The sequence below is a fragment of the Rhizobium sp. AC27/96 genome (genome assembly GCF_001692325.1).
Lineage (GTDB): Bacteria > Pseudomonadota > Alphaproteobacteria > Rhizobiales > Rhizobiaceae > Rhizobium.
In genome coordinates this window covers 1-56,851 of sequence record NZ_LXKN01000001.1, presented here as the reverse complement: position 1 = coordinate 56,851, position 56,851 = coordinate 1, and the positions used below count along the sequence as shown (strand labels likewise).

Below are 56,851 nucleotides of genomic sequence, written 5' to 3'. Positions count from 1 at the left end.
GCCATGCGCTGATCGAGCGGCTTCTTCAGGTCGAGCCCGAATTTGGCGGCGGCGGCTTCCAGCGTTTCGAGATCCGGCAGATCGCCCTGGTCGCGCTTCCAGAAATGCAGCGCGTCGGACAGGCGGGCGCGTACGACCTTGCCGTTGCCGTGGATGATTTCCTTGCCGCCATCCGTCGCCTGGATGTTGGAAATGAGAATGAAACGGTTGGACAGCGTCTCTCCCACCTGCGGGCGGGTGACGAAACACTTCTGATTGGTCTTGATGGTGAGGCGGATGATTTCCGAGGGGATCGAGAGATAGTCTTCCTCGAAGGAGCCCATCAGCACCTGCGGCCACTCGACCAGGCCGGACACTTCTTCCAAGAGGCCTTCGTCCTCAACCAGCTCGAGGCCATTGGCAAAGGCGATATCGCGGGCGTCATGCAGGATGATGTCCTTGCGGCGCTCGGCATCCAGAACGACCTTGGCCTTTTCCAGGCTCGAGACATAATCCTCGAACCGCTTGACCGTGATCGCATCAGGCGCATGGAAGCGATGGCCGTAGGTGACGTTGGAGGCAACGATGCCGTCGATCTCGAAGGGGATGACGACGGTCTCTTCATGTTCGGTGCCGAAGGTGCAGATGATCGACTGCAGTGGGCGCACCCAGCGCAGCGAGCCGGGCTTGGCGGATGCCTTGCCCCAGCGCATGGATTTGGGCCAGGGGAAATTTCTGACGATATCCGGCATCACGGCAGCGACGATTTCCTCAGCCGAACGACCCGGCTTGGAAATGATCGCGACGTAGAAATCGCCCTTCTTCGGATCGCTCTGCACCTGCGCTTCGGAAATGGACGCAAGGCCTGCGCCGCGCAAAAAGCCCTCGATCGCCTTTTCATTGGCGTCGGTGCGCGGTCCCTTGCGCTCCTCGCGCACATCGGCCGAGCGCGCCGTCAGGCCGCGAATATCGAGCGTCAGCCGGCGGGGCGTCCAATATTCCCTGGCACCTTCATAGGAAAGACCCGCTTCGACCAGGGCATCGGTCACCAACTTCTTCAGATCGCCGGCAGCCTTGCGCTGCATACGGGCGGGAATTTCCTCGGAGCGGAGTTCGAGCAGGAGATCGGGCATGTCAAGGTTCCTCACCCTCCCCTTGAGAGAGAGGGTCGGCACGGCGTGCCGGAGTGGCGTGAAAACGGTCGGCCTCTGCTAGCAAAATTTGCCGCTGCTGCACAATGGCAAATATCGTATCCAGAACAGCCTCGATCTCATCCATGACCTCGGCATTCCAGAATCTTATGACATGATAACCTTGGCTTTCGAGATAGGACGTTCGGTCAGCGTCATAACGCCTTGCCGGTGCCTCTGTGTGCTGGCTGCCGTCGAGCTCGATAATGAGACCGATCTGATGACAGGCGAAATCAGCGAAATAGCGTCCGATTGGAACCTGTCGGCGAAAATGTGTCCCTTCGATAGGGATGCGCCATAAATGCCTCCAGAGCTTGGCTTCCGCATCGGTGGCGCCCGCGCGCAGGCGGCGGCTGTTGGCGATTTTGAAGCGGTCGAGCTTGGAGGGCTTATTGGGCATTAAAGACCCATATCACTTGAGATAGCGCCGCTCCCAACACCCTCCCCTTGAGGGGGAGGGTCGGCCGAAGGCCGGGGTGGGTTGATCGCGGCAACCTCCATAGCCAGACAACAGTCACCCCCACCCGCCGCTTCGCGGCGACCTCCCCCCTCAAGGGGGAGGTGTGTAACTACCAACCGCCGCCGCCTCCACCGCCGCCACCGCCACCGGAGGATCCACCACCACCACCGCCGCCCCCACTGCCAAATGCGGAGGAAGAGCTCGATACCGGGGCGGGAATGGTGGATGCGATGGTGGATGCCATTGACGATGAGAAGTCGCCGATCGTTCCGCCGATATTGCCGGGGCTGAAATTGCCGGAATACCAGAGCGGCGCATAGGCAGCCGCCACGCTCGCACCGGCTGCCGTGGCAAGCCAATTCTCGAAGGCGCTCGACCAGGGCTTTTCGACGCCGAGTGCGACCGCATAGGGCAGCAGCTTTTCGAAATGCTGCGGCGACATCTGCGGCGCGCCCTGCATGTTCATGCGGTCGCGTTCGGCGAGCGTCAGATATTGCCTGAGACCGGCGATGCCGTCCATCATCTTGCGCCCGAGCGGCGTCGGCGCGCCCATCAGAAAATAGAAGACGACGTTGAGGGCGAAAATGCCGACGATGCCTGCCGTCAACGGCAGCTCGCCCGCCTCCCATAACGGCACGACAGCGGGCGCAACGGCATTGACGAGAAAAGATACCAGGATGAAGCCGAAGAAGACGCTGATCAGGACGGAGAGAATTCGCTGACCGAGACCGGCGTTATGACGGCGAAATCTGCGACCAATCATGCTGGCAAAGATCGTAACGAAGATCGACAGGAAACCGGGCGCCAGGATTAGCGGCACCACATTTTCATGCAGACGACCGAAGATGATGATACATGCCAGAATCAGGACCGACAGAGCAACGCCGACAATGATGTAGAGCGCATTGGCCTTGTAGTATTCATCGCGATGGTCGCGCTCGATGGCGCTACGGAACTTCGAGCCGAGTTGCTGCACCGCCTCGCCGTTTTCCTTGCCGATGACAAGCGGAGAAAATGGACCAATAGCCTGCATCAGCACCTTGTCGCCACCGACCAGATTGCTGTCCGCCGCCTTGCCGGTGGGCCGAATGACAACCTTCTCCTTCAGATCATCAAGAACGACATAGCCCCGCACCGCGAGATCGATCGCCGTGGCCGACAGTGCGGTCCAACCGGAACTGGCGAAGCCCTTGTTGTCGATATAATTCACCAAAGCCGGCGAAATGCCTTCAGGCGGGTCCCAGCGCGGAACCATTACGCCCGGCGGCGGATCGCGCCCGACCCTCACCCAGCTGCGCATGTAGTAGATGAAAAGGACGATCAAACCGCCAATGGCGATGATGGTATCGATATGATCACGGAGGAACCAGCTCCATTGTCGGGTGCCGCTCGGCGGCGCGATCGTCCCTTTGGCAAGCTTGACGGCGATGGTCAGGCCTTCGGCCATGGCGAGCGGCCGGGTCGTTGCGAAGGTGACGATATTTCCCTGTGCGCTCGCACTTGCGTTCTTGCCGTGAGCGCCGAGAGGTCCGGTAAAATAGGCGAGTTGCTGGGGCTGGACACCATCAGGCAAGGTGACGGTCGCCCTGGCATTGATGATCGGAAACAGCCAGCCATTGCCTGTCACGTTCCAATAGAGTTCTTCGTGATCGTCGAAGTAGCGGATCTGCCGGTCAGTATCATAGGTGATACGGAACGTATGCGGGCCTGGGTTCAGGATACGATCGGCGTTGCCGATGTAGATGCGCTCACCACCCTGGATGCGCTCGCTGCGCCAATCCTCCGGCTGACCGTCACGCTCGACGGAGACGACCTTGAAATCCACCTCGGTCGTGCGGCCGTTGGCATCGGTGAATGTCAGCGGAAAATCGCGGAAGATGCCACGGCGGATATCACGCCCTTCCGCATTCACGGCGATGGTTTCGACCACCCGCATCGAACCGTCGCGATGCAGGGCGATCGCCTGATCGAAATTGGCGATGAGTTCGGCCGCCGTTACCGCGGTTGCGCAAAGCAGCAGGCACAAAGCCAGGAAGAACCCGCAAAACCGTGTCATCGCTCCCCCAAGAGATAGCGCGGCGCCGTTGCCGGCGCCGCCTCACGTCAAGAATGCTTCCGCGCCCCGCCTTTCCCTGGGATGGCAGAGCGTCAGTCTTCGTAGGTGACCCCGAGCGAAGCCAGCACGTTCCAGTAGGACGGGAAGGTCTTGGCGACGCAGTCCGGGTCGAGAATGGTGATGCCGCCGATCTTCAGGCCGGCAAGCGCAAAGCTCATGGCGATGCGATGATCGGCAAAACTGTCGATCTCGGCCGGCAGGACCTTGCCGGCAAGGCTGGGATCGGAAGCGACGATCAGATCATCGCCCTCCTCGGTGCCGAGGTTCGGGACGATACGCGACAGGCCGCTCGACAGCGCGCGGATGCGGTCGCACTCCTTGACGCGAAGGTTCTCGATGCCGACGAAGCGCACGGGCGTTTCGTTGAAAGCGGCGAGAACCGCAAGCGTCGGAATGGCGTCCTGCATCTGCGAGCCGTCGATGACGGCGGGCAGGTGCGGGAACTTCGAGATGAAATCATAGGCTCGCGCATCCGGCTGCGAGAATTCCGTGGCCGGCGTGCCGAGATCGATCTTGCCGCCACCAAGCACTTCCGCCGCCCAGAGATAGGTCGCGGCCGAGGCATCCGGCTCGATGAGGAAATCGGCGGCATGGTAACCGGTGGCCTCGACGCGCCAGGCAACGGGGCTCACGCGCTCCACCTTGGCGCCGAAGGCACGCATGGCGGCAACCGTCAGGTCGATATAGCCGAGGGCGCCGATGTGCTCGCCGAGCAGCTCGACATCGACGGCGCGGTCACCGCCGGCGGCCATCATCAGGAGCGCGGAGACATACTGGCTGGACAGGCCGCCATCGATCTGCACGCGGCTTGCCTCGAAGCGGCCGGTGCCGTTGATCGTCACAGGCGGGCAACCGGTTTCCGTCGATGCGTCGATGCCGAGCGAACGCAACGCATCGACCAGCGGGCCGATCGGCCGCTTGCGCATGTGCTGATCGCCATCGACCACGACCTTGCCGTCGACCAGTGCTGCGGCGGCCGTCAGGAAGCGGGTCGCCGTGCCGGCATTGCCGAGGAAAAGCGGCGCGGACGGCGCCTTCAGCTTGCCGCTGCCGGTCACGATGAAGGTCGTTGCATCCGGCTCGTCGATGACGACGCCCATGGCGCGCAGCGCTTCGGCCATATAGCGGGTATCGTCACTCTTCAGCGCACCGGTCAGCCGGCTCGTACCCTTGGCAAGGCCGGCGAGCAGCAGTGCGCGGTTGGTGATCGACTTCGATCCCGGCGGCATGGCGCGGCCGGTGAGCGGCTTGCCAGGCGGGATAATCGTGAGTTTGGCTCTACCCATCATCATTCTCTTTGGTCAGTCAGGAAGGCGGCCGATGGCCGCTTTTCAGGTCAATCAAGTAGGCGGCCATCGGCCGCCAAGCGGCTTCCTTTACCGCCTCACACGAAAAACCGATAGCGGTAATCTCAGAACTTTACCGTGGGAACGGCGCGATCCGCCTCATTGGTAATCTCGAAATAGGCCTTCTTGACGAAGCCGAAGGGGCCGGCGATGAGATTGTTGGGGAAGGTCTCGACCTTGACGTTCAGATCGCGCGCGGCACCGTTGTAATAGCGGCGCGACATCTGGATCTCGTTTTCCGTCGTCTCCAGCGACTGCTGCAGCTCGACGAAACCCGTATTGGCCTTCAGGTCGGGATAGGCTTCGGAGACGACCATCAGGCGCCCAAGCGCCTGGCTGAGCATGCCTTCGGCAGCGGCACGACCGGCAACATCGCCAGCGGGCACGGCCTGGGCCGCGGCACGCGCCTGGGTAACTTCCACAAGCGTCTTGTTCTCATGGCCGGCATAGCCTTTGACCGTCTCGACCAGATTGGGAATTAGATCGGCGCGGCGCTTCAACTGCACGTCAATGCCGGACCATGCTTCTTCCGCAACCTGGCGGGAACGAACAAGCCCGTTGTAGATGAAGACCACATAGAGTGCTGCCAGCACTATGATCGCTAGAAGAATGTACATCTCGAATCCCCATGGCGACTGCAACCGCCGGGACACTAGGCAGATTTTTTCGCAATGTCACCCGGCATTTACCGCAATAATCGCCCAAAATCGGGTGAAAGCAGCCCAATCAGAGGAATTACATTCGCGATTGCTCAAGGAAGATGCTCCATGAACCATGATCTAAGGAGCGCGCGCATACGCGCTCCGATCGTAGTTCAGGCTCAGGCGGCCTGCTGGTTCCAGTTGATGCCGCCGGCATCGGTCAGGAGGAAGGCCTCGCCGCAAGCCTTGGCAAGCGTGCGTACGCGCAGGATGTAGCTCTGGCGCTCAGTCACCGAGATGACACCGCGGGCATCGAGCAGGTTGAAGACGTGGCTCGCCTTGATGCACTGGTCATAGGCCGGAAAGACGCATTTGTGCAGGCGCTGGTTATCGCTGTCGCCAGGGGCGCCGGCGGCCAGCAATGCCTGGCATTCCTTCTCGGCATCGATGAAATGGCGATGCAGCATCTCGGTATTGGCATATTCGAAATTATGCCGGGAATATTCCTGTTCGGCCTGCAGGAAGATATCGCCGTAGCTGATCTTGTCTTCGCCTTCGAGGCCGTTGAAATTGAGATCGTAGACGCTGTCGACGCCCTGGACATAGGTGGCCAGACGTTCCAGACCGTAAGTCAATTCGCCGGCAACCGGCGCGCATTCGATGCCGCAGACCTGCTGGAAATAGGTGAACTGCGACACTTCCATGCCGTCGCACCAGCATTCCCAGCCAAGACCCCATGCGCCGAGCGTCGGGCTTTCCCAGTCGTCCTCGACGAAGCGGATGTCGTGCAACAGCGGATCGAGGCCGATCGCCTTCAGCGAGCCGAGATAGAGCTTCTGCAGGTTCGGCGGATTGGGCTTCAGGATGACCTGATACTGATAATAGTGCTGCAGGCGGTTCGGGTTTTCGCCATAACGGCCGTCGGACGGGCGGCGCGACGGCTGCACATAGGCAGCCCGCCAGGGCTTCGGGCCGAGCGCGCGCAGCGTGGTCGCCGGATGGAACGTGCCGGCACCGACTTCCATGTCGTAGGGCTGCAGAACCGCGCAACCCTTGTCGGCCCAGTAATTGTGCAGCGTCAGGATCAACGCCTGAAAGGAGCGCTTCGGGTTCATGTGGTCGGGCACGTTGGCAGTCATGGGATCCGCTACTATCTGCTTGATGTGGATTGGCGCGACAGGTGCCACGATGGAAGACAAGGGTCAAGAGATGACGTATAGATATGGCTATGCGTCTCCGCGCCGCCTTGGAGAAGATAATGAACGTCAAGACCGAAATCACACTGTCTGAGCGCCATCTCCGTCTTGCGGAAAAGATGGTCGAGGAAGGCGCATTTCCGTCTATTTCCAGCCTCGTTGAAGCGGCCATCGAGCAGATTGACCAGATCACCCATCATGACGGCGCGACCGATGATGCAGTGACCGGCATGGCGGATGAAATTCGCCGGCGTATGGAATTGCCTGATGATCAGTGGCTCCCTTGGGACGGCAAGGAAATGGCGTCCAGAGTGAAAGATCGGCTGCGCCAGAAATACGCCAAGTAAGTCAGCCCATGCGTTATGCGATAACCAAGCATCCGCTTGTCGAAAGCGATCTCTTCGACATCGTCGATTTCATTTCCAGTTATGCAGGTATCGAAATCGGGCTGGCAAAAGCCGATTAAATCACAGAATTCATCGATAAGCTCGCCGACTTTCCACATATAGGCACGGTGCGTACCGATATTGGGCCAAAGCTGAGAGCAATTCCCGCCTCAGAAAAGGCGGTCGTATGCTTCACGGTAGATGATGCGACCCAGGTCGTCCACATTCTCTGCATCAGCTACGCGGGAGCGGATTGGATGTCACGGGTGGAAAAACGACGCTGAGATCCGAATGATCGCTACGCATATTGGCTTCATCGCGATCAAATTTCCAATTGGCGGGAAAGTTCAAGTAGAAAGATTTCACTTTCTCCGAAGCCAGCTGACGCCGCCCTGCTTTGTCCGTGCTACTCATCCTCCCGCTTGACGCGGTATTCTCCCGTCTTCGGATCCTTGACCAGCGTCCCGATCGCACCCGTGCGCCGCTCCGTTTCGGCGCGACGGGACTTTTCGGCAAGCCGCTGAGCGTCGCGGACGAAACGCCGATACAAGAACCAGATGCCGCCGACGGCGACGATGAAAAAGATGATCTGGGGCATTACCCAGCGCTCCCGATTACAATCCGTACCGGCCCCACAATGCCTTTTCCTCTGCCGCTTCGGCAAGCCCGGATGCAAGGCTCGCGCCGAGGCCGTCCATGCCCGAGAGCGAAACACCGGGGGCGCGACGGCCGAAAAGGCTGCGCGGCGTGGTGACCAGCGTCAGCTTGACCTTGTCGCCGAAGCGCTTCCGCAATTCCTGGCGCATGTCGCCGAGACCGTCGATCAGGCCGAGCTCCAACCCGCGGCTGCCTGTCCAAAACAGGCCGGAGAACACGGTTTCGTCGGCTGAGAGCTTTCCCGTGCGACGCTCGAGCACCATGTCGATGAAGACCTTGTGAATCTCGAGCTGCAGGCTCTTCAGATATTCGATGTCCTTTTCCTTCTCCGGCTGGAAGGGATCAAGGATCGCCTTGTTCGCGCCGGCCGTATAGACACGGCGCTCGACGCCGATCTTCTTCAGCAGCTCCGGAAAGCCGAAGCCGCGGGAGACGACCCCAATGGAACCGACGATCGAAGTGGGGTCGGCGATGATTTCGTCACCCGCAAGCGCAATCATGTAGCCGCCGGACGCTGCCACATCCTCGACGAAGACCAGAACCTTCTTGTTCTTCTCAACGGCCAGGTCGCGAATGCGGTTATAGATCATGCGCGACTGCACCGGCGAGCCGCCCGGCGAATTGACGACGATGGCGACGGCCGGCGCGGTCTTCATGTCGAAAGCCTTTTCCAACGCCTGCGAGACGCCTGCGAGATTGAGCGATTGCCTCAGCGGGCCACCGCCCGCCGAAATGACACCGCTCAGCCGAACGACGGGTATGACCAGCCTTTCCTTGCGAAACCGCTTCGGAAGCATGCGTCTCAAAAACCCAACCATTCGTCACCTTGAATCATGAAGTTCACTGCCCGTGATGTATGCACGGAAACGGCAAACGCAACATCGCCGATCACATTTCATGTGCCAAATGACGAAAGGGAAGCGCTATTTGCGCGCATAGGCGGCGCGGCCATTGTTCATATCATCGACGAAATCGGTGAATTTATGAGTTCCTTCGCCATGCATGATCAGCGGCGCGCGCAGACCCAGCCGCTTCCTCGATCCCTTGATCGCCGTCACCAGGATGCGAACCGCATTCTCGCCCTCGCGCGGATGGATCGGCGTGATCTCGATGCCGCCGAAACGCCGGCCACAGGCGGCGATGATCTCGCCGATCGATTCCGGCCGGGCGATCAGCGACAGCTGGCCGCCGGGGATCATGATGGCGCCGGCCGTGCGTATCCACCGCTCGAACAGCCCCTCGGTCATGGCATGTGCCTCGGCCTTCAGCGCATCGGGCGTCAGCCGGTCGCTCGCATCGTTGAAAGGCGGATTCATGATGACATGATGGAAGCTGTCGTCGATCAAGCCTGCCTCGTTGCGATTCTTGCCAGTCAGCGTCACATCGGCTTCGATGACCGCCACACGCCCGGCAAAGCGGGCATTTTCCGGCAACAGCAGGCTCTTGCGGGCAAATTCGGCCATGTCGGGCGAACGCTCGAACAGCACCACCTCCGCCCGGTCGACCCGCGACGCCACTGCCATGCCGGCGGCACCTGCGCCGGCGCCGAGATCGGCGACCCTGATGGGCCGTTCGTCAGCCACGAGAGCGGCCAACAGCATGGCATCCATGCCGGAACGATGCCCCCTGCCCTTCGGCTGGACAATATGGAATGCCCCTCGATGGAAGGCGTCGATGGTTTCGGAAGGACTATCGGCCATGACCGACCTCAGCTGCGCGCAGGGCGCAGCTCGTCTCCGAGACCGGCATCGACGAGAATGCGCCGTGCCTGATCGGCACGCTCCTCTTCCACCAGAAAACGGCGCGGCAACATGCCGAGCGAGCCTTCCAGAATGCTCATGGCCTGATCCGCGACAAAGCAATGAATTCCGGCGTCTTTCATCAGGCTCTCCGCAAAAGAAAGAAGGACCGGATCATTCGTGCGGATCAGTTCGTGCATAAGCCTTGAGTTTCCTGTCAAATTTACGCGACGAGACAATTCGCCTCTTGCCGCCTCTTTCGCCCCTTCTTATGGTGCTTTGCAGAAAATGAACAGGAGTCCGGATCGTTGGGCGTCGTGATACCGCTGGAAGAAAGCAAGAATAAACTGGCATCCATCAAGCCTTTGGTGGATCTGACCAAGGCGGACATGGAACGCGTCAATCAGCTCATCCTGTCGAAAGCCGGCTCCGATGTACAGATGATTCCCGAGGTCGCGGAGCATCTGATCTCGTCTGGCGGCAAGCGCCTGCGGCCGATGCTGACCATCGCCTCGGCGGCACTCTACAATTACCAGGGCGACAATCACATCAAGCTCGCGACCTCGGTCGAGTTCCTGCATACGGCAACCTTGCTGCATGACGACGTGGTTGACGAAAGCGATCTGCGCCGTGGCAAATCCACCGCCCGCATGATCTGGGGCAACCAGGCGAGCGTGCTCGTGGGCGACTTCCTGCTCGGCCAGGCCTTCCGCATGATGGTGGAAGTCGGCTCGCTCGACGCACTCGACGTGCTGTCTTCTGCCGCCTGCGTCATCGCCGAGGGCGAAGTGCTGCAGCTGTCGGTCTCCAAGAACATGGAAACGACCGAGGACGATTATCTCTCGGTCATCCGCGCCAAGACCGCAGCGCTCTTTGCCGCCGCGGCCGAAGTCGGTCCGATCGTCGCCAACGCCGGCAAGGCGGAGCGCAATGCGCTGAAATCCTATGGCACCAATCTCGGCCTCGCCTTCCAGCTTGTCGATGATGCGCTCGATTACGGCGGCAAGGCTGCAGATCTCGGCAAGAATGTCGGCGACGATTTCCGCGAAGGCAAGATCACGCTTCCGGTGATCCTCGCCTATCGCCGTGGCACCGAAAAAGAGCGCGCCTTCTGGCGTGACGCCATCGAAACCGGCAATAACAGCGACAAGAATCTCGAGAAGGCCCTGGGGCTCATCACGAAATATGGCGCGCTTGCCGACACAATCGCCCGGGCTGTCCATTATGGCACCATCGCCCGCGACGCTCTGGCACCATTGCCGGAAACGCCATGGAAATCAGCACTTCTCGAAGTGATCGATTTCTGCATCGAACGCGTTAATTGATAGCGGCAGGCCGAATTTGTTGCAGGGCCGCTTCAAAAAAGCCATCCTGTTGTGAATCAGTTGACACGAACGCTTTATGCCGCCGGCGACTTCGCTGGCCGTCCCTCGATGAAAGGCTTTCTAATGCGGCAGAGACTTGCCATCCGTTTTCTCTCGGGCGTAGCCTTGGCGGCGATCCTTTCAGTGTCCGCCCTGAATGGTGCGCGGGCCGACGACAAGCCGGCAGCACCCGAGGTCAACGCCGAGGTCGTGTTCGATCCCGATAGCGTCGATACATTCGCTGGCGCGTTCCTCGCTGCCCGTACCGCCGATGTCGACCATGATTACGACACCGCCATCGCGCTTTACAAGAAAGCGTTGATGATCGACCCCGGCAACCCCGAGATCCGCCAGCGGCTGATGATTTCGCTGCTGCTAAACGGCAATCTCGAAGAAGGCGTCAAATACGCCAACGAGCTGAAGAGCGATCCCTCCGTCGAGCGCGTCACCACGATCGTGCGCGGCATGGACGCAATCCGTCGCCACGAATATCGCAGCGCGCAGGAAATCCTCAAATATAACGGCCCGAACGATCTCGACCGGATGATGACCAACCTGCTTTCTGCCTGGGCGCGTGCCGGCTCCGGCCGCGGCAAGGAAGCGATCTCGATGATCGACAAGATGAAGGGTCCCGATTGGTTCAACATCTTCAAGAATTATCATGCCGGCGCCATTGCCCTGACAATGGGCGACCTGAAGTCGGCACGCTCGCATCTGAACGATGCGGTCCTCGACAAGACGGGCGGCGCCACGGCTCCCGACACCTTCATGCGCTCCGTCATGGCGCTGGCGCGCCTGGAAGCCAAGGCCGGCGACAAGCAGAAGGCTCTCGATACGATTTCGGTCGGCGACAATCTCGTCAGCAATTACGCGCCGTTGAATGCGTTGCGCGACAGCATCACCAAGGGCGAGACGCCCGACCAGCAGGTTACCGACGCCGCGCAGGGTGCAGCGGCCGTGCTCTTCACCATCGGTGCTGCGCTGAACCGCGACGGCGCCGAAGACGTCGTTTCGCTTTATCTGCAGATTGCCAATTCGCTCGATCCGAAGGCCGCCGATACGCTGGTTCTTCTGGGCGGCCTGGCCGAAAAGCAGGAACAGACCGATCGCGCCATCGCCTTCTACAAGAAGGTGCCGGACAATTCGCCGATGGCACGCATCTCCGAGCTGCAGCTCGGCCTTGCGCTCGCCCAGGCCGGCAAGGTCGACGATGCCCGCAAGCATCTGAAGGCGCTGATCGATTCCGATCCCAACGATGTCCGCAGCTACCTGGCCTATGGCAGCGTCCTTTCCGACGCCAAGGACTTCCAGGCCATGGCCGATAATTACGACAAGGCCGTGCAGATCATCGGGCCCGTGCCGAAGCGCAGCGACTGGGCCGTGTTCTTCCAGCGCGGCATTGCCTATGAGCGCCTGAAGAAATGGGCCGATGCCGAGCCGAACTTCAAGAAGGCTCTGGAGCTGAACCCCGACCAGCCGCAGGTGCTGAACTATCTCGGCTACTCTTGGGTCGACATGAACATGAACCTCGACCAGGGTCTCGACATGATCCGCAAGGCCGTCGACCTGAAGCCGGATGACGGCTACATCGTCGACTCGCTTGGCTGGGCCTATTTCCGTCTGAATCGCTTCGACGATGCGGTGAACGAGTTGGAACGGGCAGCGCAGCTGAAAGCCGGCGACCCCACGATCAACGACCACCTCGGCGATGCCTATTGGCGCGTCAACCGCAAGCTGGAAGCCGTCTACCAGTGGAACCGTGCTCTGGCCTCCAAGCCGGAAGAAGCCGATATTCCGAAGATCAAGGAAAAGGTCGACAAGGGCCTGCCGGCACTCGACACCGATCCGAAGACGGTCGACAAGAGCAAGCAGCCCGATCCGGCACCGGCTCCGTCCCCTGACTCGAACGCGCCGGCTCCGGTCGACAAGAAGTCCTAAGACTTCCCATGAACACGATCTTGGCAGCGGGCGATTTCGACCTCACGGAGGAAGCGCCCGCAAAGATCAATCTTGCGCTGCATGTCACCGGCCGACGCGCCGATGGCTATCATTTGCTCGATATGCTGGTGAGTTTTGCCCGGCATGGCGATCGCCTTGGTTTCCGTGCAAGCGGCGAGGATGAATTCAGCCTCTCCGGACGCTTCGGCCCGCTGCTTTCGGCAGATGCCGAAGCTGGCGACAATCTCGTGCTCAAGGCGCGCGACCTGCTGCGGCAGGCTGCCCATGCGGCCGGTATCGATGCACCCGCGGTCCACATTCATCTCGAAAAGAACCTCCCAATCGCCTCGGGCATCGGCGGCGGCTCGGCGGATGCGGCGGCGGCGCTGCGTGGGCTGATGCGGCTATGGCGGCTCGTTTTACCGGAGGAGACGGTCAAAGCCATCGCATTGAAGCTCGGTGCCGACGTGCCGATGTGCCTTGCCAGCCGGCCATTGGTGGCGCGGGGTATTGGCGAGGCGATCGACCTGCTGCCGGACTTTCCGTCCTTTGCCATGGTTCTCGGCAATCCGCTTGTCGGCGTCTCGACGCCGGAAGTGTTCCGCCTGCTTTCACGCAAGGACAATCCGCCGCTCCTCTTCCCATCGCAGATGCCGCAGCGCCAGAGCGAATGGATCGATACGATCAAGACCCTCCGTAACGATCTCGAGCCCCCGGCGCGCGCGATATGCAGCGAGATTTCGACGCTTTCCGCCTTGCTTGAGCGCCAGCACGCCATCCTGACGCGTATGTCCGGCTCCGGCGCCACCTGCTTCGGCATCTTCGAAAATAGCGACCAGGCCGAGGCGGCAGCTGCTATGCTTCACAGACAGAGGCCGGACTGGTATTTCCAGGCGACCGAAACGATCGCGGGAGAAGTATGATGGCAGGCCCTGGCAGCGAACGCCCCTTCATCCCCGTCGGCATCGCCGTGTTGACCATTTCCGATACACGAACGCTCGCGGACGATAAATCCGGCGACACGCTGGTCGCGCGCATCGCCGATTCCGGGCACAGACTTGCCGCTCGCGCCATCGTGCCCGACGACAAGCAGCGCATCCGCGCGCAGGTGGAAGCCTGGACAAAGGACGCAGCCGTGGACGTGGTAATCACCACGGGCGGCACGGGCTTTACCGGCCGTGACGTGACGCCCGAGGCGCTGGAGCCCTTGTTCGAAAAGCGGATGGACGGCTTCTCCGAAGTCTTCCATCGCATTTCCTACGACAAGATTGGCACGGCGACCATCCAGTCGCGAGCAACCGGCGGCGTTGCCAACGCCACCTTTATCTTCGTTCTGCCGGGATCTCCTGGGGCCTGCAAGGACGCCTGGGATGGCATATTGAAGGCGCAGCTCGACTACAGGCACATGCCCTGCAATTTCGTGGAGATCATGCCGCGCCTGGACGAGCACCTCAAGCGCGGCGGCGGGTCCCGCTAGATCCTGCGTCTCCGCGGGACATTTGCAGCCCTATGCTTTCGGCCCCGGCAAGACAGGAATTGATTCCCATCTTTCGCCATTGAGAATGATGCAGCTCCGGCCGGAGGCGTCACTGACCATCATCGTCCAGCTGCCGCTTTCAGCAACATAGATCTCAACGATCGTGTTGGGGTCGAGCTTGCCGACAGCCGACAGCTTTTCAGAAAGATTGTCGCCCAGGAACGCGACCATGTCGACGCGCTTGGCGCAGGCGAGTGTCGCTTGGGAGGCAGCGACGCCGGGATAGAGAATTGCACTGGCAAGGACGGCCGTAGCCATCAGGCGGTAGAACATCGTGCGTTTCATAACGCACCTCCTTCTGCCGAAATCTCGGCGGAAAAGGAGAGTTCCGCTGACCAGTTCCGCCGCATACCGGCATCATCATGGTCGGCCGCCCAACGCGACACGCGAAAGGTGCCGCCACACAGAAATTATGACAGCTATTTACCAGTTTACAAACGGAATCTCGGCGGCGTGACGCTCTATCGTGCCGCCCGCGCCACCCAGGATGGAATGAGCTCGCTTGAGAGCTTGCGGGCTTTCTGGCCTTTGGCGAATTCAGCCAGCCGCATGCCGGTCCTGGCGATGGCGATGGCTTGTGGCTTGGATACCAGCAATCCCAGCTCCAAAGGCGGTGTGCCGCGCCCGATGCGTTGCAGGAACGGCCGGCGATAGCCGCGCGAAGCAGTAAAGCGCGCCGGCACCTTGTTCAGCGAGACATATTCGGCGATTTCGTCAATCCAGCCAGCCTGCGGCCGAGCACCGGGCTCGACAAAAAGCAGCCATTCGCCGCGTGCCGAGCGCAATATGTCCTTTATATCCCACTGCGAATAGAACCGGCAGCCAGCAGCATCCGCCACGCGTGAGGTGCCATCCCGCGAGCCGTGGTCGAGCACCACGACATCGCTGACGAGGCCCTCGATCGCGCCCGCCACCAATGCCGCCAATGTCTGCGCCAGCTCAGGTTCCTGATCCTGACATTCGATGATTACCGTCAACATTGCCCATTTATAGAGCGGCGCATAATTTATTGCCAGCACCTAGCCTTCAGGCCTGAGCGTTTAAGAAAAGCGTGATACGCGGCGTCAAACCTCCTGCTGCCATCCCCAAAAGTTTCGCATGAATGAGGTGCCTGAAGGCGCCTTTGTGTTTTTTGTTCTTGCATTGTTCTCATTTGTCGGATAGGAATTTAATCATCTTAGACGCGGCATGCGGCCCCATGAACCGCCCTGGAGCTACCGATGAACGAGCAGTCCCTTGCAGGGCAGGCCGCATTCGCGCCTGCCAACACGCCAGACATTGCCAATGCTTTGATCGCCGATGCCGGCCTCCGGATTGATGTGGAGCGCCGACGCGGACGCGGCGCCGGATTGAACCCGAGCGGCCGGTTCGAGCCGATGCAGCGCGAGACCTTTGACGACGGTTGGCAGACCCTTGAAGAGCTCCCACCGTTCAAGACCGAAGTGCAGGTGGAAAAGCCGCGCACGGCCATCACCCGCAACGAATCGCCCGATATCCCCTTCGACCGCTCGATCAATCCCTATCGCGGCTGCGAGCATGGCTGCATCTACTGCTTCGCCCGGCCGTCGCATGCCTATATGGGCCTTTCTCCGGGGCTCGATTTCGAGGCGAAGCTCTTTGCAAAGCCGGATGCGCCGAAGCTTCTGGAGCGCGAGTTGGCAAAGCCTGGCTACAAGCCGCGCGTCATCGCCATCGGCACCAACACGGACCCCTATCAGCCGATCGAGAAGGAATGGCGGATCATGCGCCAGATCCTGGAAGTGCTGAACCGGGCGAACCATCCGGTTGCCATCGTCACCAAATCGGCGCTGGTCATGCGCGATATCGACATCCTCAAGGACATGGCCGCGAAGAACCTCGTGCGGGTCGGGCTATCGGTGACGACGCTCGACCGCAAGCTGGCGCGCACCATGGAACCGCGCGCTGCAACGCCATCGCGGCGGCTGGAGGCGATCCAGGCCTTGAGCGAAGCCGGCATCCGGACCTCGATCCTGGTGGCGCCGATCATTCCCGCCCTCAACGATCATGAGATCGAGCGTATCCTTGATGCCGGCAAGGCCGCCGGCGCTCAGGAGGCAAGCTATGTGATCCTGCGTCTGCCGCTGGAAGTGAGCCCGCTGTTTCGTGACTGGCTGCTGCAGCATTATCCGGATCGCTATCGCCACGTCATGTCGCTGATCCGCTCGATGCGCGGCGGCAAGGATTACGATGCCGAGTTCGGCAAACGCATGAAGGGCGCTGGCCCCTATGCCTGGCAGATCAGCCGACGCTTCGAAATGGCCACACGGCGGCTCGAGCTTGTCAGGCGCAATATAGCCCTGCGCGATGATCTGTTCGTTCCGCCTGATGGCAGCGGCGTGCAGCTCTCGCTGCTTTGACGGTTCCTCGCGGGTTTTCCCTGAGCCCGCCGGAAGAAAGCCCCCCAGGTTCGCCGCCCTGATCCACCGGGGGCTTGCAGGAGATCGGGTGGTGTGCGAGCTTCGCCGCATGCCACGCAGCACATCACCCGATTCTCCCATGCTTTTCGACGAAGCGCCGATCGTTCCGAGCTTCGAGCTGGAACTGATTGCCCGCCGCGCCGGGCACTGGCCGGTCGCCGGCGCTGACGAGGCTGGTCGAGGCCCTCTGGCAGGACCTGTCGTTGCTGCAGCCGTCATTCTCGATCCCGAGCGCATCCCGCAGGGGCTGAACGATTCCAAGCAGCTCACGGCCGCCAGGCGGGAAGCGCTGTTTGTCGAGATCCTCGCGACAGCAACGATCTCCATCGCCTCCTCAAGTGCTGCACGCATCGATACCACCGACATCCGCAAGGCAAGCCTCGATGCAATGCGCCGCGCCATTTGCAGCCTAGCGATACCGGCAAGCTATGTATTGACGGATGGCCTCGACGTACCGGCAGGGCTTGCCTGCCCCGGAAAGGCCGTGGTCAAGGGCGACGCACGTTCCTTCTCGATCGCCGCCGCCTCGATCGTCGCCAAGGTGACGCGCGACAGGATGATGGCGCGCGCCGGAGATGTCTTTCCGGCCTATGGCTTTGCGGCCCATGCCGGTTACGGCACTGCGCAGCATCGCGCCGGCATCGAGCAGCATGGCCCCTGCTCCCTGCATCGTATGAGTTTTCGGCCTCTGAAAAAAGAAGCTGTCTAGGACGGCATCTCGCCACTCCCCTCAGGCAACCAGCCCCGACGTAATCTGGGCCGACCATTTCGCGACATAGGTGATGTCGTCACGATAGACGCGATCATGGCCTTCCCGGAGGTTCTGGCGATATCGCTCGACGCCACGGGCAGCTTCCTGCTCCATGAATGTCAGCAGCGCTCCAAGCCGCTCGATAATGCCATGAGGCAGCGAGCGGCGTTCAGCGGATGACATTCCATAGGCATCTGCAAAGATGCGGGCGCGCCGAACCTGATCCTCCAACCTATCCAGGCCCTCCACCGCGACGTCTGAGGACAGCGGCGCCCATCGATAGACGGCATAGGCGAGATCCCAGCTCCGAGGGCCTGGATGAGCCGTCTCGAAATCGATGATTCCGGTGACTTCGCCGCCGTTCAGAACGACGTTATAGGGTGTGAAATCCCCATGGCAGATGACCTCATCCGGCATTCGGGCCGGCAGCTGCCATATGCAGTCGGCCCCAAGCTCCCGCAGAGCGAGGGCAGAACAATCGTGATAGCGCCGAAGGAGCGACGCTGCGGATCGCAGCGCCAGATCGGACCGCATTTCGGAATTTTCGACAAGGTCGCCCGTCGCGCCGTGCAGATAGCTCACCCTCTCCCAGGCAGTGTCAAACCCGAGCGGCAAAGGAGCTGCATCGAAACCATGCCGGCGCAGCGAAGCCAGCAAGGCATGAACGCTCGCCGTCCAGGGGCGTGCTGGTCGAAGGACCATATCATCCTGGCGAAACGGCCCTTGATTATCCCGTATCTGCATTTGCCTCCCCACCCCTCTGAAGAGATCTAAACGCGCAGGACAGCTTCGGTCAAACACGAACGGGTCAGCAAGCAGAAACAAAAAAGCCCCGCCGAAGCGGGGCTTTTCAAACTTGTCTTTCGATCGCGCCTAGTTCAGGCGCGTCTTCACTTCATTGACCGCGTCGTTGAAGAGGCCCGATTGAACGCTGCCTTCGGTCTTCTTCGCAAGCACCGAAGCAGCAGCAGCAATTGCCAGGTCGACGGCGGCGGAACGAACCGCTTTCATCGCATCGGCCTCAGCCTGCTTGATCTTCTGCTCGGACAGAGCCGTACGGTTGGCGACGAATTCCTCGGTCTTCTTGCGGGCTTCGGTCGTCAGCATTTCAGCTTCGCGCTCGGCAGCCGCGACGATGTTCGCCGCATCTGCTTCGGCTTCCTTGCGCTTGCGCTGGTATTCGGCCAGCAAATGCTGAGCCTCTTCACGCAGGCGCTTTGCTTCAGCCAGCTCGTTGCGGATCTGGTCGGCGCGGTCGTCCAGCGACTTCGCCATCATACCCGGAACCTTCAGATAGACGATCAGTCCGATGAAGAGGAGGAGCCCGACAAATGCAAAGAAAGTTTCGTCAAGAGCAAATGACATGGATCAACCCTCCTGCTTTGCGGATGCCGCGGCAACAGCCGAAGCGACATCAGCCTTGCCGGCAACGTTGCCCACCAGCTGTTCGACGACGGCGGCCGCCGTCTCTTCCGCAATAGCGCCGACATCGCCGAAGGCCTTGGTCTTGATCTCGCCAATGCGAGCTTCAGCGGCCTTGAGCTTTTCGGAAAGGCTTGCTTCGATCGCCTTGCGATCTTCCTCGGCCTTTGCCTTGGCTGCGTCGCGGGCGCTGGCGCCGATTGAATTCGCCTTGGCGCGCGCTGCGGCCAATTCGCTTTCATAGGTCGCAACGGCCGCGTCTGCTTCTGCCTTCAGGCGCGAAGCTTCTGCAATATCCTGGGCGATACGGTCATGCCGGCTTTCCAGAATGCTGCCAACGCGCGGGATGACAATCTTCTGCATGGCCACGTAGAAGATGACGAAGGTAATCACAAGCCAAAGCAGCTGTGACGGATATGTCGTATGGTCGAACGGCGGGAATACGCCGGCGTGATGGCCCTGCTCGGGCGCACCCGTTTCCGTGTGCACCTCGCCGGCGGCCGGCGGTGCTTCGTCAGCATAGGCCGGGGTCACAAACATGCTCACCTCCAGGTGGTCTGCAAATACAAAGAATCACGGCTCGCTGACCGCGAACCGTGATCTATGACGCCGCTGATATCAGACGGCGAAGAGCAGGAGGAGAGCGATGAGCAGCGAGAAGATGCCCAGAGCTTCCGTAACGGCGAAACCGAATACCAGACGGCCGAACTGGCTGTCAGCGGCAGACGGATTGCGCAGAGCGCCGGACAGGTAGCTGCCGAAGATATTGCCGAGGCCAAGAGCCGTGCCGGCCATACCAAAGCAAGCCAAACCTGCGCCGATGAACTTTGCTGCTTCCGCGTCCATGTTGAACTCCTTTGAAATGGTTGTGCGGTGAATAACTGACGCCCTTAGACGCCAATGTCTTTATCCTTAGTGGCCACCCGGATGGATCGCGTCATTGAGGTACATACAAGTCAGTACCGCAAAGACGTAAGCCTGGAGGAAGGCGACTAGGAATTCGAGACCGGTGAGGGCGACGGTCATGATGAGGGGAAGGATAGCGCCACCGATGCCAAGCGCGCCGAGGGCTCCAAGCGAGGCAACGAAGCCTGCGAACACCTTAAGCGTGATATGGCCAGCCAGCATGTTGGCGAAAAGACGAACGGAGAGCGAAATCGGCCGGGACAGGAAGGAGATGATTTCGATGACCACGACGAGCGGCAGAAGAACGCCCGGGACGCCCTGCGGCACGAAAAGCTTGAGAAAGCCGAAGCCGTGCTTGATGAAGCCGTAGAGAATGACCGTCAGAATGACCAGCAGCGCCAATGCGAAGGTAACGATGATCTGGCTGGTGACGGTATAGAAGTAAGGAACCATGCCGAGCAGGTTGGCAGTCAGCACGAACATGAAGAGCGAGAAGACCAGCGGGAAGAACTTCATTCCCTTCGTTCCCGCCCCTTCTTTCAACATAGAGGCGATGAATTCATAGGCCATTTCCGCAACCGACTGGGCGCGGCTCGGAATGACGCTGCGCGGTGCGCTGGCATAATACAGGAAGCCAGCGGACAGGAGCGCCGAGGCGACCATGAACAGCGATGCGTTGGTGAACGAAAAATCAATTCCACCGATATCGATCGGGATAATCTTGAAGATCAGGAACTGATGGGTAGGTCCGTTTGCCACCGCTTGTTCTCTTTCATTTTTCCGCTCCATCGAGCGGATGCCTGTCACCTGGAAACAACGTCAAGCGCTGCTTCCGCTCATTTCTTATCTGGCCCATGTTCCTCGAGCGCCGGTGTCGCCACCTTGCCCGCCGAACGCAGTACATTCAGTACACCGGCACAGAATCCGAGAAGCAGCAATATAATCATGCCCCACGGCGCCGTACCGGCAAAACGGTCGAGAACGTAGCCCAGAACGGCACCTACGATGATGGCAGCAATGAATTCACTAGAAAGCTTCATAGCCTGGGCATAACCTTTGCGGCTTACCTCGGCACGAACCTCCCCGGATTCATCCTCTCTCACCGCAGAGCGCTTGCTTGCCAGTTCGGCTCCCAGCTGCGCCCGCCGCTTTTCCAGACCCTCGTCGCGGTCATCCGCCATGGTGAAGTCCTCCCCTTTTCGTTGCGCGTAGTCCCATTTCCCCGGTCAACGCGTAAACGAACAGCAGGTTTCGCCACCTTTCGGCCCGTTTTGAAGTCGCGCGCAACATAGTTTTAGGAAAAAGCATAGTCAAGGCGTAGACGTCATCTGTCCAGCCATAAATTAGCCCAATTAAATCATGAGTTTAAGCTAAAGAAGCGCTATCTGGCGAAAACTGAGCCGAAGAATCCTCTTCAGCCCACGCTTTGATGTTGCTTTTTTGCCGGCCGAGGGAGCTTATCCCCAGCGCGAGGTCGCCGAACCCACCCGCTCAGCTCCACCCGCCACCATAGGTCCGGTAGAAGATATGCATGCCGATGCGGCCGACCTTCACCATTTCGGCCGCCCATTTCGGCCGGACATAGACCGCATGATAATGTGTGGCCGAGCCGACTTCCGGAAGCCAGATCTTGCCGGCGGTGACCGCCATGGCGACCTGGCGCGCTATACGCCAATGCTCCGGCGAGTTGACGCGATCCCTAACGTTGTCGCAGGCAAAGGAAAACTGGCAGGCATTGTGCCAGTCATCATTCTGGTAGACGACGCCGCAGATGGTCTTCGGATAGGCCGGATTGCGAACGCGATTAAGAATGACCTGGGCGACGGCCGCCTGCCCTTTCACCGATTCACCCCGCGCCTCGAAATAGATGCCGGTCGCGAGGCACTGCTGCTCGTCGGAAGAAAAGACCGAAGGCGGCAGGACATTGGCGGCCCAGGGGTGATCCTTCGGCCCGATCTGCGGCACGAAGCGGCCCTGGCCATCCTGATCCGTGGCGAGGATCGAATCGAAAGGCGACGTCCGCGCATAATCCGGCGCCGGTGACGCGTAGGCAGCGGCCAGAACATCGGCATTCTGATTGGTGACCAAGCTCGCGAGATAGGCAGGCACGCTATCATCCTGCTTTGGCGGCTGTTTCTTGTAAAAAGCCGTGGCAATCTGGATTTCCTTGCCGCCGAGCTTCGGCTTCAGGAAAGCCGTTCTCTCGCCAGTGTCCGATTTCGGTTGAAACAGCAGGCTCTGGCGTTCCAGCACGGAACCGGCAGAAAAATCCTTTGGCGGCGACATTGGCGAGACGGAAACCACCCGGCCCTTCTTGCCCTGGCGATTGATGCGCTCTTCGTCCGGCCGGGGATCACTGCCCTTCTGCTCGGAAAGGAAAGCAACGCGGCGCCCATCCGGCATGACGAGACCGCCATCACCGACGGCTGCGGCCGCCTTCGCATCGCCGAAGGCCAGTTCCGCCTGGTGGGTAGAGCCCGCCGGTGAATTGGTCATCACCATGCGCCAGTTGGCTCCCGTCCTGTCGATGCCCGCCAGCAGACCGGCGAGATCACCATAGGCCGCGGCCGACGGGAAGATCAGCCAGGCGCAAATCCCGAATACGGCCGGAGACGTCCAGTTTTTCGGCAGAAACCGCAATTTTTGGCTGACATGACGCGGACGAGACAACACCGAACTCCGAACGGCACTCGAAACTAGGAGCCGGAATAATCCCTCATTAACCTTGATGGATGGTTAATAAGGGTGGCCTCCTATCGTCAATGGAGGCCAGGAGTTCATGCGGTTGCAAACAGCTCGCTAAGCAAAGACAGTGAGCAATTCCGCGCCCGACGGCGGCCCGATCTGTTCAGCTTCCATATACCGCCGGACCGACACAACTGAGATGTAGGTCCAGCCTATGGCTTGCAAGCCATTGGATATCAATGAGGCTGCAATAACAGGGATGTTCAAGTGCCCGTTCACCAGCATGCCCGGACCACCAAAGGTACTCGCAAAGATCACGACAATGATCCCAGCCACGAGAGGGAGGGTTAAGCCCAAGAATACCAGGGAAATCGTCGAAGGAAATCGCGCTACACCCCTTCGCAGCGCATCACCTATACCTGCCTTGGTGCCATGAATGCTCGCAGGCAACCATGTACCGAGAAGAGAAAAGATGATGCAGAACGCCACTAGGAATGCCAACATCGCCCAAAGCCCGAAATAGGCTTTGTCAATACCCTTGGCACCCAAGAGAGGAATAAGAGGGAGGGCCATCAGGAAAAGCACGAGCAAACCCAGCCCCAGGCTCCTGAACATATATCCGCGAAATGGTAGCTTGCCAACTTTCGCCGCCGCCGTGAAATTCAGATTCCGCAGAACAGAATTCTGTACATTCATCGACAGCATGCATGACAGAAGCAAAACTACGCCTACGGAGGTAGACTTGCCGGAATATTCATCGAAAATCGCAATGCCAACAAAAGATGCGATCACCATCGCGTAAAACGCCAAATTGTTGCGTATGATGGACAAGGTTTGTTTGAGCATTCGCGACCACCCCCAGAATGTAAAGCGCCATTTCTCCTTTAGATTGAATAGGCCAACGCACCACTTGCGCAATAGAAAAGTCAAAAGGCCCGGCGGATATCCACCGGGCCTTCGGATAAATAGCTGATGTCTCGACCTTAGATGATGACGTGCGAACCCAGTTCCACCACGCGGTTCGCAGGGAGACGGAAGTAGTCGGAAGGGTCGGTCGCGGCGTTGGCGAGCGCGATGTAGAGCCTGTCCTGCCAGTGCGGCATGCCCGACTTGGCATCCGGCACCAGCTTGCGGCGGCCCAGATAGAAGGACGTCGACATGATGTCAAACTTGAGGCCGGTCTTGCGCAGGGTCGCAAGCGCCTGCGAGACATTCTGCGATTCCATGAAGCCGAAGCGCAATTCGACGCGCGAGAAGCGGTCGGACACCTTCTCGACCGAGTAGCGGTCTTCCTGGGCAACGCGCGGCTTGTTGGTGGTCCTGATCGTCAGGATGACGTTCTTGTCGTGCAGGACGTGGTTGTGCTTCAGATTGTGCAGCAATGCTGCCGGAGCGGATTCCGGATCGCTGGTCAGGAAGATCGCCGTGCCGGGTACATGCGCTGGCGAGTGATCGCTCTTGCGCTCGATCGAGCTGACGAAGGACGACAGCGGAATATCGGTATGCCGCGTCTTCTCCATAAGGATCGCGGTGCCGCGGCGCCAGGTCCACATGATGACGGTGAAGGCGGTAGCAATCAGCACCGGAACATAGCCGCCGTCGTGGATCTTCAGCAGGTTGGCGCCCAGGAAGACGAATTCAAGCAGCAGCAGCGGCGTCAGTACGGCGGCTGCCATTGGCAGCGACCAGTTCCAGCGAACGCGGACGAATTCGAAGGCCATGATCGAGGTGACGACCATCGCGCCGGTGACCGATATGCCGTAGGCGGTGGCCAGAGAGTCCGACGTCTTGAAGCTCAGCACCAGGAAGATGACACCGAAGAACAGGACGGTGTTGACCGACGGCAGGAAGATCTGGCCGGTATTGGTCTCGGACGTAAAGAGGATCTCCATGCGCGGCAGGAAGCCGAGATGGATGGCCTGCCGGGTGAGCGAGAAGGCGCCGGTGATGACGGCCTGGCTGGCGATGATGGTCGCCATGGTGGCGAGAATGACCACCGGCAGGATCGCCCAGTGCGGATACATCAGGAAGAACGGGTCGGACATCGCCTCGGGCTGACGCAGCACGAGAGCGCCCTGGCCGAAATAGTTCAGTGCCAGCGACGGGAAAACCAGGACGAACCAGGCCCACTGGATCGGGCGTCGGCCGAAATGGCCGAGGTCGGCATAGAGCGCTTCGGCACCCGTCACGGTCAGGAAGACCGCGCCAAGCACCACGACCCCGAGGAAGCCTTCATGCAGGAGAAAGCTCACCGCATACCAGGGATTGAGCGCCGCGAGAATGCTGTAGTCATCGGAAATGTGCATGATGCCGGCAAGGCCCATGACGATGAACCAGATGGCCGTGATCGGCCCGAAGAAGCGGGCGACAGCGCCGGTGCCATGCGACTGGATCGCAAAAAGCAGCGCCAGGATCGCGACCGATATGGGCACGATGTAATCCGCGAATTTCGGCGTGACGAGCTTCAGACCTTCGACCGCCGAGAGAACCGAAAGCGCCGGCGTGATCATCGCGTCGCCAAGGAAAAGCGCGGCGCCGAGCAGGCCCAGCAGCATGAGAATGGCAGTGTGGCCATTCGCCGTCTTCATCAACAGGGCCAGCAGGGAAAGCGTCCCACCTTCGCCGTCGTTGTCTGCACGGAGCAGAAAAAGGACATATTTGATCGTGACGATAATCGTCAGCGTCCAGAACATCAGCGATATGACGCTGATGACTTCGCCGCGCGTCAGACCGTCGGCGGCCACCGGCTTCAGTGCCTCGCGAAAGGCATAGAGGGGGCTCGTACCGATATCGCCATACACAACGCCGACGGATCCGAGAGCGAGGTAAGCGAGTTTACGAGGGCTCATTTTCCCGTCGGGAGAATGATGGGTTTCGTTAGACATTCAGGATCACTAGACTCTCAGAGCCAGCCTTTCCAGCGAAAAAAGAAAAACGGGACGATGGCCGACACGACCATCAACATCAACGAAGCCGGGTAGCCGTAAGCGAAATGCAGCTCGGGCATCAGCTCGAAATTCATGCCATAGACGGACGCCACAAGCGTCGGCGGCAGAAACACCACCGAAGCGATCGAAAAGATCTTGATGATGGCGTTCTGCTCGATATTGATCAGCCCGAGCGATGCATCCAGCAGGAACGTGATATTGCCTGCGACGAAGGAAGCATGCTCCGACAGAGATTGGACATCCCGCGCGACATTGCGACACAGTTCCTTTGCCTCAGGGTCCTGCTGCATGGCGGGGATGGTATGCAGGAAGGTCAGCAATCGGGACAGCGAACTCAGGCTGTCACGTACTTTGCTGATTGTACGGTGATAGCCTGCGATGTTCTTGAGCTTTTCTTCCAGATAGTTTGCCGGACGGCGGATCTTCTTCACGCGATCGCCGAATACGTGCACCGACAATATATCGATACCCGCCACGGCTTGTTCAAGGACCTCGGCGGTGCGGTCGACGATTGTTTCGAGGAGTTTCGCGAGGAGCGCGATGCCTGTGCGGCGTTCCTGCGGAATTCGTTGCAGAGCCGCGATAAACAGCGCGAATGATTTCGGCTGCGCATAGCGAATGGTCACCAGCCGATGTCCCGTCAGAATGAAGGCGACGTCGGTCAGCATCGGCAGATCGGTATCGGCTTTCCACAGCAATGAAGCAGTCAGGAAGACAGAGCCATTCTCGATATAGAGCCGGCTCGACGGTTCTATATCCTTCATGTCCTCGCGCGTGGGAACCTCGAGCCCAAGCAGGCGCTCGATGTTGGCTTCTTCCTCGCGCGTCGGATCGACCATGTCGATCCAGACGGCATTCTCAGGCAACCGTGCAGCAGCCGAGAGATCCGGCAGCTCAAGCGGTTTCGAATCTGAGCAATAGGCAGTTATCAACTGCTCGCTCCCGCAGCAGCGGAAACAAAATTACGCACGAGGCGCCGTGCGCGCGCTTGCCGCGATTCCACCAATGGCCAATGAAAAGAGCTCATAAAACCCCGGTTGCATCCCGCCGGTCCGGCCGGGAATCCGTGTCCATGTTCCATTGCGCTGCTGTACCAATCCTTCGTCCGTCCTGGCGAAGCTGCCTGTTCGGACGAAACAGAACCACCGTTTGGCGGAGGGCGGTCATCGGAGACGCCCAACCAGTTCCACGCCGGCGGCGCATATGCAGCAAAGCTGGCAAAGAATCAAGTCACAACCCCTTCATTGCGCGCTTTCACCGCAGATTCCGTAATCACGCGAAGTCATAGCACAGGATGCAGGCAAGACAATCCGTCGCTATACAGAAAGCAGACACGCCTCTGTGAATTATTCAAACACGATCGACGGCGCAGAACGTTGCGGCGCGGTGGCGACTTGCTTCCAGACCTTGGCGGCAATCTCGCGATAGATGCCGGCAACGACGCCATCCGGTTCCGCGGCGACGAGCGGCGTGCCGGCGTCGGAGGTCTCGCGAATGCCCATGGTCAGCGGCACTTCGCCGAGGAAGGGCACGCCGATGCGTTCGGCTTCCTTGCGCGCGCCACCATGGCCGAAGATATCATAGCGTGCACCTGTATCCGGAGCGATGAAATAGCTCATGTTTTCAACGATGCCGAGAACGGGAACCTCAACCTTGCGGAACATGTTGAGGCCCTTGCGGGCATCGATCAGCGCGAGATCCTGCGGCGTGGAAACGATCACGGCGCCGGCAAGCGGCACCTGCTGGGCCATGGTCAACTGCACGTCGCCCGTGCCCGGCGGCATGTCGACGACGAGCACGTCGAGCTCTCCCCAGGCGACTTCGCGCAGCATCTGCAGCAGCGCCGACTGAACCATCGGCCCACGCCAGATCATCGCGGTTTCCTCCTCGACAAGGAAGCCCATCGACATGACCTTGAGGCCATAATTCTCCATGGGAACTATGGTGCGGCCATCGATCTGTGACGGCTTGCCGGAGATCTTAAGGAGCCTAGGCATCGACGGGCCGTAGATATCGGCATCCAGAACGCCGACGCGCAGGCCATTGGCAAGCAGGCCAAGCGCCAGATTGACCGCTGTCGTCGATTTGCCGACGCCACCCTTGCCCGAGGCAACCGCTATGATGGCGCCCACGCCGGGAACACCGATCTTGCCGGCGCGGGGCTGCTGTTGCGCGGGATGAGGATGGGCATGAGCATGGGGGGCTGCAGGCGGCGGCGATGGCCGGGCCGCCGGAGCACTGCCGGCCTTCTTGTCGGCGGTCAAAGCGACCATGGCACCCTTGACGCCAGGCATCTGTTTGATGACGCGCTCGGCTGCAAGGCGCATCGGTTCAAGATCCTTGGCGCGCTCGGCCGGAACGGTGATGGAGAAATAGACCTTGCCATCGGAAATGAAGACATCCGACACCATGCCGAGCTCAACGATGCTGTGCTCCAGGTCCGGGCCGCGAACCGTCTTCAACGTTTCCAGCACCTGTTCCTTGGTGATGTCTGCCATTCCATCCTCACTACGCGCTCTTCATCGAGCGCCACGTTTGCCGCAGCGTCTCGAAAATCCTTCTGGCTTAGATAGTAGAGCGGCAGGACTTCGCCAAACAAAATCGGGGCGTCGCCGACAAAAAGCGTTTTAGTTGCGGCCGGCAGGTCCGCCGGGTCTATGACCCTACCAGCCGCAACCCTCTCCCAAGCGAGGAAGACGTTTTCGCGGGCCGACATAGGGCAGACCTCGGAAGGGAGTAAGGCAGGAATGGGAAAAACTGCGATGCAAACACCATCGATTTTGATGGCGTGCCAAATAAGCAACAACCGCCGCTGATACCAGTTGCCGGGAGAAGCTCGGCAAAGGTATCAGCGGCGGTCGCTTGATCCGCGCACATTGGTCGGCGCTGTTATCAACAGTCCCCTCTGGACCTCTGCTAATAGCCATGCAGAAAGCGTGCCAGTTTTCACAAAACTGTGAAAATCAATGTATTTCAAATGCTTGATGTCATATTGGCCAAGTCGAGCGCATCGATCGCAACGCCGTGCTTCAGCATAGTTTATTTGCAGCGCACAAAATTCGCGCACAAGACTGCTCGAATCTCGATCATCACGCAATTCATCGCGGGGAACATCTTGGTGGCTGGGAGGCAAATGCGGGCGAAACTGCCGGCACCGGAATTGCTATTTGATCAATCCCACCCGCAATGCCTTGGCAACGGCCTGCGTGCGATTGACCGTATCGAGCTTCTTCGTGGCCCGGTTCAGGTAATGATTGACGGTATGCTCCGAGAGCGACAGGATTTCGGCGATTTCCGCGCTGGTCTTTCCTGCCGCCGTCCAGTTCAGGCAATCGATCTCGCGATCCGTCAGCGCATCGATGACGCGTACATCCAGGCTGCGGATTTCCGCAAGCCGATCGAAAACATGGATGGAAATATAGCAGAGATCCTTGATCTCCTCCGGCGAGAAGAGTTCCCGATCACCGGCCAGGGATACCGCGCCGCGAATGCCGGATACGTCATGGGTCGGCAGGTAGATGAAGCGCGTCATGCGAAACCGCTCGAACAGGGCAATGGCGAGCTGGGATTTGCTTTCTTCACGGTTCGGGGTCGATGCCACTTCGTAGACAAAGGGCAGTGTCGAGCTGCGCAGGCGGCGCAGCACCGGGCTGCTTGGCAGCAACCCTTCCTGATCGTAAATCGACAGAAGTTCGGCCGGCCAATTGTTGATCACCGAATTGCTTTGCAACTCAAAGGAGGTAATCGGCGGCAGATTGACGACCATGAAAGCCCGGCAACGATAGGCCTCCGTCAATCCCTTCATGAAGCGAAACACGTCAAACTGTGTCTTCAGCCTGCCAATTTCTTCGATGTAGTCCTCACCCCGAGGAGACGCTCCCGCCTGCACCAATGCCGCCATTATTAGTCTTCTTTATGTAAAATAGGGAAAGATTACGCAACTTCCGTCTCTTACCCACTTAAGCCCCACGTACCAGCTCCGGATAACCGACGCTTGTTCCAATATAAATTTTTAGGGATTCCAGCCGCTTCAATGCCCGTTACTATGATGTCTCTGCGTCATTTCACCAATTCCTTCGTGATCCTAGCAGTCATTCGAGGATAATGGCAGTTCTTACGCACATCTCAACAATCAAATTTAAGATAAACACGCGATTTTTGCTAAGGTCCGGTGCAAACAGCGATAATATTGAGGGATTTCACGCGAGCCCCTGCTGAAATAGGGGGCTAGCGCTTTGGGCCCATCCGACTGCGCATGTCCGTCATGATCGAATCGGCGGCGGATACTACCAGAGGTGCCCATTCCTCGAGCCTCTGCAATGCGACGCGATAGGCCGGGCCCGTTACCGAGATACCGGCCAGCATATGATCGCCGTCCGAGCGGATCGGCGCGGCTACGCAGCATATGCCGCTCTCGTGTTCTTCCCGATCGAATGCGTAGCCACGCATCCTGATATCGGCGATATCGGCAAGCAGGTCGGCGGCGTTGCGCAGCGTATGTTCTGTGTAGGGGCGAAATTCCAGATCGGCGATCCGCACCGCAAGCTCTGCATCGTCGAGTGCGGACAAAGCAGCCTTGCCGACGCCGGTGCAATAGGCCGGAGAGGCATTGCCGATCTGGGAATACATGCGCACGGACTGCCGTCCCTCGACCTTGTCGAGATAGATCACCTCCGAGCCGCGCAAGACACCCAGATGCACGGTTTCGCGGGTCAGCTCCTGCAATCGGCGCAAATGCGGCTCGGCAATGGCGCGAAATTCGTTGCGCTCCCAGCTGCGCGAAGCAAGCTTCAGCAGCCGGATGCCGATGATATAGCGCCCGTCGCGATCGACCTCCAACAGCCCTTCCTCGACGAGATGTGACAATTGGCGATGTAGCGTGCCGCGGGGTTGATCGGATAGTGAAAGAATGTCCGTAAACCGCATGGGCTCATCGCCAAGCGCAACGAGATCGAGCAACGCCACGAGCTTTCCGAGCGTTCCGGTTTCGCGCTCACGACGGCTGTTTTCTTTCTCACTATCGAAATTCAGTTCCGTGCCCTTTCATTTATCACTCGCACTGCCACGCTATCCTTGACACGACGGAAGGGTAATCGGATAATTCCACATAGTCAAATTTTGTTCCGAATAATGGAACATTCTGCAAGCCGGGAGGAGAGACCTTGGCCGAGACACAGGCGCAATTTCCCGATCTTAAGGATCGAACAGTCCTGATCACCGGCGGCGGTTCAGGCATTGGCGCGGCCCTTGTCGAAGGTTTCGCCAGACAGGGCGCCAAAGTCGCCTTCATCGATATCGCCGAAGAGCCGAGCAAGGCGCTTGTCGCCAAGCTCTCGGCACAATCCGCACATCCCGTCGCCTTCTATCACGCCGATCTGCGCGATGTCGGCGAGATCAAGAACACAGTCGCGGCGGTCGAATCCGATCTTGGCGCAATCCGCGTGCTCGTCAACAATGCCGCCTGGGACGACCGGCACGATATCGACACGACGACCGAAGAATACTGGGACAACAACCAGGCGATCAATTTGAAGCAGGTCTTCTTCGTATCGCAGGCCGCAGCCCCCGGCATGCGAGCCGCAGGTGGCGGATCGATCGTCAATTTCTCCTCGATCGCCTTCAAGATGAACCCGCCGGCACTGTCCTCCTATTCGGCGGCAAAGTCCGGCATCATCGGGCTGACCAAAAGCTTTGCCGGTCGCCTCGGTCCGGAAAACATCCGCGTCAACGCGGTCCTCCCGGGAATGATCGTGACCGAGAGACAGCTGGAGCTCTGGCTGACGGAAGATGGCATGGCCAAAACCGTCTCGCGGCAATGCCTTAAGCGCCTGCTCAAGGCGGAAGACCTCGTCGGACCGGTACTTTTCCTTGCGTCTGACTGTTCGGGGGCGATTACGGCCCAAACCGTCACTGTCGATGGCGGCATTTTCTAGTGAAAGACTTGGAGCATTTCTCATGACGAAACCCGCATATGTCGCGGTGGACTGGGGCACCAGCAGTTTCCGGCTGTGGCTGATCGGCGAGGATGGCAACATCCTTGCAGAGCGGCGAAGCGGCGAAGGCATGACGGTGGCGGCGCAGACCGGCTTCGCCAAAGTCCTGCAGGCGCATCTGGACGCCATTTCCGCACCGTCGGATATTCCTGTCATTGTCTGCGGCATGGCCGGAGCGCGTCAGGGCTGGGTCGAGGCCGGCTACATCGACACGCCGGCGTCGCTGGCAGCCATTCTCACCGGCGCAGTCGCCGTTCCCGGACAGGCGCGCGATGTTCGCATCCTGCCGGGCCTGGCGCAGCGCAGCACGCAGGCACCCGATGTCATGCGCGGCGAGGAAACGCAATTGCTCGGCGCTATCGCGGCCGATGCAAAAGGCGAGCAAATCGTCTGCATGCCGGGAACCCATTCGAAATGGGTGCGCGTCCTCGACGGCCAGGTGACGGGTTTCTCGACCTTCATGACCGGCGAACTCTTCGACGTCATTACCAGGCACAGTATCCTGTCGCATGCCGTCGCCGGCAGCGCCGACATGCCTGCCGACACCAAGGCTTTCGAAACGGCCCTCAAGGCGGCCTTCGAAAAGCCAGCGCTTGCGACCAACCTGCTGTTTACCGCCCGCTCCGGCCAGCTTCTCCACGGACTGACATCAGCCGGCGCCCAGGCATTGATATCGGGCACGCTGATCGGCACCGAGATCGCCGGCGCCCTGTCATCCGCCGGGCGAGGAGCGGCTATCACGCTCGTTGCCTCCGGGCGGCTGCAGGCGCTCTACGAGGATGCATTCCGCAGCCTTTCCCTCCCCTATCAGACCATCGATGCCGACGCCGCCGTCCGTCGCGGGCTTTCCGCCGCGGCGAACGCGATCTGGTTCACGAACGAAAGCAGAAGCTGATGACGACCCGTATTCCTTTCCCCTCCATGAAGCGCCCGCTCATCGCCATTCTTCGCGGCATCAAGCCGGAAGAAACGGCCGATATCGTCGGCGCGCTGATCGAAACCGGCTTCACCGCCATCGAGATCCCGCTGAACTCGCCTGAAGCCTTCCGCTCGATCAAGATCGCCGCCAAGATGGCGCCTGCCGATTGCCTGATCGGCGCCGGCACGGTGCTGACGGTCGAGGATGTCGACAGGCTCGATGGAGCCGGCGGCAAACTGCTTGTCACCCCGAATGTCGAGCCCGCTGTCATCAGCCGCGCCCGCGACAAAGGCATGGTGACGATGCCGGGCGTCTTCACCGCCACGGAGGCACTCGCGGCGGCCCGCGCCGGCGCCACCGGCTTGAAATTTTTTCCGGCGGGCGTGCTTGGTGCTTCCGGCATCACCGCCATTCGCGCCGTCCTACCGCCAGAGCTTGTGATCGCTGCCGTTGGCGGCGTTTCGGACAAGAATTTCGCCGATTACACCAAGGCGGGCATCCTCGCTTTCGGTCTGGGCACCAGCCTCTACAAGCCGGGAATGACGGCGCCAGAGGTTGCCGAACGCGCCAAGACGACCATTTATGCCTATGACGCAGCCATAGGAGCCTGATCTATGACCGATATTCATGATTTTCAGGGCAATATTCTCTGCAACACCTCATCTGTTCTTGGAGAAGGCCCAACTTACGATCCCGATACGGACACGGTCTGGTGGTTCAACATCCTGGGCAAGGAACTGCATGAGCTGCACTTGCCGACGGGCAAGAAGCAGGTGCACAACCTGCCGATGATGGCGAGCGTGCTTGCCCGCGTCGATGCGGAGCGTCAGATTATCGCAACCGAAGAAGGCCTGTTCCTTCGCGATATTGCCAGCGGCGAGCTGAGCTTCTACGCGGCGATCGAAGCCGACAAGCCGGAAAACCGCTCCAATGACGGGCGCACGCACATCTCCGGATCCCTCTGGATAGGCACCATGGGCAAGCGTGCCGAGATGCAGGCGGGCGCCATCTACCATGTCGCTGCCGGCGGCAAGGTCACGAAGATCTTCGACCAGATCAGCATACCGAATTCGATCTGCTTTTCGCCGGATGGGACGATCGGCTATTACACCGATACGCGCATCAGCCAGCTCATGCGCGTGCTGGTCGATCCGGAGACCGGACTTCCCGCGGGCGAGCCGATCGTCATGGTCGACAGCGTGGAAGATCCGGGCGGCCTCGACGGCTCGGTCTGCGATGCCGATGGCTATATCTGGAACGCACGCTGGGGTTCGGGCTTCGTCGACAAGTACAGCCCGGATGGCCTGCGTATCGAACGCTACCGCGTGCCGGCAATGCAGCCCTCCTGCCCCGCCTTCATCGGTAAGAACGCCGATCGGCTGGCGGTGACGACCGCCTGGGAGGGGCTCGACGACGAGGCGCGCTCCATGCAGCCGCAGGCTGGTGCGCTGCTGGAACTTGGCCTGACGGTCAGGGGCGTTTTCGACCCGCCCTACAAACTCTGATTGAAATTGCCTTCGCGCCTATCGGGCGCGAAGGTTCCCTTTGCGATGCGCTGTGACGTAATACCGATCAGCCCGCGTGTCGCCATGGACGAGCTGTCGCGCGCGCTCCATTCAATCTTCCAGGTTGTCTCTTTCAAATTATCCTATTGTTATTCAACAATATTTTTCGCGTGCGGAACCATAGACATCCGCGGCATGCAACTTTTATCGGAACCAAAGCTCCCCTGAACCATTTGCCTTTACGACCGGTACGAAGATGGTCAGCAGACAAAGGCTCCACTCGCGCTGGTATGCATGCGCTTCACAAAGCGCTTCCAGCAGAATGAAAGGTAGGTTCACGATGACTGGGAAATTCTTCACTTCCGTCGCTGCAGGTGCAATCTTTGCAACCGCATCCGTTCTCTCGCCCATGGCTTTCGCTCAGTCGCAGCAGCCGTCGACCGGTGGCGGTGACGCTCCGTTGACGCAGACTGCTCCGGCGGCCACGAAGCCGGACGCTACAGCTCCGCAGACCAAGGCGCAGGCTCCGGCCGCCATGACCGGCACGGAGCAGGCTGGCAATCTGACTGCCCAATCGGCGGACCAGATCAGCGCCAAGACCTATATGGGCCAGTCGGTCTATAACGGTCAGAACGAAAGCATCGGCAGCATCAACGACTTGATCCTGCAGAAGCAGGGCGGCGTTGTCGCAGCAGTGGTCGGCGTCGGCGGCTTCCTTGGCATGGGCCAGAAGAATGTCGCCGTCCCGTTCGACAAGATCAGCGCCACCCAGAATCCCCAGGATGGCACGATCAAGCTGACGACGACGGAAACGGCCGAGTCGCTGAAGGCTGCGCCTGAGTTCAAGACGCTTGCAATGCAGGCCTCCGACAAGGCCGCAGGTTCGGCTGGAACGTCGACCATGCCGGCGACCGACAATACGACCACCTCGTCGACCACCAACAAGTAACAGGGTGGGTCTGACACTAAATACGAGCGGCGGCCCTTACCGGCTGCCGCTTTCTTTTTGCCCTGTCTACGGCGTCAAGCGATCTCGTGCTCGCTGGCGGCTTCGAAATATTGATCCTGCAGATAGCGTAGCGTCGCGACGCTATCGACGGGCTTGCCAAAGTAATAGCCCTGCCCCATGGCGCAGCCGAGCGCCCGTAATTTTTCGGCCTCGGCATGTTCCTCGATGCCTTCGGCGACCACACGCAACTCCAACCCTTCACACATGGCAAGGACGGCCTTGATGATGTGTTCGGAGACCCTGTCCGTATTCATGCGCGACACAAAGGCGCGATCGATCTTCACCTTGTCGAAGATGAATTCACGCAGGCGACCAAGGCTCGATTGACCGGTCCCGAAATCGTCGAGGGAAATGCGTACGCCTGCCGCACGGAGGTCGGCAATGATGCGCTGGGCGGTGTCGGCCGAGCTCATGACCGCCGTCTCGGTGATTTCAAGCTCGAGGCGATGCGGGTCGAGGCCGACACGCGCAAGAATGGCAAGGACGCTGCTGCTGGTGCCGGGGTCCATCAATTGCGCCGAGGACAGATTGAAGGACAGGAAAAGGTCGCGCGGCCACGAGAGCGCGGCTTCGGCAGCCTTTCGCAGAAGTGCTTCGGACAAGGCGTCGATAAAGCCACGCTCCTCGGCAAGCGGCACGAAGACGGCGGGTGAAACGAAGCCGAGATCGGGATCGTTCCAGCGGGCCAGTGCCTCGAAGCCGAGAACCATGTTGTTGGCGAGCGAAACGATGGGCTGAAAATGCACGTCGATGGCGTCGGAGATGATGGCATTGCGCAGCGCCTGCTCGAGCTGCGTCGCGCGCTTCATTTCCTGCGCGATCTCCCTGGAATAGACGGTGATCTGACCGCGGCCGCGGCGCTTGGAGCGGTAGAGCGCGGTTTCGGCATTCTTCAGGAGATCGTCGAATTCTTCGCCCGCGAAGGGATATATGGCGAAGCCGAAGGAGGCGGAAAGCCTGACATTGCGCTCGCCGAGATCGTAGGGCGCCGATAGCACCTCACGGATCATCTGGCCAAATTTCTCGGCGCCGAGGCGCTCGAAAACCAGAGGCAGAACAAAGGCAAATTCATCGCCATCATGGCGGGTTACCGTCGCGCCATCCGGGATGCATGCTCTGAGCCGATGCGCGACCTGACAGAGGATCTCGTCGCCGGCTTCGACGCCGAACAGATCGTTGATCGGTTTGAAAGAGTCCAGATTGACGATGCCGATGGTGAAGGGTGCGGGATCGCTGGCGCGCTCAAGCGAAATCTGGCGCGTGCGCTCGCGCATGCGATGACGATTCCCCAATCCCGTCAGCGGATCGGTATAGGCAATTGCCTGCGGCTCCTGACTGACTGGCCCAAGCAGCATTTCAGCCGATTTCATATTCGGTCCCAATGTTTTCTCCACCCTGGAAAAAGCATGAAGGCGAAGTCTTAAGAAAGGATGGCGAGACGACAGTCATTCAACGCCCGCGATAACTTGCCGTCTCGCGCGATGTCATTGTAAAATTTACCTATTTTGCGCTTTGCGACCGCTGTGCATATACTTCTGGAACACGGTCTCGATGATATCCGGGCTGACCGGCTTCAAGATGACGTCGTCCATGCCGGCGTCTGCGCATTCCTTGTGGTCGCGCTCGAAAGCCTGTGTCAGCACGCCGATGATCGGCGTATGCGACCCGCTGCCCTTTTCCGCGCCGCGGATCAATCTCGCCGCCTCGAACCCGTTCAGGCCTGGCAGCGAGATATCCATGAGGATCAGTTCAGGATGCAGCTCCTGCCACAATCCGACGGCTTCGTCACCGCTGGCGGCAATCACGTGGCTGTATCCCAGGCCTTCCAGAATCTGCGCGAAGACGATCTGATTGATCTCGTTGTCCTCGGCGACCAAGATCTGCACGCCGCGATCGTCACCGACGCCGCGCCGCCATTCCTGGACCAGCGGTTCGGTGGCACCTGCCAGTTCGCCGCGAATATTGCGGTTGAAATGGCGGGCGATCACAAATGTCAGCTCGGTGGCAAGCTGGGAGCCGTCCAGCGACAGGGCGGGCACATTCTGCCGCTCGGCCAATTCGATGCAGCGTCTGTCCAATTGATTGTCGACGATCACCAGATCGATCTTGACGCCATGCGCGCTCGCCACGTCCAGAAAAGCGGCTTCCTCGTTTTCGTTATGGACCACGCAGGCCTCGAAGCCATACTTGCCGAGCGTCTTCAACGCCGCAGTCTCTGCGGCAAAATCCGATGTGACGACCAGAATCTTGCGGCCGCTGAAATTTTCCGGAGCGAAGGTCTCCATCGCGGCCGGACGGCGCGAAATGGTCTGCAGGGCGACCATCGGCACATAGGCGCGGCGATAGGACCGATCGCTGTTTTCCTTGATCTGGGATGCGAGGGCGAATTCGTCGAAATCGGCCCCTTCCTTCGGCAGATCCTGCATGGTGCCCACTAGGAAATAGCGGCCGGGCTTGCCGATGCGCTGCTTGCGCGTGACGATATCGCGCTCGACGCCATTGCGGGCGATCTGGCGCTGTCGCGAAATCGACAACTCTCCGGTCTCGATCACGTGCCGGTCGCTCTCCTCGAAGCGATTGGCAATATCGGTCGAAAAGAGATCAATGCCCTTGCGGCCGCGCAGCTCGTCCGCTGTCGTCTGGTATTTGTCGCAGAACGCCCTGTTGACCGCGACGTAGACCATATTCTGGTCCTTGACGAAAAGCGGAAATGGCAGGTTGTCGAGAATATCCTCGGTGAGCTGTACCCGCTCCGTATCGAGGCGCCACTGCTCTTCGCGCTTCTTCACCTCGGAAATATCGGAGATGACGCAGAAGCCGATGCCTGAGGGCAGCCGCCGCTTGATGATGCGAACCCAACGATCATCGGCGAGATGTTCCGTCATCTCGAAGCGCTCGCGCCAGTGCGAGGCGATGCGCTGCGAAATCCAATCGTCGCGATTGGCGGAGGACTTGCCCTGATTTCCGCGATGCCGCATGCCAGTGTCGAAGACGGCACCCAGAAAATCGCGCAGCCGCGTCAAGGGTTGCAGGAAGTCCGGCTTGATCGGAAAGAAATTGAGAAGCTGACGGCTGGCAAACAGCACCAGATCATTCTTGTCGTAGGCGAAGAAAGCGCTGGAAAGCCCATCGCAGAGAGCGTCGAAGAACATGGCCTGCAGATTGCCGCCGGAAGACGCATCTTCCGTCATCATTGCCAAACCTGCCTTGTCAGTTCCGGCAGTCATTCGTCCGATTCCTACACTCAAACAGTTTCACGGCATGAAAAATCGTCAGGGCGGCGTTCGCTCTGCAAGACAAATTGATGAAAGATCATGCTGGCCTGGGCGCTTGAAACAGATGGAACCTGGCTCATGGAAGTTGACGGCCACCAACCTGCCATCAAGAGCCCTCAGCGTGCACGAGGCGCGCCACCTGCAGTCATTTCAAGTCCTGTCCCGCAACCTGTCATCATTCCCTTAAACATTGATTAAATTTCTTAACAAAGCCCCGGTGGAAACAGGTGGATGGAGAAGGCCAGATAGCCTTTCCTCTTCCCACGCCGCCGCGAATCCACGAGAATGACGCCATGGCCATCAAGCAACTCTCCGAAACACTGATCAACCAGATTGCCGCCGGCGAAGTCATCGAGCGTCCGGCGAGCGCTGCCAAGGAATTGATCGAGAATGCGCTTGATGCCGGCGCGACGCGCATCGAAATCGCGACGGCCGGCGGCGGCAAGGCGCTGCTGCGGGTGACCGACAACGGGTCCGGCATGGATGAGGCGGATCTCGAACTCGCGGTCAGGCGCCACTGCACGTCGAAAATTTCCGACGGGCTCGACGATATCCGCACCCTCGGCTTCCGCGGCGAGGCCCTGCCCTCCATCGGCTCCGTGGCAAGGCTGTCGATCGCCAGCCGCCGGACGGGTGCGGCTGGCGGTGCGGAGATCGCGGTTGCTGGCGGCAAGGTGCTGCATCTGCGCCCGGCCGCCGCCAATCCCGGCACGATCGTCGAGGTGCGCGACCTGTTCTTCGCCACGCCCGCGCGCCTGAAATTCATGAAGACGGAGAAGGCTGAGGCCGCGGCGATCACCGAGGTCGTCAAGCGCATGGCGATCGCCTTTCCACATGTGCGCTTCGTGCTATCGGGAAGTGACCGCTCGACGCTGGAATTTCCCGCGACCGGCGATGATCACCTCGCCCGCATGGCGCAGATTCTCGGCAGTGATTTCAAGGACAATGCCATCGCTCTCGACGCGCTGCGCGAGGAGGTAAGCCTGACCGGTTTTGCAGGGGTGCCGACCTTCAATCGCGGCAACTCGGCGCATCAATATGCCTTCGTCAACGGCAGGCCGGTGCAGGACAAGCAGATCCTGTCGGCGATCCGCGGCGCTTACGCCGAAACCATTCCTTCCGGCCGCTATCCTGTTGCCGTGCTCTCTCTCACGCTTGATCCGGCGCTGGTTGACGTCAACGTGCATCCGGCCAAATCCGATGTGCGCTTTCGCGATCCTGGCCTCGTGCGCGGCCTGATCGTCGGCTCTGTCCGCGAGGCGCTGGCGCGGGAGGGCGATCGTGCCGCGACCACCGGCGCCGATGGCATGCTGCGCGCCTTCACCGCCGGCCGCTCCGGCTTCCAGCCGGGTTGGCGGCCCTCACCTGCCCCCACACCGTGGACACGCGAGGCATCGCCATCTCGCCCGCTGGAGACGACCGGCGCCCGCGCCGGATATGGCTTCAACGAAAGACCGCAGGCAAGTTTCGACGGACTTGCCATGCCCGCTGCACGCACTGAAGCCGCTCCTCTACCGGAACCGGTACGCAGCGAAGAACCGGCCCGCTTTCCGCTGGGTGCGGCTCGCGCCCAGCTGCACGAAAACTACATCGTCGCCCAGACCGACAGCGGCCTCGTCATCGTCGATCAGCATGCTGCCCATGAGCGGTTGGTATTCGAGGCGATGCGCAAGGCTCTGCATTCGAAACGGCTGTCCTCGCAGGTCCTGCTGATCCCCGAAATCGTCGACCTGCCGGAAGAGGATTGCGACCGGCTGATGGTCTTTGCCGAAGAGCTTGGCGAACTCGGCCTTGCCGTCGAGCGTTTCGGCCCTGGCGCCATCGCTGTGCGGGAGACGCCGGCCATGCTCGGCGAAGTCGATGCGCAAGGGCTGATCCGGCAATTGGCCGATGAGATTGCCGAGTGGGATACCGCCTCAGGACTTGCCGCCAAACTCGAATATGTCGCCGCGACCATGGCCTGTCATGGTTCGGTACGCTCGGGGCGGCGGTTGCGGCCGGAAGAGATGAATGCGCTGCTGCGCCAGATGGAAGCGACGCCCGGCTCGGGTCAATGCAATCATGGCCGCCCAACCTATATAGAGCTGAAGCTCTCCGACATCGAACGGCTGTTCGGGCGCAGCTGAAGACAGCCGGTTTCGGAAAGGACTGGAAAAATCCCGTCCGTCGCGGTATGGCAAACGGATGACAGAGATCAAGGACGGCATCAGATGAATCTTTTCGAGGGACATGGAAACCGCGAGGCGAAAGTTCGCTATCTCGACGGCGATTTCCAGATCCTGATGCCGGGCTCCCATGTCATCTGCGCCATGACCGGCCAGCGTATCGCGCTCGATGAACTGCGCTATTGGAGCGTCGCCCGGCAAGAGCCCTATGCCGACGTCATGTCGTCGCTTGAGGCTGAAAAGCGGGCCGGCGCGCTTCCCAACCAGAAGCGCTGAATTCTCCCATTGCATATTGAGCCCGCATCGCGCGGCCGTGGCAATCTAGCCGGTCTTCCGGTTGCCTGCTTCCCGTAAGCGTCGCTCGCGGGCCGCCGCGATCGCCCTGTCGATGATGAGGCCGGGTGCATTCGGATCCTCAAAAACCATATCGATCTCGATCACCCTGCAGCGCCTCAACAATTCGTCGGCGCGGCCGTGATGGCCGATCAGGCGAACGTAATCCTTCGATGTCGTGACGATCTCCAGACCTTCGCGGCTTGCGATGTCGAGAATATCTGAAACCTCATCGTCACCCGGGTGCTCGTGATCGCCAAAGGTGCGCGTGACCGCGATATTCGCCCCGAGCGTCTCGACCGTACGGAAGAATTTGGTGGGGTCGGCTATGCCGGCAAAGGCAAGCACCTTGCATCCGCGCAGATCCTCCTGCCCGCGCACCTTGACGGAGGCGGCGAAGAAGGGTTTGCCGGCCCTTGCCGCAAGCCGCACGACGCGATCCGCGGCGACACCCTCGCCGACCTTCAGCAGGCCAGACGCATAAAGAAGCTGGGTGCGCAGCGGCGCACGCACCGGGCCGCCGGGAACGAGATGGCCGTTGCCGATGCCCCTGCCGGCATCGATCACTACCAGGGCATAGTCGATGGCAAGATGCGCGCTCTGGAAGCCGTCATCCATGATGATGAGATCGGCACCCTCGCGCACCAGCCGTTCAGCCCCTTCGGCGCGGCGACGAGCAATGACCGTGAGGGCCTCGCGGGCAAGCAAAAGCGGCTCATCGCCGACAGCGGTGGCGTGATGATGCTCGGGATCGACCACAGTCGTCACATCGAGCGAGCCGCCATAACCGCGGCTGAGGAAGCCAGGTGTCAGGCCCTTGGCCTTTACAGCCTGGGCGAGAGCCAGCGCCGTCGGCGTCTTGCCGGCCCCGCCGACTGTGAAATTGCCGACGCAGATCACCGGCACCGGCACGGATGCGCGCTTGCCATTCACCATGCGGTGTCCGGCAATGCGGCCATACAGAAATGAGAAAGGTGAGAGCCCCCAGGCACGCCAATCCGGTTTTCGCCACCAGAAAGGTGGTGCTTCCGATACCATGTGTCTAATCCAGCCTCGCGCCTGCGACTTCAGCAAAGCGGAAAGAAAGGGCAGATCGGGCGAAAATGCAAGCCTTTGCCAAGATCACGCCGATTGCGCGACCGGCATGAGCAGGCTCTCGAGTTCGGTGATGTTGTCGAGGCAATAGTCGGATGCGGCGGTCAGCGTCTCGCGTGAACCCGTCCCCGTCAGCACACCGACTGTCAGGCCGACGCCGGCATTGCGTCCCATGTGCAGATCGTGATTGTTGTCACCGACGACGGCGACCTGGGCTGGTGAAAGACCGGTCGCCGCATAGAAACCGAGCACCATACCGGGTTCCGGCTTGGTGCCGAAGCCGCTGTCATAGCCGGCGATATAATCGAGATAGTCAATAAAGCCGAAGCGGTGGGCGGTCTGGCGGATGGAGCGCTCATTGTCGCTTGAGGCAACGCCGAGCTTGTAGCCCCGCTCATGCAGTCGCCGGAAGAAGCCGGCAAGATCGGTGACGGGCGACGAAAAATCAGCCGCATGTGCGAAGAGAGCGTCGAGCTTCTCGATCAGTTCCGACACATCCACTTTCGAGCCGGCCGCCACAAGACCTTCTGAAATCTGACGCGTATTGCCAGCAGCTAGAAGACTATCGGGAACGATGTGGCCGGTGATCGGGTCCATGCCGCAGGCGGAAAGCAGATGATCGGCAAGAATGGGATCGCCTTCTGCGGCAATCCTGGCAAGCTCGCGATTGACCGGCAACCAGCTCGCATCATAGTCGAGCAGCGTGCCATCCTTGTCGAAAAGAATGCCCGCAATCGCTCCCAGCTTGACCGCCGCCATGCCTTCCCTTCCTAACCGTTCGCCATCGTCTTCGGCAGCAGCCGTGCCTTCACGGACAGCGGATTGATATAGGGCTCAAGCCCCTTGACCGTTGCTGCCAGTGCACCCCGCATCTCATGCACGGCAACGAAACCGGCATCGATCATGTTGCGACGCGCCGCGTCGTTGGTCAGCAAATAATGCACGCCACGCGCCAGCATCTCGGTATCGCGCACCATGCGGGCACTGCCGCGGCGGGCCAGCACCTGATAGGCATCGCGGAAATTCTGGACATGACCGCCGGTGAGGATCGCGCAGCCAAGCATGGCCGGCTCCAGCGGATTCTGGCCGCCTTCGTTGAACAGAGATTTGCCCATGAAGGCGACTTCGGTCATGCGCAGGTAAAGCCCCATCTCGCCGATCGTATCGCCGAGGAAGACATCGACATCGGGGGACAGGATATCGTTGCGGGTACGGCGCGCCACTTTCAAGCCCTGTTCGACGAGCATCGCCTCGATCGCATCGCAGCGTTCGGGATGGCGCGGCACGAGGATGGTGAGCTGGCCATTATGCTCCTTCAGCATCGTGTGGACCGAGGCTGCCGCACCCTCCTCGCCTTCGAAGGTCGAGACGGCAGCCCAGGTCTTGCGGTCGCCGATCTGCTTCATGTAGCCGGCAAGCGTCGGAGCGTCGTAGGACGGTGCGTCGGTATCCACCTTGAGGTTGCCCGATTTGATGACCTGCACTGCGCCGAGGTCGCGGAAGCGCTCGGCATCGAGATCGGACTGGGCAACGACCAGAGCAAGGTTTTCGAACAAAGCTTCGGCAAGCGACGGATGCTTGCTCCAGCGGGCATAGGAGCGATCCGATATGCGCGCATTGACGAGAATCTGCGGAATGCGGCGGCGGCCAAGCTCGGTGACGGTCGTCGGCCAGATCTCGGATTCGGCGAAAATCGCACAGTCGGGCTGCCAATAGTCGAGGAAACGCCGGATGGCGGGCCTCAGATCGAGAGGCACATATTGATGGATGACCTCGTCGCCAAGGCGCTCATGCGCCACCTTGGCCGAGGTGATCGTGCCGGTCGTCAGAATGACGTGAATATCCCGGCGGCGAATTTCGCGGATCAACGGAATGACCGCCGAGGTCTCGCCAACGCTTGCGGCATGGAACCAGATCAACGGTCCCTGCGGACGATTGGCGCTGGCATAGCCGGAGCGCTCCAGCTTGCGCGCACTATCTTCCTTGCCCTTCGCCGCACGGACCGCGAGATACGGTCCGACGAGCGGATAGACAGCGATCCCACCAAAACGATAGGCGCTCAAGGCAAGACGCGCCCTGAGGCTGCTCATCTCGATCGACTCCTATCCCAGCTGATCATCATCGATGCCAAATCCCGATTATCAAACGGCCGAATAAACGGCCGATTTTTCGTTCTTATTGTGTCAAAGATACTGCTTCATAGCCGGATTAAAAGCGATAACGCCTCTCCGGACGAAAATATCAAATGCAAATTTCGGTATTAGACGGCCTCAAGACGCCGCTTTTTCCTGCGGGTCGAGCAAACGATGCAGGTGAACGATGAAATAACGCATGTGAGCGTTGTCGACAGTCTGCTGGGCCTTGGACTTCCATGCCGTCAATGCACTCGCATAATCGGGATACATGCCGACGATATCGAGTTCGTTGAGGTTGCGGAACCGGACTTCTTCGAGGTGTTCCAATTCACCGCCGAATACGAGGTGCAGGAGCTGCTTTTTGCCGCTGGTATCAGTCATTTTCGTCTCTTTCTGCTGTCGTCCCCCTCCGCTCTTCATCTGCGGGATTTTGACGGAAAGGTCAACCGTCTCGTCGGTGTGAAAGCTGGCGGAGAAATTCGGGAAGCTGCAAGGCCGGCGCGCCGCATAGTTCTTCATGCGACACCTCGGCGCGATTGTAGCGCAATGCATTGCCCGAGAGATCGACAAGCGCGCCGCCCGCCCGCTCCAGAATGAGATCGGCGGCGGCCAGATCCCAGTCATGCGAATTGCGCTTGACGATCGTCCCTTCCAGGCGGCCATCCGCCACCATGGCAAGGCGGTAGGCCAGCGAGGGAATGTGCTTCACCCTTTCGACCGTCTTGCGGAAGTCCGGGTCAAAACCCTTGAGCATGTCTTCACCGGTCGCCAGCCGATGAGGATCGTCGCCGACCCTGTTCGAAACATGGATCGGCTCGCCATTCTTCAACGCCTTACCGCCGGCACTCGCCACGAACAGCTCGTCCAGGGAAGGCGCATAGAGAACTCCTGCGACCGGACGTCCATCGGTGACGACGGCAACGCTCACGCACCACAGGTCCGATCCCGCCAGGAAACCCCTGGTGCCGTCGATCGGGTCGACGACGAAGACGGTTGGATGCGACAGCCGGTCTGCATCATCATCGGTCTCCTCGGAAAGCCAGCCATAGTCGGGCCTTGCGGAGCGCAGGATGGCGGAAAGGCTTTCATTGGCGGCATAATCGGCCGCGCTGACGGGAGATTGGCCGTTGTTCTTCCACCAGACCTCCGGCGATTGCCGGAAGAAGCCGAGAGCGATCCTGCCAGCCTCTCGCGCGGCCTCGACAATGAGGTCCACATCGCTCGGCTGGCCAGCCTTCTGGCTATCGATCATTCACAAATTCCAATCTTCGCTTGCGCCTCAACGTCCGGCCAGCGTCATGCCCTCGATGGCAATCGTCGGAGCGGCGACGCCGAAATCGCGGTCGATATCGTTGGCCGGCGTCACGCGCATGAACATGTCCTTGAGGTTGGAGGCAATCGTCACCTCCGACACCGCGAAGGTCAACTCGCCATTTTCGATCCAGAAGCCGGTGGCGCCGCGGCTGTATTCGCCGGTGATCATGTTGACGCCCTGGCCGATGAGTTCAGTCACGTAGAAGCCGGTGCCGACGTTGCGGATCAGCTCTTCGGCCGAAACATCACCCGGCTCCAGCGCCAGATTGGTCGAAGATGGCGATACGGCGGTGCCGCCGCGCACGCCGCGACCGTTGGTCTTGAGACCGCCGCCGATTTCGCGCGCCGCCGAGGTCGAGAGGAACCATGAATTCAGCACGCCGTCCTCGATCATCACGAGCCGCTTGCCGGAGACACCTTCGCCGTCGAAGGGCCGCGAGGCGGGGCCGCGCACGATCAGCGGATCGTCGGTGATCGAAAGCCCGGCCTTCAGCACCTGCTGGCCCATCTTGTCGCGCAGGAAACTGGTCTTGCGGGCGACGGAGGCACCATTGATCGCGCCGGCGATATGGCCGACGAAACCGCGCGACACGCGCGGATCGAAGACGACGGTGACGTTCTTGTCCGTCGGAACCTGGCGGGGATTGATGCGCTTTACGACCCGCTCGCCGGCACGACGGCCGATCTCTTCGGCCGTGTCCAGCTCGTTGAAATAGAGGCGGCTGTCGAAATCATAGTCGCGCTCCATGCCCGTGCCTTCGCCGGCGATGACGCTGACCGAACGCCCGAAGCGCGAGCCCATATAGTGGCCGGCAAAGCCATGCGAGGTGACCAGAACCAGGCCACCCATGCCGGCGGAGGCGGAGGCGCCCACGGAATTGCTGACGCCTGGAACGGCGAGTGCCGCAGCTTCGGTCGCAAGTGCTGCTTCCCGCAGCTCGGTGGAGGATACCTCTGTCGGATCGAAGAGCTCGAGATCGGGATAGGTCTTGGCAATATCCGCCTCGTCTGCCAGGCAGGCGAATGGATCTTCGGGCGACACCTTGGCCATGGCCACAGCGCGCTCGGCAAGTGCCTGCAAATCGAAACCGGGATTGGCGGAAACGCTGGCGACACGGTTGCCGACGAAAACCCTCAGCGAGAAATCATCGCTCTCGGAGGATTCGGTGCCCTCGACCTTACCGAGGCGAACGCCGACGGACTGGGCGCGCGAACGCACGACGACGGCATCGGCGGCATCCGCACCGGCTTTCCGGGCGAGGTCGATCAACTGGCTTGCACGGGAAAGCAGAGTGGCGGAATCGATTTCAGAGGTCATGATTTGGCCTTTCCTTCGCGTTCCATTTATTGTGCACTACATAAAGCATCAAGGGCGGCCACGCCGATTCTTGTTCTAATCCCTTCACGCATGGTTGTTTATGATGACCACGCGTCGCAAGACCGCCTGCCCCATGGAAAGAAACAGACGATGTCCGCCCCCAATAGTCTCTTCACCGAAACACTGATGCTGCTCGGAGGCACTGTCGTCACGGCGCCGATCTTCAAAAAACTGGGCCTCGGCACCGTGCTCGGCTATCTGGCCGCCGGCGTGGTGATCGGCCCGGTCCTGCATGGTATCGGCGACAGCGAGGCCGTGCTTGCGGTGGCGGAACTGGGCGTCGTCTTCCTGCTGTTCATCATCGGTCTGGAACTGAAGCCATCGCGGCTTTGGCAGATGCGGCGCGATATTTTCGGCCTCGGCTCCGCACAGGTGATCTTTAGCGGACTGGCGCTAATGCTTGCCGCCTACCTCGCCAATATTGCCGGCTGGAAGGGCAGCATCATTATCGGCTTCGGCCTGGCGCTCTCCTCGACGGCATTCGCAATGCAGATCCTCGAGCAGCAGGGCGACGTCAATACCAAGTATGGCCAGCGCTCCTTCTCCATGCTGCTGTTGCAGGATCTCGCCATCGTGCCGCTGCTGGCGCTCGTCACCGTGCTCGACGGGCCCAAGGAGGCCACCAATCCCCTGCCCGGTCTTGCCATTGCGGTTGGCGCAGTGGCGGCGATGATCATTGCCGGCCGCTACCTGCTGACGCCGCTGTTCCAGGTCATCGCCCGCACCGGCGCGCGCGAGGCGATGATCGCCGCTGCCCTCTTCGTGGTCATGGGGTCGGCAACCCTGATGCAGCTGGCCGGCCTCTCCATGGCGATGGGCGCATTCCTTTCCGGCGTGATGCTGGCCGAATCCTCCTACCGTCATGAGCTGGAAGCCGATATCGAACCGTTCCGCGGTGTGCTGCTCGCCATTTTCTTCATCGCCGTCGGTCTGTCGCTGAAACTCGATGTGATCCTCGACAATTGGGTGCTGATCCTGCTTGCCGTCCCTGTTGTCATGGTCATCAAGGCAATCGTCATCTACACGCTCTGCCGCGTGACGGGCTCACCGCATAACGACGCCGTCCGCATCGCCGGCCTGCTGCCGCAAGGTGGTGAATTCGGCTTCGTGCTGTTCAGCGCGGCCAGCGCCAGCGGCGGCCTGTTCTCGGCCAACACGGCCTCAATGCTCATCGCTATCGTCACGCTCACCATGGCGCTGACGCCACTGACGTCAGCGCTTTCGAAGCGGCTGATGAAAGGGGATGCGCATGAGGAGCTGGATGAGGATTTCGAAGGCGCCGGCTCCGAAGTGCTGATGATCGGCTTTTCGCGTTTCGGTCAGATCGCCGCACAGATCCTGCTTGCCAGCGGCCGGGATGTCACCGTCATCGACTTCTCCGCCGATCGTATCCGACAGGCATCGAGCTTCGGCTTCCGCATCTATTTTGGTGACGGCACACGCAAGGACGTGCTGCGCTCTGCCGGCATCGATCGCGCCAAGATCGTCGTCGTCAGCACGCATCAGCGCGAGGTGACCGACAGGATCGTCGAGCTCGTGCAGACGGACTATCCGCATGCACGCATCTTCGTGCGCTCCTATGACCGCGTTCATTCGATCGACCTGCGCCGCAAGGGCGTCGATTACGAGCTGCGAGAAACGGTGGAATCCGGTCTTCTCTTCGGCCGCCGCACGCTGGAAGCACTCGGGGTCAGCGAAGCCGAAGCCTATGAGATCGGCGAGGATATCCGCAAGCGCGATGAGCAGCGGCTGGTGCTGCAGGTGAGCGAGGGGCTGCAGGCCGGAACCGACATGCTCTACTCACGGCCGGTCAAGCCGGAGCCGCTGGTCAAGCCGAAGCGCCCGGCCGAAACATACAGCGACGCCGACGATCTCGTGGCCTTGCCACAGGAAGAGCCAGAGCGGGCATAAGGCGGCTCGCTGATGCGATCCTAGATGGAAAGCGCCGCTTATTTTGCGGGATAGCTTTAGTTCTTCGCAGTCATCACCCGGTCGAGGGCGAATTTCAGCTCGTCCTTGACGCCTGCGGACATTGCGAGAATGTCGCGCGCCTTGAGGAAATCGAGCACGCCTGTGCGGCCTACGGTCGGTCGTAGAAAGATCTGCGGCGCCTGCAGGCGCAATTTCAGGGCGATGTTCGACTGCATGGTCAGCTGACCGGCACCAAACAGGCTTTCGATGCGGTTGGGAATCTGCCGACCATTGCCCTCCGGGCCGCCGACCACGTCGATGCCGATGATGATATCGGCAAGACCGGCCAGGTGCTCATAGGGAACCGGGTTCATGATGCCGCCATCGATCATCACCCGTTCGCCGAGCTTGACCGGCATGAAGACGGCGGGGATGGCGGCGGATGCGGCAAGAACCGGAAAGAGCTCACCCTTTTCGATGACCACCTCGACCTGGTCGTAATAATCCGTCGTCACCACCTTAAACGGTATGTGCAGCTCTGAAAAATCTTCAGGGAAGGTGGTCGGCAGGAAAGTGCGCAAGATGCGCTCGAGATTGAACTGGCCGAAGCGGATGCTGCGCATGTTGACCGGCCGCAAGCTCCAGATCTTGTTGAGCACGGCCGGACGGTTGCCGACGGTTGCGAGCGTATGATCGCGGATCTCAGCGCCGCTCATGCCGGCAGCCATGGCGGCACCCATGATCGAGCCGATGGAAGCGCCGGCGATCGCGACCGGCCGAATGCCGAGTTCGTCGAGCGCCTCGATGATATGGATATGGGCGAGACCGCGCGCGCCGCCGCAGCCGAAGGCAACCGCGACGCTCGGCGTGCTGGAGACAGCAAGCGGATAATCACTGCCGACGAAATCAGCGTAGTCGCCCATTTCCTTCTCCCTCTGCCGTCAAGCCGCCTGCGGCTGATACCGGAAGAAATGCATCTTGCTGTCGCCGAAGGTCCGTTCCTCCAGAAACAGGAAATCCGACGCTACGGCAACCGTGACATCCACCCGCTCCTCGAGGATAGCCAAAGCGCCGGGCACCAGCCAGCCGCCAGCGGCCGCCGCAGCAAAGGCCTTCTCGCCGAGCCCCTTGCCATAGGGTGGGTCGGCAAAGAGAAAATCGAAGGGATCGAGGTTGCCGACGCTACCGAGGTCCGTCGCGTCACGCCTCAGCATGCGCGTGCGGCCATGCAAGCCGAGCGCATCGATGTTTTCCCAAAGCAGGCCACGACCTTCGACGCTGCTTTCAACGAACAACACATGGCGGCAACCGCGTGATGCCGCTTCCAGGCCGACAGCACCGGTGCCGGCGAAAACATCCATCATCCGCGTGCCGTCGATGGCCTCGGGATAGGCATGGCTCAATATGTTGAACAGGCTCTCGCGCGTGCGATCCGCCGTCGGACGAATATCGTTCGACTTCGGTGTTGCAAGCGAGCGACCGCGAAACTCACCGCCGACGATCCTCACCGCGCGTCAGCCCTTTCCGCCCCGGGAGCCGCCCCTGCCGGGGCCACCACGACCGGAACCGCCACGCGCCGGACCTCCGGACGGACGACCTGCGCCGCCCGGCTTGCCTGAGAACCCGCGCGAACCGCCGGGCTTGCCACCCGGCTTGCCGCCAAACGACTTGCCGCCGCCCGGCTTCTTGCCGAAGGGCTTGCCGCCGGGCCGATCACCCGCGGGACGGTCACCCTGCGGGCGATCACCAAAGGCACGGTCGCCCCGCGGCGGACGATCACCACGCGGGCGCTCGGAGCGCTGCTCGCCATCGAAAGCTCTGGCACGAGGACGCTCATCACCCTCGGCGCGCGGCCGACGTTCGCCATAGGGACGATCGCCACGGGGCTTGTCGCCGAAAGGCCGGTCGCCGCGGGGCGGACGATCACCAAACGGGCGTTCGCCGCGAGGACGTTCGGAACGGGCTTCGCCATCGAAAGACTTCGCGCGAGGACGGTCACCGCCCTCCGGCCGCGAGCCACGCGGTTTGTCACCATAGGGGCGATCACCACGAGGCTTGTCACCAAAAGATCGGTCGCCACGCGGACGGTCGGAGCGCTTGCGATCCGAACCCTGGTCATCGCCACGCCCAGTGCGGGGTGCTTCCTCGCTCGAGCGGATCCATTCACCATCCGCCTCGGCGACGCGATTGACACGAACGCGCGGGCCTTCGTCAGGGCGATCAAAGCCGCTGCGCTGCGGGCGCTCCGGCTCACCGCGCCTGATAGCTGTTTTGGTATTCTTGGCCGCCTTCAGCGCTGCCTTTTCGCCAAGCGGACGAGCACCGGGCGCCATCCAGACATTGGCATTGCGGCGTGCGCCAAGCGGCGGGCGCTTCGGACGATCGTCTTCCTTGTGCCCACTGTCGCGACGGCCTTCATCACGACGGTCGTCACGCTTGGTGTCGAGACGGCTCAAGGCGCGTTCGCGCTTGTCCTCGGGACGCTCACGGTCACGCTTCGGGCGCACCTCTTTCGTGGCGCGCTGCGGCTTGGCCTCCACTTCGTCCTCGGCTGCAACCGGGGAGGTGTTGTAGAGCGGCGCATCGAAATTCGCCTTGGCATCGTCGACCAGACGCGGGCCGAGCTGATCGCGCAGCGTACGTCCACGCACCTCCACTACCCGGCCTTCCGGCAGGTCGCCGAGCTGGAACGGCCCGTAGGAAATGCGGATCAGGCGGTTAACGTCGAGGCCAAGCGCACCCATGACGTTCTTGATTTCGCGGTTCTTGCCTTCGCGCAGACCCATGGTGATCCAGACGTTGGAGCCCTGCGTGCGGTCGAGCGTTGCCTCGATCGAGCCATAGAGCACGCCGTCGACGGCGATGCCTTCCTTCAACTTGTCGAGCGCATCCTGATCGATCTCGCCATGGGCGCGGACGCGGTAGCGGCGCAGCCAGCCCGTTGTCGGCAGCTCCAGAACACGGGCAAGGCCGCCATCATTGGTCAGCAGCAGCAGGCCTTCGGTATTGATGTCGAGGCGGCCGATCGACATGACGCGCGGCAGCTCTTCCGGCAGGTTGTCGAAAACAGTCGGACGTCCCTCCGGATCGGCATTGGTGGTCACCAGACCGGCGGGCTTGTGGTAGAGCCAAAGGCGCGTGCGCTCGATGCCGCGGATCGGAACGCCGTCGACCTCGATCTTGTCGGTAAGGGTCACGTTCACCACAGGGGTATCCAGCAGCACGCCATTCAGCGTGACACGGCCGTCCATGATCATGCGCTCGATATCGCGGCGCGAGGCAACGCCGGCGCGCGCCATGACCTTGGAAATGCGTTCGGCCTTTCCGTCTCCGGCTGCGGCTTCACCTGCCGTGCTCGCGGCTGCGGCTTTTGGCGGTTTTGTGCCGCTATCGCGCTTTACGGTCTTCTTGTCGCCAGCAAAGGGTTTCGGCCCAGGCCGCTTGGGCTTGTCATTCATTGTCATTTGTTGTTTGCCTGAATTTTTAAGGCGTGTTCCTATCAGGTCACGCCCTTGCAGTTAAGTGGAAAAACTTGAATGGCGGCTACTAATCATTTCATGGAGCTTGCACTGGCCGAAGCGCGCAGCGCCGGTGAACGTGGCGAAGTGCCGATCGGCGCCGTCCTCGTGCTCGACAACAAGGTCGTCGCCAAGGCCGGCAACCGTACCCGCGAACTCAACGACGTCACCGCGCATGCCGAAATCGTCGCCATCCGCCTGGCCTGCGATGAACTGGGGCAGGAGCGTCTTGCAGGCGCCGATCTCTACGTCACGCTGGAGCCCTGCACCATGTGTGCCGCAGCCATTTCGTTTGCGCGCATTCGCCGCCTCTATTACGGCGCCGAGGATCCGAAGGGTGGCGGCGTAGACAATGGCGTGCGCTTCTATCATCAGCCGACCTGCCATCACGCGCCGGAGGTCTATTCAGGCATCGGGGAAACTGTGTCTGCTGGCATCCTCAGAGATTTCTTTCAACCGAAACGCTCCGAAGACTGAAAAATGTCACAGTGCCGCGCGGCGCTGTGACATTTTAAAATTAGTCAGGAAGCCCGCCGTCTGGCGAACTCTTTATTGGAAGGGCTTCCACCAGCTGCTGTTGCTGGACTGCTGCGCGGCTTCCGCATCCTTCTTGCGCTGCTTTTCCTTCTTCGACTCAGGCGTACCGAGATCGTTGAGGGCAGCCTGGTCGGCAACCTGGCGATACTGCTGCGGCGGGTCGATCAAGTAGCGGCGCTGGTCGATATAGGTGCCGGACTGGTCCTGCCGCGCGGCGCGATAGGCGGCCGTCTGCTGCGCTTCCGTCATGCGGTTTCTGCTGCTGTCGGCCTGAGCCAGCGGCGAACGATAGTTGACGTCGTTCTTCTTCTCGTCGGCTTCCGTGGCGAGGCGCTTGCGGGCATCTTCAGGCGATTCCAGCCAGGCCGGATTGTCCTTGCTTGCCAGCGACTGCTGCGGCTGGGTCAAGTTATCCTTGTCGCCGGCGACAACGAGGCCGGGACGGTTCGGATACTTCACGCCCTTTTCCTTCGGCGTTGCGGCCGAAACGGAAGCGATATCGCCAAGGTCGTCCAGGAGCTGTACGCCGGCCGTCTTGTCGGTGCCGTAGGTCGGGCTGCTGAGGCAGCCAGACATCACGCCGCAACCAATCACAAGTGCCGTCAAGCTCACGCCGACACGAACGCTATGCATCGCTCTCATGAAAACCCTTCCCAGCCATGCCGGAACAAACTTAATAGGACCCCGTTTTACCGCAACTGCCGTAAAATTCAGGCCAATTTCAGGCAGCTTTTACCGGATGAACGCCGCAAAGGCAATTCACCCGGCAATTTTCTTCAGTTGATAGCGCTCAGTTCGCGCAGCGCTGCGGCGTCACGCGCCGAGACATCAGGGTATTCCGGATCCGACCCGACATCCGTAGTGATGCGCCAGGAACGGGCGCACTTGCTGCCCTCGGCAAGCTTCGGCACAACACTGACCTTGGCAGCGTCATCAAGACGGAATGCATCGGCCGGACCTTCACCACCCTCGACGGTGATGCCCGAGGTGATGCAGATTTCGGAAAAATCCTGTCCTTCGAGCACCTTCAGCAGTTCCGGATCGGCGACATAGACGACCGGGGCAGCCTCCAACGAGGAACCGATGCGCTTTTCCTTGCGCTCGATTTCCAACGCGCCGGTGACGACGCTGCGCACGGCGCGGATCTTCTTCCACTTCTCGGCCAGTGCCTCGTTCTTCCATTCGGCAGAGACGGCGGCGAACTGTTCGAGGTGAACGGAGACCGCAGACGGGTTGCGCGACAGCCATGCCTCCTCCGTGGTGAACGGCAGCATCGGGGCCAACCACGTCACCATGCAGTCGAAGATCGTACGGATGACGGCAAGCGAAGCGCGGCGGCGCAGGCTCGACGGTGCATCGCAATAGAGCGCATCCTTGCGAACGTCGAAGTAGAAAGCCGAAAGCTCGACATTGGCGAAATCGATAAGCGCGCGGGCAATGCGCTTGAAGTCGAAGGCGTCGTAGCTTTCACGCACCAGCTCGTCGAGTTCGGCTAGACGGTGGAGCATCAGCTGTTCCAGCTCCGGCATGTCGGCATAGGCGATGACCTCGCCCTTGTCGTGCGCCAGCGTGCCGAGCATCCAGCGGATGGTGTTGCGCAGCTTGCGATAGGCGTCGACATTGGTCTGGATGATGGCCTTGCCGACGCGCAGGTCTTCGGCATAGTCCGAGGTCATGACCCAGAGGCGCAGAATATCGGCGCCGGCATCCTTCATCACTTCCTGCGGCGACGTGACATTGCCCTTGGACTTCGACATCTTTTCGCCCTTCTCGTCCATGGTGAAACCATGGGTGAGGACGGCATCATAGGGCGCGCGGCCACGCGTCGCCGCACTTTCGAGCAGCGACGAATGGAACCAGCCGCGATGCTGGTCGGAGCCTTCGAGATAGAGATCGGCCGGCCATTTCAGATCCGGGCGGTCCTCCAGGGTAAAGGTGTGGGTCGAGCCCGAGTCGAACCAGACGTCGAGAATGTCCATGACCTGCGTCCAGGGCTCGTTGGCCTTCGCGCCGAGGAAGCGCTCGCGAGCACCTTCGGCAAACCAGGCATCGGCCCCTTCCTTTTCGAAGGCTTCGAGGATGCGGGCATTGACGTCGTCGTCCTGCAGGATCTTGCCCTGCTCATCGACGAAGATTGCGATCGGCACGCCCCAGGCGCGCTGCCGCGAAAGGACCCAATCCGGGCGCTGCTCGATCATGGCGCGCAGACGGTTCTGGCCGGCAGCCGGCACGAAGCGCGTGTCGTCGATCGCCTTCAGGGCGCGAGACCGCAGCGTCGAACCATCCGCAAAGTCCTTGTCCATGTAGACGAACCATTGCGGCGTGTTGCGGAAGATCACCGGCTTCTTCGAGCGCCAGGAATGCGGATAGGAGTGCTTGAGACGTCCGCGGGCAAAGAGCGTGTTCGTCTCGATCAGCGCCTTGATGACGAGATCGTTGGCATTGCCCTTCTTGCCGTTGTCGTCCATGACACGGCCGCCTTCGAAACCGGGGGCGTCGACGGTATAGAAGCCGGCATCATCGACCGGGAACGGGATAGCGGAGGAGATGCCCCGCGCCTCAAGGGCACGCGCATGGCCCGTCCAGGCGTCAAAGTCCTCGCGGCCGTGGCTTGGCGCCGTATGCACGAAGCCGGTACCGACGTCGTCGGTGACGTGATCGCCGTCGAGCAGCGGCACCTTGAAGCCGTAGCCGAGCGCGGCCAGCGGATGCGCGCAGATGAGCGCCGCCAGATCATTCGCCGTGACATCGCTCAGGCGCTTATACTGCAGCTTTGCCTTGGCGAAGGATTCTTCTGCCAGCTTGTCGGCAAAGATCAGCTTCTCGCCAGGGCGCGGGCCGAAATCATTGGCAGCTTCCGTCACTTCGTAAAGGCCATAGGAAACACGCGAGGAATAAGCGATCGCGCGGTTGCCGGGGATCGTCCAGGGCGTCGTCGTCCAGATGACAACAAAGGTCCCGGCAAGCACGGCCGGACCTTCGGTGACCGGGAACTTCACCCAGATCATGTCGCTCTCGACATCGGCATATTCGACTTCGGCTTCGGCGAGTGCCGTGCGCTCGACCACCGACCACATGACCGGCTTGGAGCCACGATAAAGCTGGCCGGTGCGCGCGATCTTCAGAAGCTCGCCGGCGATGCGGGATTCCGCATGGAAATTCATGGTGAGATAAGGGTTGTCGAAATCACCTGTTATGCCGAGGCGCTTGAACTCCTCGGACTGGATCTTGATCCAGCCGGCGGCAAAGTCGCGGCATTCCTGGCGAAACTCGTTCACCGGAACCTCGTCCTTGTTCTTGCCCTTCTCGCGATACTTTTCCTCGATCTTCCACTCGATCGGCAGGCCGTGGCAATCCCAGCCCGGAACATAGTTGCTGTCATAGCCGCGCATCTGGAACGAGCGGGTGATGACGTCCTTCAGGATCTTGTTCAGCGCGTGACCGATATGGATGTGACCGTTGGCGTAGGGCGGGCCATCATGCAGCACGAATTTTTCGCGGCCGGCGGCGGAGGCGCGCAGCTTCTTGTAGAGATCCATCTCGTTCCAGCGGTTGACGAGTTCCGGCTCCTTTTGAGGCAGTCCGGCGCGCATCGGAAAATCGGTTTCCGGCAGGTAGAGGGTCTTGGAATAGTCCATCTTTTCAGGGGTATCGGTCATAGTAGTGACAATTGCCTCGGTGTCTCGGGCGTCTTGCGCCTGGAGGGCGCAGCCATATGGGGATGTTTCGGCGGCGGAAAGCGCCTCGGGAACGGGCGCCAAAAACCCGGACCTTCCGGCAGCTTAAAGCGCGCGGAAGGCCGGGCCAATAATTCGTATCGATAGGCTCAGCCGAAATTGGGTCATGGTCGCCGGTTCATAGGCGTTTTTTCCAAGGAAAGGAAGAGGAAACAACGCCGCCGACACATAGAAAGGCCGCGGACGTTTCCGCCCGCGGCCGATGGAGTGTCGCCCGGATCAGGCGTTTGCCGTCGCCCTTGCCGGTATCACCGCATTGAGGACCACCGACACTATGATGTTGGCGGCGAGTGCCAGCAGGCCGGTATAGACGGTGAAGCTGGTATCG

The 56,851-nt window shown here is 60.6% G+C and carries 54 protein-coding genes (1 of these 54 cut by a window edge); 16 read left to right on the top strand and 38 right to left on the bottom strand.

The window, feature by feature from the left end:
• The 6 genes from glyS to A6U86_RS00255 form a co-directional block, all read right to left on the bottom strand.
• Positions 1–1,112, bottom strand: the 5' portion of a protein-coding gene (gene glyS, locus A6U86_RS00280; protein WP_068384772.1) for a glycine--tRNA ligase subunit beta. The gene continues 1,066 nt to the left of window position 1, outside the view; the window shows 1,112 of its 2,178 coding nt (coding positions 1–1,112); its start codon is at positions 1,110–1,112; its stop codon lies beyond the left edge, outside the window.
• A 1-nt stretch (position 1,113) separates the two neighbouring features.
• Entirely contained in the window at positions 1,114–1,569 is a 456-nt protein-coding gene (locus A6U86_RS00275; RefSeq protein WP_083196700.1) for an endonuclease domain-containing protein, read from the bottom strand.
• 169 nt (positions 1,570–1,738) lie between these two features.
• Entirely contained in the window at positions 1,739–3,685 is a 1,947-nt protein-coding gene (locus A6U86_RS00270) for a DUF2207 domain-containing protein (RefSeq protein WP_068384771.1), read from the bottom strand.
• A gap of 92 nt (positions 3,686–3,777) precedes the next feature.
• Positions 3,778–5,034 carry a 3-phosphoshikimate 1-carboxyvinyltransferase gene (locus tag A6U86_RS00265; protein ID WP_174070521.1) on the bottom strand — a complete coding sequence of 419 codons (1,257 nt, stop codon included), beginning with the start codon at positions 5,032–5,034 and terminating at the stop codon, positions 3,778–3,780.
• 122 nt (positions 5,035–5,156) lie between these two features.
• On the bottom strand, positions 5,157–5,708 hold the full coding sequence (locus A6U86_RS00260) for a LemA family protein (RefSeq protein WP_068384769.1): 552 nt from the start codon (positions 5,706–5,708) through the stop codon (positions 5,157–5,159).
• 203 nt (positions 5,709–5,911) lie between these two features.
• Complete coding sequence (locus tag A6U86_RS00255; protein WP_068384767.1) at positions 5,912–6,871, bottom strand: glycine--tRNA ligase subunit alpha; 960 nt, start codon at positions 6,869–6,871, stop codon at positions 5,912–5,914.
• Between the two features lie 119 nt (positions 6,872–6,990).
• On the opposite strand from A6U86_RS00255, the gene A6U86_RS00250 reads away from it, so the two are divergent.
• On the top strand, positions 6,991–7,275 hold the full coding sequence (locus tag A6U86_RS00250; RefSeq protein ID WP_068387579.1) for a hypothetical protein: 285 nt from the start codon (positions 6,991–6,993) through the stop codon (positions 7,273–7,275).
• 445 nt (positions 7,276–7,720) lie between these two features.
• Here A6U86_RS00250 and A6U86_RS00240 read toward each other — a convergent pair whose 3' ends face one another.
• The 4 genes from A6U86_RS00240 to A6U86_RS00225 all read right to left on the bottom strand — a co-directional run bounded on the left by A6U86_RS00240 (position 7,721) and on the right by A6U86_RS00225 (position 9,910).
• Positions 7,721–7,912, bottom strand: a complete 192-nt coding sequence (locus A6U86_RS00240; RefSeq protein WP_068384762.1) for an NfeD family protein — start codon at positions 7,910–7,912, stop codon at positions 7,721–7,723.
• A 16-nt stretch (positions 7,913–7,928) separates the two neighbouring features.
• Positions 7,929–8,789 (bottom strand): S49 family peptidase, encoded by an 861-nt coding sequence (locus A6U86_RS00235; protein WP_068384759.1) that lies wholly within the window; start codon positions 8,787–8,789, stop codon positions 7,929–7,931.
• Between the two features lie 105 nt (positions 8,790–8,894).
• Entirely contained in the window at positions 8,895–9,671 is a 777-nt protein-coding gene (locus A6U86_RS00230; RefSeq protein WP_068384753.1) for a tRNA1(Val) (adenine(37)-N6)-methyltransferase, read from the bottom strand.
• Between the two features lie 8 nt (positions 9,672–9,679).
• A complete protein-coding gene (locus tag A6U86_RS00225; RefSeq protein ID WP_068384750.1) occupies positions 9,680–9,910 on the bottom strand; it encodes a DUF2007 domain-containing protein in 231 nt (76 codons plus the stop codon).
• A gap of 108 nt (positions 9,911–10,018) precedes the next feature.
• Between A6U86_RS00225 and A6U86_RS00220 the strand changes: the two genes are divergently transcribed.
• The 4 genes from A6U86_RS00220 (at position 10,019) to moaB (ending at position 14,489) form a co-directional block, all read left to right on the top strand.
• Complete coding sequence (locus tag A6U86_RS00220; RefSeq protein WP_068384747.1) at positions 10,019–11,035, top strand: polyprenyl synthetase family protein; 1,017 nt, start codon at positions 10,019–10,021, stop codon at positions 11,033–11,035.
• Positions 11,036–11,158: 123 nt separating this feature from the next.
• Positions 11,159–13,012: a tetratricopeptide repeat protein gene (locus A6U86_RS00215; protein WP_068387576.1), complete on the top strand. Its 1,854-nt coding sequence runs from the start codon at positions 11,159–11,161 to the stop codon at positions 13,010–13,012.
• 8 nt (positions 13,013–13,020) lie between these two features.
• Entirely contained in the window at positions 13,021–13,935 is a 915-nt protein-coding gene (locus A6U86_RS00210) for a 4-(cytidine 5'-diphospho)-2-C-methyl-D-erythritol kinase (RefSeq protein ID WP_068384744.1), read from the top strand.
• Positions 13,935–14,489, top strand: coding sequence for a molybdenum cofactor biosynthesis protein B (gene moaB / locus A6U86_RS00205; protein WP_068387574.1), 555 nt, complete (start codon positions 13,935–13,937; stop codon positions 14,487–14,489). Before A6U86_RS00210 ends, moaB begins: the two co-directional genes overlap by 1 nt.
• Before the next feature lie 30 nt (positions 14,490–14,519).
• Here the strand turns inward: moaB and A6U86_RS00200 are convergent, their stop codons facing one another.
• Positions 14,520–14,834 (bottom strand): hypothetical protein, encoded by a 315-nt coding sequence (locus tag A6U86_RS00200; RefSeq protein WP_068384742.1) that lies wholly within the window; start codon positions 14,832–14,834, stop codon positions 14,520–14,522.
• A 176-nt stretch (positions 14,835–15,010) separates the two neighbouring features.
• Complete coding sequence (locus tag A6U86_RS00195; protein WP_068384738.1) at positions 15,011–15,529, bottom strand: glycosyl transferase; 519 nt, start codon at positions 15,527–15,529, stop codon at positions 15,011–15,013.
• Between the two features lie 240 nt (positions 15,530–15,769).
• Between A6U86_RS00195 and A6U86_RS00190 the strand changes: the two genes are divergently transcribed.
• Positions 15,770–16,927: a PA0069 family radical SAM protein gene (locus A6U86_RS00190; protein WP_068384735.1), complete on the top strand. Its 1,158-nt coding sequence runs from the start codon at positions 15,770–15,772 to the stop codon at positions 16,925–16,927.
• A 109-nt stretch (positions 16,928–17,036) separates the two neighbouring features.
• Entirely contained in the window at positions 17,037–17,696 is a 660-nt protein-coding gene (locus tag A6U86_RS00185) for a ribonuclease HII (protein WP_068384732.1), read from the top strand.
• Between the two features lie 21 nt (positions 17,697–17,717).
• Here the strand turns inward: A6U86_RS00185 and A6U86_RS00180 are convergent, their stop codons facing one another.
• From A6U86_RS00180 to A6U86_RS00115, 13 genes are all read right to left on the bottom strand, one after another.
• Positions 17,718–18,440, bottom strand: a complete 723-nt coding sequence (locus tag A6U86_RS00180) for an aminoglycoside phosphotransferase family protein (RefSeq protein ID WP_244509813.1) — start codon at positions 18,438–18,440, stop codon at positions 17,718–17,720.
• A gap of 171 nt (positions 18,441–18,611) precedes the next feature.
• Positions 18,612–19,103 (bottom strand): F0F1 ATP synthase subunit B, encoded by a 492-nt coding sequence (locus A6U86_RS00175; protein ID WP_068384728.1) that lies wholly within the window; start codon positions 19,101–19,103, stop codon positions 18,612–18,614.
• A gap of 3 nt (positions 19,104–19,106) precedes the next feature.
• Complete coding sequence (locus A6U86_RS00170; RefSeq protein ID WP_068384727.1) at positions 19,107–19,700, bottom strand: F0F1 ATP synthase subunit B; 594 nt, start codon at positions 19,698–19,700, stop codon at positions 19,107–19,109.
• Between the two features lie 78 nt (positions 19,701–19,778).
• Positions 19,779–20,006, bottom strand: a complete 228-nt coding sequence (locus A6U86_RS00165; protein WP_004109844.1) for a F0F1 ATP synthase subunit C — start codon at positions 20,004–20,006, stop codon at positions 19,779–19,781.
• A 66-nt stretch (positions 20,007–20,072) separates the two neighbouring features.
• Complete coding sequence (locus A6U86_RS00160) at positions 20,073–20,825, bottom strand: F0F1 ATP synthase subunit A (protein WP_068387571.1); 753 nt, start codon at positions 20,823–20,825, stop codon at positions 20,073–20,075.
• Between the two features lie 77 nt (positions 20,826–20,902).
• A complete protein-coding gene (locus A6U86_RS00155; protein WP_068384724.1) occupies positions 20,903–21,247 on the bottom strand; it encodes an AtpZ/AtpI family protein in 345 nt (114 codons plus the stop codon).
• 310 nt (positions 21,248–21,557) lie between these two features.
• Entirely contained in the window at positions 21,558–22,736 is a 1,179-nt protein-coding gene (locus A6U86_RS00150; protein ID WP_068384720.1) for a cell wall hydrolase, read from the bottom strand.
• A 129-nt stretch (positions 22,737–22,865) separates the two neighbouring features.
• A complete protein-coding gene (locus A6U86_RS00145; protein ID WP_068384717.1) occupies positions 22,866–23,597 on the bottom strand; it encodes a hypothetical protein in 732 nt (243 codons plus the stop codon).
• A 137-nt stretch (positions 23,598–23,734) separates the two neighbouring features.
• Positions 23,735–25,636: a potassium transporter Kup gene (locus tag A6U86_RS00140; protein WP_068384715.1), complete on the bottom strand. Its 1,902-nt coding sequence runs from the start codon at positions 25,634–25,636 to the stop codon at positions 23,735–23,737.
• A 17-nt stretch (positions 25,637–25,653) separates the two neighbouring features.
• The gene (locus A6U86_RS00135) at positions 25,654–26,631 is read right to left on the bottom strand and encodes a magnesium transporter CorA family protein (protein ID WP_068384712.1); all 978 of its coding nucleotides are present in this window, start codon (positions 26,629–26,631) and stop codon (positions 25,654–25,656) included.
• Positions 26,632–27,045: 414 nt separating this feature from the next.
• On the bottom strand, positions 27,046–28,197 hold the full coding sequence (locus A6U86_RS00130; RefSeq protein ID WP_068384709.1) for an Mrp/NBP35 family ATP-binding protein: 1,152 nt from the start codon (positions 28,195–28,197) through the stop codon (positions 27,046–27,048).
• Between the two features lie 665 nt (positions 28,198–28,862).
• The gene (locus A6U86_RS00120) at positions 28,863–29,600 is read right to left on the bottom strand and encodes a LuxR family transcriptional regulator (RefSeq protein WP_068384703.1); all 738 of its coding nucleotides are present in this window, start codon (positions 29,598–29,600) and stop codon (positions 28,863–28,865) included.
• A 326-nt stretch (positions 29,601–29,926) separates the two neighbouring features.
• Positions 29,927–30,730 carry an IclR family transcriptional regulator gene (locus A6U86_RS00115; protein WP_068384700.1) on the bottom strand — a complete coding sequence of 268 codons (804 nt, stop codon included), beginning with the start codon at positions 30,728–30,730 and terminating at the stop codon, positions 29,927–29,929.
• Positions 30,731–30,861: 131 nt separating this feature from the next.
• Between A6U86_RS00115 and A6U86_RS00110 the strand changes: the two genes are divergently transcribed.
• From A6U86_RS00110 to A6U86_RS00090, 5 genes are all read left to right on the top strand, one after another.
• Positions 30,862–31,632, top strand: coding sequence for an SDR family NAD(P)-dependent oxidoreductase (locus tag A6U86_RS00110; RefSeq protein ID WP_068384697.1), 771 nt, complete (start codon positions 30,862–30,864; stop codon positions 31,630–31,632).
• Positions 31,633–31,654: 22 nt separating this feature from the next.
• On the top strand, positions 31,655–32,587 hold the full coding sequence (locus A6U86_RS00105) for a 2-dehydro-3-deoxygalactonokinase (RefSeq protein WP_068384695.1): 933 nt from the start codon (positions 31,655–31,657) through the stop codon (positions 32,585–32,587).
• Positions 32,587–33,222, top strand: a complete 636-nt coding sequence (locus tag A6U86_RS00100) for a 2-dehydro-3-deoxy-6-phosphogalactonate aldolase (protein WP_068384692.1) — start codon at positions 32,587–32,589, stop codon at positions 33,220–33,222. Before A6U86_RS00105 ends, A6U86_RS00100 begins: the two co-directional genes overlap by 1 nt.
• Before the next feature lie 3 nt (positions 33,223–33,225).
• The gene (locus tag A6U86_RS00095; RefSeq protein WP_068384689.1) at positions 33,226–34,116 is read left to right on the top strand and encodes an SMP-30/gluconolactonase/LRE family protein; all 891 of its coding nucleotides are present in this window, start codon (positions 33,226–33,228) and stop codon (positions 34,114–34,116) included.
• 340 nt (positions 34,117–34,456) lie between these two features.
• Entirely contained in the window at positions 34,457–35,065 is a 609-nt protein-coding gene (locus tag A6U86_RS00090) for a PRC-barrel domain-containing protein (RefSeq protein ID WP_068384685.1), read from the top strand.
• Positions 35,066–35,139: 74 nt separating this feature from the next.
• Here the strand turns inward: A6U86_RS00090 and A6U86_RS00085 are convergent, their stop codons facing one another.
• Both A6U86_RS00085 and A6U86_RS00080 read right to left on the bottom strand, forming a co-directional pair.
• A complete protein-coding gene (locus A6U86_RS00085) occupies positions 35,140–36,495 on the bottom strand; it encodes a bifunctional diguanylate cyclase/phosphodiesterase (RefSeq protein WP_068384682.1) in 1,356 nt (451 codons plus the stop codon).
• Positions 36,496–36,621: 126 nt separating this feature from the next.
• A complete protein-coding gene (locus tag A6U86_RS00080; RefSeq protein WP_068384680.1) occupies positions 36,622–38,352 on the bottom strand; it encodes a response regulator in 1,731 nt (576 codons plus the stop codon).
• A 341-nt stretch (positions 38,353–38,693) separates the two neighbouring features.
• Here A6U86_RS00080 and mutL point away from each other — a divergent pair, with 341 nt between their 5' ends.
• Together mutL and A6U86_RS00070 are read left to right on the top strand one after the other, a co-directional pair.
• The gene (mutL, locus tag A6U86_RS00075; protein WP_068387568.1) at positions 38,694–40,526 is read left to right on the top strand and encodes a DNA mismatch repair endonuclease MutL; all 1,833 of its coding nucleotides are present in this window, start codon (positions 38,694–38,696) and stop codon (positions 40,524–40,526) included.
• Positions 40,527–40,610: 84 nt separating this feature from the next.
• The gene (locus tag A6U86_RS00070; protein WP_068384678.1) at positions 40,611–40,841 is read left to right on the top strand and encodes a DUF2093 domain-containing protein; all 231 of its coding nucleotides are present in this window, start codon (positions 40,611–40,613) and stop codon (positions 40,839–40,841) included.
• 45 nt (positions 40,842–40,886) lie between these two features.
• Here A6U86_RS00070 and lpxK read toward each other — a convergent pair whose 3' ends face one another.
• The 6 genes from lpxK to A6U86_RS00040 all read right to left on the bottom strand — a co-directional run bounded on the left by lpxK (position 40,887) and on the right by A6U86_RS00040 (position 46,760).
• A complete protein-coding gene (lpxK, locus tag A6U86_RS00065; RefSeq protein ID WP_068384675.1) occupies positions 40,887–41,936 on the bottom strand; it encodes a tetraacyldisaccharide 4'-kinase in 1,050 nt (349 codons plus the stop codon).
• Between the two features lie 84 nt (positions 41,937–42,020).
• Positions 42,021–42,752: an HAD family hydrolase gene (locus A6U86_RS00060; RefSeq protein WP_068384673.1), complete on the bottom strand. Its 732-nt coding sequence runs from the start codon at positions 42,750–42,752 to the stop codon at positions 42,021–42,023.
• Between the two features lie 11 nt (positions 42,753–42,763).
• A complete protein-coding gene (waaA, locus tag A6U86_RS00055; protein ID WP_068384670.1) occupies positions 42,764–44,083 on the bottom strand; it encodes a lipid IV(A) 3-deoxy-D-manno-octulosonic acid transferase in 1,320 nt (439 codons plus the stop codon).
• A 180-nt stretch (positions 44,084–44,263) separates the two neighbouring features.
• Positions 44,264–44,509 carry a DUF4170 domain-containing protein gene (locus tag A6U86_RS00050; protein ID WP_068387565.1) on the bottom strand — a complete coding sequence of 82 codons (246 nt, stop codon included), beginning with the start codon at positions 44,507–44,509 and terminating at the stop codon, positions 44,264–44,266.
• A gap of 61 nt (positions 44,510–44,570) precedes the next feature.
• Positions 44,571–45,380: a 3'(2'),5'-bisphosphate nucleotidase CysQ gene (locus A6U86_RS00045; protein ID WP_068384666.1), complete on the bottom strand. Its 810-nt coding sequence runs from the start codon at positions 45,378–45,380 to the stop codon at positions 44,571–44,573.
• Positions 45,381–45,407: 27 nt separating this feature from the next.
• The gene (locus A6U86_RS00040; RefSeq protein WP_068384663.1) at positions 45,408–46,760 is read right to left on the bottom strand and encodes a TldD/PmbA family protein; all 1,353 of its coding nucleotides are present in this window, start codon (positions 46,758–46,760) and stop codon (positions 45,408–45,410) included.
• A 150-nt stretch (positions 46,761–46,910) separates the two neighbouring features.
• Here A6U86_RS00040 and A6U86_RS00035 point away from each other — a divergent pair, with 150 nt between their 5' ends.
• Entirely contained in the window at positions 46,911–48,731 is a 1,821-nt protein-coding gene (locus A6U86_RS00035; protein WP_068387561.1) for a monovalent cation:proton antiporter-2 (CPA2) family protein, read from the top strand.
• Positions 48,732–48,787: 56 nt separating this feature from the next.
• Here A6U86_RS00035 and A6U86_RS00030 read toward each other — a convergent pair whose 3' ends face one another.
• Genes A6U86_RS00030 through A6U86_RS35990 form a run of 3 tightly spaced genes read right to left on the bottom strand, consistent with a single transcriptional unit; the run spans position 48,788 to position 52,195 of the window.
• The gene (locus tag A6U86_RS00030; protein ID WP_068384660.1) at positions 48,788–49,654 is read right to left on the bottom strand and encodes a patatin-like phospholipase family protein; all 867 of its coding nucleotides are present in this window, start codon (positions 49,652–49,654) and stop codon (positions 48,788–48,790) included.
• Positions 49,655–49,672: 18 nt separating this feature from the next.
• Positions 49,673–50,239 (bottom strand): 16S rRNA (guanine(966)-N(2))-methyltransferase RsmD, encoded by a 567-nt coding sequence (gene rsmD / locus A6U86_RS00025; protein WP_068384657.1) that lies wholly within the window; start codon positions 50,237–50,239, stop codon positions 49,673–49,675.
• 6 nt (positions 50,240–50,245) lie between these two features.
• Entirely contained in the window at positions 50,246–52,195 is a 1,950-nt protein-coding gene (locus tag A6U86_RS35990; protein WP_083196699.1) for a pseudouridine synthase, read from the bottom strand.
• A gap of 72 nt (positions 52,196–52,267) precedes the next feature.
• Between A6U86_RS35990 and A6U86_RS00015 the strand changes: the two genes are divergently transcribed.
• Positions 52,268–52,726: a nucleoside deaminase gene (locus A6U86_RS00015; RefSeq protein WP_068384652.1), complete on the top strand. Its 459-nt coding sequence runs from the start codon at positions 52,268–52,270 to the stop codon at positions 52,724–52,726.
• A gap of 72 nt (positions 52,727–52,798) precedes the next feature.
• Here the strand turns inward: A6U86_RS00015 and A6U86_RS00010 are convergent, their stop codons facing one another.
• Positions 52,799–53,428 (bottom strand): hypothetical protein, encoded by a 630-nt coding sequence (locus A6U86_RS00010; RefSeq protein WP_068384649.1) that lies wholly within the window; start codon positions 53,426–53,428, stop codon positions 52,799–52,801.
• Between the two features lie 134 nt (positions 53,429–53,562).
• Entirely contained in the window at positions 53,563–56,445 is a 2,883-nt protein-coding gene (gene ileS, locus A6U86_RS00005) for an isoleucine--tRNA ligase (RefSeq protein WP_068384642.1), read from the bottom strand.
• Positions 56,446–56,851 lie beyond the last annotated feature (406 nt).

What these genes read in the sequence shown, in the direction of transcription:
- A6U86_RS00275 (WP_083196700.1), bottom strand. Translation starts at nt 1,569, where the DNA reads ATGCCCAATAAGCCCTCCAAGCTCGACCGCTTCAAAATCGCCAACAGC.
- A6U86_RS00270 (WP_068384771.1), bottom strand. Translation starts at nt 3,685, where the DNA reads ATGACACGGTTTTGCGGGTTCTTCCTGGCTTTGTGCCTGCTGCTTTGC.
- A6U86_RS00265 (WP_174070521.1), bottom strand. Translation starts at nt 5,034, where the DNA reads ATGATGGGTAGAGCCAAACTCACGATTATCCCGCCTGGCAAGCCGCTC.
- A6U86_RS00260 (WP_068384769.1), bottom strand. Translation starts at nt 5,708, where the DNA reads ATGTACATTCTTCTAGCGATCATAGTGCTGGCAGCACTCTATGTGGTC.
- A6U86_RS00255 (WP_068384767.1), bottom strand. Translation starts at nt 6,871, where the DNA reads ATGACTGCCAACGTGCCCGACCACATGAACCCGAAGCGCTCCTTTCAG.
- A6U86_RS00250 (WP_068387579.1), top strand. Translation starts at nt 6,991, where the DNA reads ATGAACGTCAAGACCGAAATCACACTGTCTGAGCGCCATCTCCGTCTT.
- A6U86_RS00240 (WP_068384762.1), bottom strand. Translation starts at nt 7,912, where the DNA reads ATGCCCCAGATCATCTTTTTCATCGTCGCCGTCGGCGGCATCTGGTTC.
- A6U86_RS00235 (WP_068384759.1), bottom strand. Translation starts at nt 8,789, where the DNA reads ATGGTTGGGTTTTTGAGACGCATGCTTCCGAAGCGGTTTCGCAAGGAA.
- A6U86_RS00230 (WP_068384753.1), bottom strand. Translation starts at nt 9,671, where the DNA reads ATGGCCGATAGTCCTTCCGAAACCATCGACGCCTTCCATCGAGGGGCA.
- A6U86_RS00225 (WP_068384750.1), bottom strand. Translation starts at nt 9,910, where the DNA reads ATGCACGAACTGATCCGCACGAATGATCCGGTCCTTCTTTCTTTTGCG.
- A6U86_RS00215 (WP_068387576.1), top strand. Translation starts at nt 11,159, where the DNA reads ATGCGGCAGAGACTTGCCATCCGTTTTCTCTCGGGCGTAGCCTTGGCG.
- A6U86_RS00210 (WP_068384744.1), top strand. Translation starts at nt 13,021, where the DNA reads ATGAACACGATCTTGGCAGCGGGCGATTTCGACCTCACGGAGGAAGCG.
- moaB (WP_068387574.1), top strand. Translation starts at nt 13,935, where the DNA reads ATGGCAGGCCCTGGCAGCGAACGCCCCTTCATCCCCGTCGGCATCGCC.
- A6U86_RS00200 (WP_068384742.1), bottom strand. Translation starts at nt 14,834, where the DNA reads ATGAAACGCACGATGTTCTACCGCCTGATGGCTACGGCCGTCCTTGCC.
- A6U86_RS00195 (WP_068384738.1), bottom strand. Translation starts at nt 15,529, where the DNA reads ATGTTGACGGTAATCATCGAATGTCAGGATCAGGAACCTGAGCTGGCG.
- A6U86_RS00190 (WP_068384735.1), top strand. Translation starts at nt 15,770, where the DNA reads ATGAACGAGCAGTCCCTTGCAGGGCAGGCCGCATTCGCGCCTGCCAAC.
- A6U86_RS00185 (WP_068384732.1), top strand. Translation starts at nt 17,037, where the DNA reads ATGCCACGCAGCACATCACCCGATTCTCCCATGCTTTTCGACGAAGCG.
- A6U86_RS00180 (WP_244509813.1), bottom strand. Translation starts at nt 18,440, where the DNA reads ATGGTCCTTCGACCAGCACGCCCCTGGACGGCGAGCGTTCATGCCTTG.
- A6U86_RS00175 (WP_068384728.1), bottom strand. Translation starts at nt 19,103, where the DNA reads ATGTCATTTGCTCTTGACGAAACTTTCTTTGCATTTGTCGGGCTCCTC.
- A6U86_RS00170 (WP_068384727.1), bottom strand. Translation starts at nt 19,700, where the DNA reads ATGTTTGTGACCCCGGCCTATGCTGACGAAGCACCGCCGGCCGCCGGC.
- A6U86_RS00165 (WP_004109844.1), bottom strand. Translation starts at nt 20,006, where the DNA reads ATGGACGCGGAAGCAGCAAAGTTCATCGGCGCAGGTTTGGCTTGCTTT.
- A6U86_RS00155 (WP_068384724.1), bottom strand. Translation starts at nt 21,247, where the DNA reads ATGGCGGATGACCGCGACGAGGGTCTGGAAAAGCGGCGGGCGCAGCTG.
- A6U86_RS00145 (WP_068384717.1), bottom strand. Translation starts at nt 23,597, where the DNA reads ATGCTCAAACAAACCTTGTCCATCATACGCAACAATTTGGCGTTTTAC.
- A6U86_RS00140 (WP_068384715.1), bottom strand. Translation starts at nt 25,636, where the DNA reads ATGTCTAACGAAACCCATCATTCTCCCGACGGGAAAATGAGCCCTCGT.
- A6U86_RS00130 (WP_068384709.1), bottom strand. Translation starts at nt 28,197, where the DNA reads ATGGCAGACATCACCAAGGAACAGGTGCTGGAAACGTTGAAGACGGTT.
- A6U86_RS00120 (WP_068384703.1), bottom strand. Translation starts at nt 29,600, where the DNA reads ATGGCGGCATTGGTGCAGGCGGGAGCGTCTCCTCGGGGTGAGGACTAC.
- A6U86_RS00105 (WP_068384695.1), top strand. Translation starts at nt 31,655, where the DNA reads ATGACGAAACCCGCATATGTCGCGGTGGACTGGGGCACCAGCAGTTTC.
- A6U86_RS00100 (WP_068384692.1), top strand. Translation starts at nt 32,587, where the DNA reads ATGACGACCCGTATTCCTTTCCCCTCCATGAAGCGCCCGCTCATCGCC.
- A6U86_RS00095 (WP_068384689.1), top strand. Translation starts at nt 33,226, where the DNA reads ATGACCGATATTCATGATTTTCAGGGCAATATTCTCTGCAACACCTCA.
- A6U86_RS00090 (WP_068384685.1), top strand. Translation starts at nt 34,457, where the DNA reads ATGACTGGGAAATTCTTCACTTCCGTCGCTGCAGGTGCAATCTTTGCA.
- A6U86_RS00085 (WP_068384682.1), bottom strand. Translation starts at nt 36,495, where the DNA reads ATGAAATCGGCTGAAATGCTGCTTGGGCCAGTCAGTCAGGAGCCGCAG.
- A6U86_RS00080 (WP_068384680.1), bottom strand. Translation starts at nt 38,352, where the DNA reads ATGACTGCCGGAACTGACAAGGCAGGTTTGGCAATGATGACGGAAGAT.
- mutL (WP_068387568.1), top strand. Translation starts at nt 38,694, where the DNA reads ATGGCCATCAAGCAACTCTCCGAAACACTGATCAACCAGATTGCCGCC.
- A6U86_RS00070 (WP_068384678.1), top strand. Translation starts at nt 40,611, where the DNA reads ATGAATCTTTTCGAGGGACATGGAAACCGCGAGGCGAAAGTTCGCTAT.
- lpxK (WP_068384675.1), bottom strand. Translation starts at nt 41,936, where the DNA reads ATGGTATCGGAAGCACCACCTTTCTGGTGGCGAAAACCGGATTGGCGT.
- A6U86_RS00060 (WP_068384673.1), bottom strand. Translation starts at nt 42,752, where the DNA reads ATGGCGGCGGTCAAGCTGGGAGCGATTGCGGGCATTCTTTTCGACAAG.
- waaA (WP_068384670.1), bottom strand. Translation starts at nt 44,083, where the DNA reads ATGAGCAGCCTCAGGGCGCGTCTTGCCTTGAGCGCCTATCGTTTTGGT.
- A6U86_RS00050 (WP_068387565.1), bottom strand. Translation starts at nt 44,509, where the DNA reads ATGACTGATACCAGCGGCAAAAAGCAGCTCCTGCACCTCGTATTCGGC.
- A6U86_RS00045 (WP_068384666.1), bottom strand. Translation starts at nt 45,380, where the DNA reads ATGATCGATAGCCAGAAGGCTGGCCAGCCGAGCGATGTGGACCTCATT.
- A6U86_RS00040 (WP_068384663.1), bottom strand. Translation starts at nt 46,760, where the DNA reads ATGACCTCTGAAATCGATTCCGCCACTCTGCTTTCCCGTGCAAGCCAG.
- A6U86_RS00035 (WP_068387561.1), top strand. Translation starts at nt 46,911, where the DNA reads ATGTCCGCCCCCAATAGTCTCTTCACCGAAACACTGATGCTGCTCGGA.
- A6U86_RS00030 (WP_068384660.1), bottom strand. Translation starts at nt 49,654, where the DNA reads ATGGGCGACTACGCTGATTTCGTCGGCAGTGATTATCCGCTTGCTGTC.
- A6U86_RS35990 (WP_083196699.1), bottom strand. Translation starts at nt 52,195, where the DNA reads ATGACAATGAATGACAAGCCCAAGCGGCCTGGGCCGAAACCCTTTGCT.
- A6U86_RS00015 (WP_068384652.1), top strand. Translation starts at nt 52,268, where the DNA reads ATGGCGGCTACTAATCATTTCATGGAGCTTGCACTGGCCGAAGCGCGC.
- A6U86_RS00010 (WP_068384649.1), bottom strand. Translation starts at nt 53,428, where the DNA reads ATGAGAGCGATGCATAGCGTTCGTGTCGGCGTGAGCTTGACGGCACTT.
- ileS (WP_068384642.1), bottom strand. Translation starts at nt 56,445, where the DNA reads ATGACCGATACCCCTGAAAAGATGGACTATTCCAAGACCCTCTACCTG.